Here is a 56,189-nt window from a genome sequence, read left to right on the forward strand (position 1 = left end):
ATGGGCATGATGCTGGAGACCACCGCGACCCGGCTGTGGTCCGAGCCGGGCGGCCCGCACTTCGGCTCGCCCGACAAGGAACCGGCGGTGCGGCTGCGGGTGCTCGACGACGCGGGGCGGGTGGGGGTGCCGTTCACCACGGGCATCCTGATCGGCATCGGTGAGACCCGGGAGGAGCGGGCCGATGCCCTCTTCGCGATGCGCCGCAGCGCCCGCGAGTTCGGCCACATCCAGGAAGTCATCGTGCAGAACTTCCGCGCCAAGCCGGACACCGCGATGCGCGGCATGCCGGACGCGGAGCTGCGCGATCTGGCCGCGACCGTGGCGGTGGCCCGGCTGATCCTCGGCCCCCGGGCCCGCCTGCAGGCCCCGCCGAATCTCATCGAGGCCGAGTACGACCTGCTGCTGCGCGCCGGCATCGACGACTGGGGCGGGGTGTCGCCGGTGACCCCGGACCACGTCAACCCGGAGCGGCCGTGGCCGCAGATCGAGGAGCTGGCCCGGCGCAGCGCCGCGGCCGGGTTCGAGCTGCGGGAACGGCTGACGATCTACCCGGAGTACGTGCGGCGGGCCGAGGGCTGGCTGGATCCCCGGCTGGCCGCGCACGTGGCCGCGCTGGCCGACCCGGAGACCGGGCTGGCCCGCCCCGAGGTGTTGCCGAAGGGCCTGCCCTGGCAGGAGCCGGACGACGCGTATGCGGCGGGCGGCCGGACGGATCTGTTCGCCACGATCGACACCACGGGGCGGACGGGCGACCGGCGTGGCGACTTCGACAGCGTGTACGGCGACTGGTCCGAAGTGGCCGCGCATGTGCGCAGCGCCCCCGAGCGGACCGACTCGGACGTGTTGGCTGGGCTGCGGCTGGCGGCGCAGGATCCGGCGGCGCTGCTGGAGCCGCGGCACGAGGACAAGGCGCTGGCGCTGTTCCACGCGGACGCAACGGCGCTGGACGACCTGGCCCGCCTGGCGGACGACCTGCGGCGCGACGCGGTCGGCGACGACGTGACGTACGTCGTGAACCGGAACATCAACTTCTCGAACGTCTGCTATGTGGGGTGCCGGTTCTGCGCGTTCGCCCAGCGGGAGCGCGACGCGGACGCGTACCGGCTCTCGGTGGAGCAGGTGGCCGACCGGGCGGAGCAGGCGTGGCGTGACGGCGCCAGTGAGGTGTGCATGCAGGGCGGGATCGACCCGAAGCTGCCGGTCACCGCGTATGCCGAGCTGGTCCGGGCGATCAAGCAGCGGGTGCCGGGCATGCACGTGCACGCGTTCTCCCCGATGGAGATCGTCACGGCGGCCGCGAAGGCCGGGGTGAGCGTGCGCGACTGGCTGACCGGGCTGCGCGAGGCGGGGCTGGGCACGATCCCGGGTACGGCCGCCGAGATCCTCGACGACGACGTGCGCTGGGTGCTGACCAAGGGCAAGCTGCCGACGGCGACCTGGGTGGACGTGGTGTCCACCGCGCACGAGCTGGGCATCCGCTCCAGCAGCACGATGATGTACGGCCACGTCGACCATCCCCGGCACTGGCTGGGGCACTTCCGGGTGCTGGCCGGGATCCAGGACCGGACCGGTGGTTTCACCGAGTTCGTGGCGTTGCCGTTCGTGCACACCAACGCGCCGATCTATCTGGCCGGGATCGCCCGTCCCGGTCCGACGTGGCGGGAGAACCGGGTCGTGCACGCGATGGCCCGGGTGCTGCTGCACGGCCGGATTCCCAACATCCAGTGCTCGTGGGTGAAGCTCGGCGACGACGGCACCCGGGTGATGCTTGACGGTGGCTGCAACGATCTCGGGGGCACCCTGATGGAGGAGACGATCTCCCGGATGGCGGGCTCCGAGCACGGCTCGGCGCGTACGGTGGCGCAGCTCAAGGAGCTGGCGGCGGTTGCGGGTCGCCCGGCGGTGGAGCGGACAACCGTATACGGCCGCCGCTAGATAACAAATCGGGCTAAATTGGACGCGACGCGCCGACGCGCCGTTACTTTCGGGTGTCTTTGGGAGATAGGGCAGGAACGGGACTCCAAGGTGCCCGGGGGCATCTCGGGGAATCGGGCCTATTTATCAGGTTCGGCTTGACGACGCACGTCTTACACGCGTGTAATTTCGGTGGGGTTGTGGGACGGGTGCTGGGGAAATGCACCAGTTCCGCAAGAAACACGCCGCGTGCGTGGGGGGTAAGTGCCGGCATTGCCGCCGGCGCGGAAAAGGAGGCACGCCGATGATGGTGGAAGCGCAGGTTGAAGGCATCGACCTGCTCGGGGACGCACCCGAGTGGCAGGAGCGGGCCCTGTGTTCGCAGACCGACCCGGAGGCGTTCTTTCCGGAGAAGGGCGGCTCGACGCGCGAGGCCAAGCGGATCTGCGGCCGCTGCGACGTGAAGGCGGAATGCCTGGAGTACGCGCTCGGCCATGACGAGCGCTTCGGCATCTGGGGCGGACTGTCGGAGCGGGAACGCCGCAAGCTCAAGCGCCGGGTGGCCTGACCGCGCCTCGGCCCATGGCGCTGGGGGCGGCGCCTAGGTCAGCTCGTCGGGATCCACACCCAGCAGGTTGGCGACCTGCTCGATGATGACGTCGTGTACCAGGTCGGCGAGGTCCTCGCGATCCATCGCCCGGAACTCCAGCGGACGCCGGTACAGCACGATGCGTGGCGGCAGCTCCTGCCGTCCGGGTCGGCCGGGTAGCAGCCGGGCGAGCGGCACCGCGCCGTCCTCCAGCACGTCCGAGTCGTAGACGTTCAGCTCCGGCGGGACGTCCTCGACCGCGAACTCGACCCCGGCCAGCTCCTTCGCATACCGCCGCTCCAGGCCCTCGACCGTGTCCAGCACCAGATCGTCGAAAATCTCCGCCTTGGTGCGAGCCAGCGGCACGGTCGCCGGGACGAGCCGCCCGCGCAGGCCGCGGCCGTGCCGATCGCGCCGGGTCGGACGCCCCGGCCCGGCGGAACGCGCGGCCCGGCCCTGCTCGGCGGCGCGTCGGCGGTCGGGGCTGGTCGTCACGGACCCAAGCCTAGCCCGCCCGTGGCGCGGGGCGGGGGCGCTGGAGCCCCGCGCGTTGCGCCGCGCGAATTCGCCCCAACGGGGCGGCGTGTCTTCAGCGGCCTGACGGAATCGTGATGCATGGCGGGTCGGCGTGTCGCGACCCCTTGCGCCCCGCGCGAGGCGCCGGGGCGATAACGTGCCGCCGTGAGGTCCCCACGGCGCTGCTCCCGTAACGGCTGTCCCCGGCAGGCGGTCGCCACCCTGACCTACGTCTACAGCGATTCCACCGCCGTCGTCGGGCCGCTGGCGGCGTTCGCCGAACCTCACACGTACGACCTCTGCGAGCCGCACGCCCGCAGCCTCACCGCGCCCCGCGGATGGGAACTCGTCCGCCACGACGGTGACTTCGGCCCGCCTCCACCCACCACGGACGATCTGGTCGCCCTCGCCGACGCGGTCCGCGAGGCCGCCCGCCCGGCGCCGCCCCCGCGCCCCGAGGAGCACGACAACCTGCCCGGCCACCAGACCGGCCGCCGCGGCCACCTGCGCGTCATCCCACCCACCCACTGACGCTCAGGGCCCGGGCGATGCCCGTGACCGAGCCTGCGGCGTTCCAGATCTTGGCCAGAATCCGCCCGCCGCGGGGCGGAAACCGACCAAGATCCGTCTACAGCGCGATCAGGTGGAAGCGGGACTTCAGCCAGGGGATCAACGTCCGGTACGCCGCGATCGTGTCCGGCTGCGCGTAGTCGTGGGACAGCACGATCGCCCCGCGTCCCGTGTGCCGCTGCACCGCGCGCAGCACTCGGGTCCGGTGTGCCGCGTCGCTCTCGCCGGACGGGTGGTCCCAGTCGCGGGGGTCGACCGACCAGTAGATCGAGGCCATGCCGAGGTCGGCGGCCACCGACACGAATGCCGGGGTGAAGTTGCCGCCGGGGGCCCGCATGAAGCGGATCGGCGCGCCGGGGGCGGCGCGGTGGATCGCGTCGTTCGTACGCTGCAGGTCGGCGTGGATCGCGGTGGGCTTCTGCTTGCCGAGGGTGAGGCTGTGCCGCCAGGTGTGGTTGCACAGGGTGTGCCCCTCGGCGGCGATCCGCCGGACCAGGCCGGGATGGGCCGCCACGTTCTTGCCGACCAGGCAGAAGGTGGCCTTGATGTGGTGCTTCGCGAGCAGGTCCAGCAGCCTCGGGGTCTGTGCCGGGTCGGGCCCGTCGTCGAACGTGAGCGCCACCGCGGCGGTGCCCGTGCCCGTGGCGCTCTTCGCGGGGCCGCCGAGGCGCATCCGCCCCGGATCGCCGGGCCGCCCGGGCGTCGGCGGCCGGGCCTGCGTATCGGCGCCCGGCAGGCCCGGACCCGGGGCCGGGGGCCGGGTGGGGCCGTGGAAACCCGGTGCACCCGGTCCGCTGTCCACCGTGGAGGAAGGGCGGGGCGCCGGGCTGGACGATGACGACGTCCACAGCGGTGTCCCGTCGGCGGCCATGGCCGTGCCGCACCCGGCGAAGGCCGCAACGACCAGCGCTGCGGCGACCGTGCGGAATGCCCGCCTGCCGGGGAAACGCATCGTTGACTCCGTCCCGTGTCCGAACTCGACACCCCCACTATGGCCGGAGCCGGCGACATCGAGGTATGCCCACCCCCCGGTATGGCACTGATCCGGGAGATCCATGACCGGGTGCACCGAGCGCAGCGAGGGCCGCGAGGGCGTGCCCGGCCGTTCCGCGCCGGTCTGAAGCGGCGGCCGTGGGGCGTGAAATGATCCGTTGCACAGCGTCCTGGCTGGCAGGACCCAACACAGGAGCCGCGATGCGCCGCCCTCAGCTGATGCCCGAGGCCGCCGCCGTCGTCGCGGCGCACCGGTCCTCCCGGTCCGGCCTCTCCCGCCGCACGTTGCTCGGCGGGGCCGTAGCGGCGGGCGCCGCGCTGGCCGGTTGCGGCATCGAGGGCACCCGGCAGAGTGAACAGAGCTGCCCCAGTACGGACCTGTCGGCCACGGAGCGCCGCCTCGTCTTCGCGAACTGGCCGCAGTACATCGACGTGGACGACCGCGACGGCAGCCGCCCCACCCTGGAGGCGTTCGAGCGCAGGACCGGAATCCGGGTCGACTACCTGGAGGAGATCAACGACAACGACCAGTACTTCGGGAAGATTCAGAACCAGCTGGCGGCGTGCCGCCCGACCGGGCGCGACCTCATGGTGGTCTCGGACTGGCTGCTCGGCCGCCTGGTCGACCTGGGCTGGGTGCAACGGCTCGACCTCGCCGCGATGCCGAACGTGCAGCGCAACCTGCTGCCGTCGCTGCGCGGCCGGGCCGTCGACCCGACCGGCACCCACGCGGTGCCGTGGCAGGGCGGGCTGGCGGGGCTGGCCTACAACGGGCGGGTCACCGCGGAGATCCGTACGGTGGACGAGTTGCTCACCCGGCCCGACTTGAAGGGCCGGGTGACCCTGCTCAGCGAGCTGCGCGACACGATGGGGCTGCTGTTGCAGGCGCGCGGCCACGACCCGGGCGACTTCACCGAGGCGCAGTTCGACGACGCGCTGGAGGTGCTGCGCCGCTCCGTCGAGGCCGGTCAGATCCGGCGGTTCACCGGCAACGACTACGCGCCCGACCTCAAACGCGGCGACATCGCCGCCTGCATCGGCTGGTCGGGTGACATCATCCAGCTCGCCGGTGACGATCCGCGGATCCGGTTCGTGGCCCCGGACTCCGGCGTCATGCTGTACTCCGACGACATGGTCGTGCCGAACCAGGCGGCGCACCGAGCCAACGCGCAGCGGCTCATGGACTATTACTACGATCCGACCGTGGCGGCGACCGTCGCCGCGTACGTGAACTACATCTGCCCGGTCGAGGGGGCGCAGGCGGCGATGGAGAAGATCGATCCGGAGCTGGCCGCGAACCCGCTGATCTTCCCCACCCGCGCGCTGCTCGCCAGGGCCAGCGGGTTCATGCCGCTCACCCAGCCGGAGTCGCGGTTGTACAACGACAAGTTCCAGGCGGTGATCGGGGCGTGAGCACCGACCTGCGGCTCGCCGGGGTGACCAAGCGCTTCGGCGCGGTGACCGCGGTCGACGCGCTCGACCTGACCGTTCCCGCGGGCTCGTTCTTCGCGCTGCTCGGCGCGTCCGGCTGCGGCAAGACGACCACCCTGCGCATGGTCGCCGGGCTGGAGGAGCCCACGGCCGGGCGGATCCTGCTCGGCGACGACGACATCACCGGGCTGCGGGCGTACCGTCGGCCGGTCAACACGGTGTTCCAGAGTTACGCCCTGTTCCCGCACCTGGACGTGCACGAGAACATCGCGTTCGGGCTGCGCCGGCGCCGCCAGCGAGACGTGCGCGCCCAGGTCGAGAAGATGCTGGCCCTGGTGCAGCTGGAAGGGTACGGCCAGCGCCGCCCCGGGCAGCTCTCCGGCGGCCAGCAGCAACGGGTCGCGCTGGCCCGGGCGCTGGTCAACAACCCGCGGGTGCTCCTGCTCGATGAGCCGCTCGGCGCGCTGGACCTGACCCTGCGCCGCCGCATGCAGATCGAGCTGAAACGCATCCACACCGAGGTGGGCATGACGTTCGTGCACGTCACCCACGACCAGGAGGAGGCCATGACGATGGCCGACATGGTCGCGGTGATGAACGAGGGCCGCATCGAGCAGCTCGGCCCGCCCGCACAGCTGTACGACCTGCCCGCCACCCCGTTCGTGGCGACCTTCCTCGGACAGTCCAACCTGCTGGCGGGCGAGCAGGCCGGCGCGGTCGGCGACGACGTCGCGGTCACGGCCTACGGCTCGCGCTTCACCGTGCCCGTGCTGCGTTCGCGGGCCGCCGGGACGTCGGTCTTTCTCGGGGTACGCCCGGAGAAGCTGCACCTGGCCCTGTCCGCCGACACGGTGCCGGAGGCGCACCAGCGGCTCACCGGGGTGGTCACCGACAGCTCCTACGTGGGCGTGAGCAGCCAGTATCTGGTGCGAACCGGGTGGGGCACCGAGCTGAGCGTGTTCGCCGCCAGCACCGGCGAACACCGGCAGGTGCCGCTGGGCGCGGAGGTGGTCGCGCACTGGGATCCGCGGCACGCGTTCCTGCTGGACCGTCCGCCGGGGGAGGGCGACCGGACGGGCGCGGCCGACGTGAGCCTGGGCGTGCGCGCGTGACGGCCACACCCCCCGACAGCGTCGGCGGGCGGCTCGCGACCGTCCACGAGGGCGGTCGCCGCGGCGCGGGACGCGACTCCGGGCCACACCGCGTCGGCGACCGGTGGGGGCGGCTCGTGCCGTACCTGTTGATCCTGCCCGCCGGGTTGTGGCTGGTGCTGTTCTTCGCGGTCCCCGCCGCGGAACTGTTCGCCACCAGCCTGTACGACCCGGCCGGTTCCCTGGTCGACGGGTACGCGATGACCTGGGCGTTCGGCAACTACCTGGACGCGCTGGCCGAGTACTGGCCGCAGCTGCTGCGGTCGCTGGCGTACGCGGCAGTGGCGACCGCCGCGTCGCTGCTGCTCGGCTTCCCGCTGGCGTACGCGATCGCGCTGCGCGCCGGACGCTTCCGTAACGTGCTGCTGGTCGCGGTGGTGGCCCCGTTCTTCACCAGCTTCCTGATCCGCACGCTGGCCTGGAAGGCGATCCTGTCCGACAACGGCGCCCTGGTCGCCCTGCTGCGCGACCTGCACGTGCTGGCCCCGGACGGGCGTCTGCTGGCCACCCCGTTCGCGGTGGTGGCCGGGCTGACCTACAACGTCCTGCCGTTCATGGTGCTGCCGCTGTACGCGAGCCTGGAACGGCTCGACCGCCGCCTGCTGGAGGCCGCCGCCGACCTGTACGCGGGCCCGGCCGCGACGTTCCGCGCGGTGACCCTGCCGCTGGCGGCGCCCGGCATCGTGGCGGGCACGCTGCTGACGTTCATCCCGGCCGCGGGCGACTACATCAACGCCCAGCTGCTCGGCACGCCAGGAACGGCGATGGCGGGCAACGTGATCGACTCGGCGTTCCTGATCCGGCTCGACTATCCGCAGGCGGCGGCGCTGTCGTTCGTGCTGATGGCGATGATCCTGGTGCTCGTGCTGGTCTATCTGCGGCGGGTCGGCGCGACCGCGGTGGAGGCGCTGTGACCCCGGGTGCGGCACGGATGCCGGGAGGGGCACGGATGCCGGGAGGGGCACGGTGACCCGCGCCGGGCGGTGGCTCGCCGATCATCTCGTGCTGGGGATCGGGCTGGTGGTGCTGGCGTACCTGCTGCTGCCGATCGCGGTGATCGTCGCGCTGTCGTTCTACCGGCCCACGTCGCGGCTGGCGTACGACTTCGGCACGTTCACGCTCGACTACTGGACGAACCCGTGCGGCGCGCCCGGCATGTGCGCGTCGCTGGTGCGCAGTGTGCAGATCGGCTTCGCGGCGACCGTGGTGGCCACGGTGCTCGGCACGCTGATGGCGTTCGCCCTGACCCGCTACCGCTTCCGGGGCCGGTCCGCGACCGGCGCGCTGGTGTTCCTGCCGATGGCCACCCCCGAGGTGGTGATGGGCTCCTCGCTGCTGGCGCTGTTCGCGGCGGCGCGGATACCGCTCGGCTTCTGGACCGTGGTGATCGCGCACGTGATGTTCTGCGTGAGCTTCGTGGTGGTGACCGTCCGGGCGAGGCTGGCCACCCTCGACCCGCGCCTGCCAGAGGCCGCCGCCGACCTGTACGCGGGCCCGTGGGCGGCGTTCCGCCGGGTGATCCTCCCGCTGGCGCTGCCCGGCATCGTGGCGGCGGCCCTGCTGGCGTTCTCGCTGTCCTTCGACGACTTCATCGTCACGAACTTCACGGCGGGCACCACGACGACGTTCCCCATGTACATCTGGGGTGCGGCGCAGCGCGGCGTCCCGCCGCAGGTCAACGTGATCGCGACGGTGCTGTTCGGGGTGTCGCTGCTGCTGGTGCTGGCGGCGACGGTGCGCCGCCGCCAGCACCGGTGATCGTCAGGCTGCCCAGAACACGTACGTGGCGCTGTAGGGCACGGACACCTTCTCGCCGTCGGTGCACGCGCCGGCCGGGGCGACGCCGCCCGAGGTGCGCAGCCGCTGGATGTGCGTCACCGGGCTGAGGATCCCGCTGCCGGTGTGGCTGTTGACCTCCAGCAGCAGCTCCGGGATGGCGCCGGGCACCTCCGAGGAGGCTTTCCGCGTGGCCGTCACCAGCGAGTCGTCGCGTTCCGACTGCCAGCTCGGGCCTGCGAAGTGGTGGAACGGGCCGCCCTGACCCACCAGCCGGGCCTCCGGCGTGGACGGGGTACCCGTGAACACGCCACCGGTGCACGTGTAGGTCTGGGTGCCCTTCTGCACGTGCACCTCGGCGACCTTCGTTGATCCCGGCGGCGGGGCGATGGTCGGGTTGGGACTCGGAGCCGGGTGCGCCTGGACCTCCTGCGCGGACGCGTTGAACGTCACGGCGCCGACGCTGATGGCGACCACCGCCATTCCGGTGGCCGCTGCCGCGCGTACCCGGGACCTGCGGGTGCTGAGCATCAAGATTCTCCTCCGTCGCGGGGCGACCCCCTGCCGCCCCCATCTGCCGTACGGAACGGAACGGACGGCAGATGGGTGCGGGGGAGAATCCGGCACGGAAATACACTGTGGAGTGACTATTCCGTCCGGATCTTGCTGCGGATCAGGAACCGGAGCCCCTCGGGTGCCTCCAGCGAGAAGCCGCTGCCGCGGCCGGGCACCACGTCCACGGTGAGGTCGGTGTGTTTCCACGCCGCGTACTGCGCCGTACTCATCCAGAACGGCACCGGCTCGGCCACCCCGTCGATGCGTAGCTCCTGGAGCAGCACGTCGGAGTCGCCGGTACGGAACTCGCCCTGCGGGTAGCACATCGGTGCGCTGCCGTCGCAGCAGCCGCCGCTCTGGTGGAACATCAGCGGCCCGTGCTGCCCCCGCAGTGCGCGGATCAGCTCGGCCGCTGCGGTGCTCACCTCGACCCGGTCGCCCATCAGAAGAAGCCCATGGCCTTGGGTGAGTAGCTGACGAGCAGGTTCTTGGTCTGCTGGTAGTGGTCCAGCATCATCTTGTGGTTCTCCCGGCCGATGCCGGACTGCTTGTACCCGCCGAACGCGGCGTGCGCCGGATAGACGTGGTAGCAGTTCGTCCACACCCGGCCCGCCTGGATCGCCCGCCCGGCCCGGTACGCGGTCGTCCCGTCCCGGGTCCAGACGCCCGCGCCGAGGCCGTACAGGGTGTCGTTGGCGGTGGTGATCGCGTCGGCGTAGTCGGTGAACGAGGTCACCGCCACCACGGGCCCGAAGATCTCCTCCTGGAAGACCCGCATCGTGTTGCTGCCCTCGAGGATGGTCGGCTGCACGTAGTACCCGCCGGACAGGTCGCCGCCCAGCTCGGCGCGGGCCCCGCCGGTGCGGACCTTCGCCCCCTCCTGGCGGCCGATGTCCAGGTAGGACAGGATCTTCTCCAGCTGGTCGTTGGAGGCCTGCGCGCCGACCATGGTGTCGGTGTCCAGCGGGTTGCCCTGGCGCATGTTCTCCACCCGCTTCACCCCGGCGGCGAGGAAGTCCGCGTAGTGGCCCTGCTGGACCAGCGCCCGCGACGGGCAGGTGCACACCTCGCCCTGGTTGAGGGCGAACATCGCGAAGCCCTCCTGCGCCTTGTCGAAGAAGTCGTCGTCGGCCGCGCTGACGTCGTCGAAGAAGATGTTCGGGCTCTTGCCGCCCAGCTCCAGCGTCACCGGGATGATGTTCTCGCTGGCGTACTGCATGATCAGGCGGCCGGTGGTGGTCTCGCCGGTGAACGCCACCTTGGCGATCCGGCTTGACGACGCCAGCGGCTTGCCCGCCTCCACCCCGAAGCCGTTGACGATGTTCACCACCCCCGGCGGGAGCAGGTCCGCGATCAGCGACATCAGGTAGTGGATCGACACCGGGGTCTGCTCGGCGGGCTTGAGCACCACCGCGTTGCCCGCGGCCAGCGCGGGGGCCAGCTTCCACGCGGCCATCAGGATCGGGAAGTTCCACGGGATGATCTGGGCGACCACGCCCAGCGGCTCCTGGAAGTGGTACGCGACCGTGTCGGCGTCCACCTCGCTGAGGCTGCCCTCCTGCGCCCGGATGGCTCCGGCGAAGTAGCGGAAGTGGTCGACCGTCAGGGGCAGGTCGGCCAGCAGGGTCTCGCGGACCGGCTTGCCGTTCTCCCAACTCTCGGCGACGGCCAGCTTCTCCAGGTTGGCCTCGATCCGGTCGGCGATCCGGTTGAGGACCGCGGCCCGTTCCGCAGGGGGTGTGCGGCCCCACGCGGGTGCCGCGGCGTGCGCCGCGTCCAGGGCCTTCTCCACGTCCTCGGCGGTGCCGCGGGCCACCTCGCAGAAGTCCTGGCCGGTGACCGGAGACGGGTTGGTGAAGTACCGGCCCTGGGCCGGTGGCACGTACTCGCCGCCGATCCAGTGGTCGTACCGCGACGCGTAACTCATGATCGCGCCGTCGGTGCCGGGTGGGGAGTAGACGGTCATGCGCACCTCCGAGCCAGGGGGCCGCCCGGGGCGCCGTTGCCCCGGGCGGCAGGGGGTGCGCAGACGCTAGAGCGGGCGACGTTGCATCGACGTTGCGGCGCTGCCCGGCGCGGGTAGCCCGTACTCGGCGGTGAGGCGGGCGATCCGGCCGATCGCGAAGGGCCGGGCGGGTGCGCCCACCGGCAGTGCCGTCGCGTACGCCTCCCACATCTGCAGGTCGTCGGCGCCCCACGGCGAGCGCACCCAGGTCTGCAGGAGGGTCCGGTCGCTGCCGGCCAGGACCGCCGCGCGCAGCTGGTCCTCGACGAGGCGGCGCAGCCGGACCACGCCGGGCGCCTCCGAGCCGGGCAGCAGCGGCCCGCCGTACGCGGCCAGGGCGTCCGTGACCAGGCCCTGTTCGAGCAGCCGCGGCACGGCGCGGAAGTCGGCGTCCACGTCGGAGTGCAGCCGGTACGGCCGCGAGCCGAGCAGCTGGGGCCCCAGGATGCGGCGCAGCCGGGACAGCTCGGCCCGGACGGTCACCGGGCTGGGGTCGTCCGGATACAGGTCGATGCCGAGCTGCTCGCCGGTGCGGCCCTCCGGATGGGCCAGCAGCAGCACGAGCAGTTCGGAGTGGCGGCGCCCGAGCCGGATCCGGCGTCCCGCGACGGTCAGCACCGCCTCGTCGCGGCCCAGCGCGGTCACGGCCGCCGCGGCCCGCGGCGCGGTCCGCTGGGTACGCAGGTACGCCTCGGCGGCCAGCGCGGTGGCCCGGACCAGGGCGAGGCTGTGCGGGTTGGCCAGGCGGTCCCCGCCGGTCACGTCGATCGCGCCGAGCAGCCGCCCGGTGGCCGGGTCGTGGATCGGGGCGGCGGTGCAGGTCCAGTCCTGGACCGGGCGGCAGAAGTGCTCGGTGGCGAAGATCTGCAGGGGGTGGTCGACCGCCAGCGCGGTGCCCGGCGCGTTGGTGCCCGCGCTGGCCTCGTCCCACCGGGCGCCGGGCACGAAGTTCATCCGGGCGGCGCCGTCCAGCACGGCCGGGGTGCCCTCGACCCAGAGCAGCCGCCCGTGCGCGTCGCACACCGCGACGATGTGGTCGCCGTCCTCAGCCAGCCCGCCCAGCAGGTCCCGGAAGATCGGCAGCACGCAGGCCAGCGGGTGGGCCGCCCGGTACGCCTCCAGCTCGTCGTCGCGCAGTTCGATCGGCGCGGTGCCGTCCGGGTCGAACCGGGCGTCGGCGGAGCGCCGCCACGACTCGACCACGACCGGGCGTACCGGCAGCTGGGGTCCGGCGTCCCCGGCGACGAACCGCTCGTACGCGCGGCCCACTTCGGTGATGCGGGCGGTGGGGTCGGCGCCCGCGTGGAGGGCGAGCCACGGGTTGGACATGCTGCAGACCTCCGATCCCACTCATCGTGGCCCGCGCGGGCGCGCCCCACAAGAAAGAGCCGGGGGTCGATCGACGGTCTCGGACGGTGGAAGCCGCCCGGGACGCTCCGGGTGTCCGGATGGACCGAGTGATTCGACCGAGACGGTGGAGCCGAGCGGTTGCGGCCTGCCCGATACCGCAGCTCCGATAGGCTCGGGCAGAGGTAATCATCGCTGAGGAGAGATCAATTGTCTGATCTGTCGCAGATCGTCAAGGCGTACGATGTGCGCGGTATCGTCCCGGATCAGCTCAACGAAACCGTGGCCCGCGCGCTCGGCACCGCCTTCGTGGAGATGCTGCGCGAATCCGGCGACGACCCGGAGACGATCGTCGTCGCCCACGACATGCGCGACTCCGGCCCGGGGCTGGCCGCCGCGTTCGCCAAGGGCGTCAACGCGGCCGGCACCGCCGTGCTGCACATCGGCCTCGGCTCCACGGACCAGCTGTACTACGCCTCGGGCGCGCTGAACCTGCCCGGTGCGATGTTCACCGCCAGCCACAACCCGGCCCAGTACAACGGGATCAAGCTGTGCCGGTCGGGCGCCCGCCCGGTCGGCCAGGACAGCGGCCTGGTCTTCGTCCGGCAGTACGCCGACGACCAGCTGAACTCGCTGGCCCAGGTGGCCGACGGCGTGGAACGCATCGAGCCCCGCGACCTGCTGCGCGACTACGCCGCGCACCTGCGCTCGCTGGTCGACCTGTCCGGCATCCGGCCGCTGAAGGTCGTGGTGGACGCGGGCAACGGCATGGGCGGGCACACCGTGCCGGCCGTGCTGGGCGACCGGGTGCTGCCCGGGCTGCCGCTGACCATCGTGCCGCTCTACTTCGAGCTGGACGGCTCGTTCCCGAACCACGAGGCCAACCCGCTCGACCCGGCCAACCTCGTCGACCTGCAGGCCGCGGTCCGCGAGCACGGTGCCGACCTGGGCCTGGCCTTCGACGGCGACGCCGACCGCTGCTTCGTGGTCGACGAGCGCGGCCAGCCGGTCTCACCGTCCGCGATCACCGCCCTGGTGGCGACCCGGGAGCTGGCGAAGTTCCCGGGCAGCACGGTCATCCACAACCTGATCACCTCGGCCGCGGTGCCCGAGATCATCACCGAGCACGGTGGCAAGCCGGTGCGCAGCCGGGTCGGCCACTCGTTCATCAAGGCGGAGATGGCCCGGACGAACGCGGTGTTCGGTGGCGAGCACTCGGCGCACTACTACTTCCGCGACTTCTGGTACGCCGACACCGGCATGCTGGCCGCGATGCACGTGCTGGCCGCGTTCGGTGGCCAGGATCACCCGCTGTCGGAGTTCGCCGCCGAGTACGAGCGCTACAGCTCCTCCGGAGAGATCAACTCGACCGTGCCGAACGCCGCGGCGAAGATGGCCGAGGTCCGGGCCGCGTTCCCCGGCGCCGCCACGGACGACCTGGACGGCCTCACGGTGCACGTCGGCGAGGGTGCCTGGTTCAATCTGCGCGCGTCGAACACCGAGCCACTGCTGCGGCTCAACGTCGAGGCGCCGAAACCTGATCGTATGGCGGCCCTCCGCGACGAGGTGCTCGCCATCGTGCGCGGATAGGATCCTGGGGCCCGATACCGCACCCGAGCCGAAGGAGCCGTTCGGTGGCTCTCGATCCGCAGCTGCTGGAGATTCTGGCCTGCCCGGACACGCATCACGCGCCGCTGACCCACGACGCGGAGGCGCAGACATTGACGTGCACCGAGTGTGGCCGGATCTTCGAGATCCGCGACGACATCCCGGTCCTGCTGCTCGACGAGGCCAGGCTGCCCGGGAGCGGCCCGGCGGGGGAGGGCGAGGCGTGATGGGTGCGTCCAGGGAAGGCACGGCGGGGGTGCACGGCCACCGCTCGGCGGACGAGTCGCTGCTCGACGACGAGCAGGTGATGCTGGGCAACGACCCGGGCGGCATGCTGCGCGCCACCGCCTCCGCGGGCGCCCAGGTCCGCGAGTCGGCTGCGCTGGCGGCCGAGACCGACCTCAGCATGCTCGAGGACGAGGGCCGCCCCCGGGCGGTCGTGGTCGCGGGCATCGGTACGGCTGGGCTGACCGGCAGCATCCTGGCGACCGTGGCGGGGCCCCGGTGCCCCGTTCCGATCATCGGGCACCGCAGCTCGGGCGTACCCGGCTGGGTCGGCGCCGCCGACGTGGTGATCGCGGTGTCGGCCAGCGGCCGCAGCCCCGAGGCGCTGGCCGCCGCGGACGCCGCCGCCCGTCGCGGCGCCCGGCTCGTCGCGATCGGCAACCCGGACTCCGAACTGCAGGCCATGGCGGAACGCGCCCGTGCCCCGTTCATCCAGGTGCCCCGGCGCGCCCCGGCCCGGGCCAGCCTGTGGGGCCTGACGGTCCCGGTGCTGTTCGCCGGTCGCGCCCTCGGGCTGGTCAAGCTCGCCGAGGCGGACCTGGCCGAGACCGCGATCCGGCTCGACGCCGACGCGGAACGCTGCCGCCCCGGCGCCGAGTCGTTCGTCAACCCGGCGAAGTCGCTGGCCCTGGGCCTGGCCGGGTCCATCCCGATCGTTTGGGGATCGTCGCCGCTGGCCACGGTCGCGGCCCGCCGGTTCGCCGACACCCTCGCGGCCAACGCCCGGTACCCGGTGATGGCCGGGGCCCTCGGCGAGGCCGGGCGCGGGCGGGTCGGCCTGCTCGACGGGGTCTTCGGTGGCCTGGCCGAGTCGAACCGGGACATCTTCGCCGACTCCGAGGACGACGAGGCCGGCCAGACCCGGCTGCGGCTGGTCCTGATGCGCGACGGCGGGCTCAACCCGGAGGACGAGGCGGACGAGCCGGTCGCGGTCGAGGAGCGCCGCGCGGACGCCGTGCAGACGCTCGCTGAGCGGCGTGGCGTGCGGTGTGATGTGATCACCGCCGAGGGCGGCTCGACGCTGGAGCGGCTGGCGTCGATCGTGGCCGTGCCGGACTTCGCCTCGCTCTACCTGGCGCTCGCGCACGGGCTCGACCCGATGGCGGTGCCCGCGATCAGCGAGATGAAGGAACTCAGCAACCCGATGCCGGAGGCGCGCTCGTGAGCGGATCCCCGGCGCGGATCCAGCGACAGCACGGCCATCAGGGACAGTACGGCGGAGGACAGCAGTGAGTGCAGGCGGCGGTACCAAGGCGATCATCGCGGCGCTCGGGGCGAACCTCGGCATCGCGTTGACCAAGTTCATCGCCTGGGGGCTCAGCGGTTCGTCGTCGATGCTGGCCGAAGCGATCCACTCGGTCGCGGACTCCGGCAACCAGGCCCTGCTGCTGGTCGGCGGCAAGCGGGCCACCCGCAAGGCCACCCCGCAACACCCCTTCGGGTACGGGCGGGAGCGCTACATCTATGCGTTCATCGTCTCCATCGTGCTGTTCTCCGTCGGTGGCCTGTTCGCGCTGTACGAGGCGTACCACAAGCTCCAGCACCCGGAGGGCATCCACAGCTGGAAGTGGGTGCCGGTGGTGGTGCTGGTCATCGCGATCGGCCTGGAGAGCTTCTCGTTCAAGACGGCGATCGCGGAGTCCAACCACATCCGGGGCAACACGTCGTGGGTCGAGTTCGTGCGCCGCGCCAAGGCCCCCGAGCTGCCGGTCGTGCTGCTGGAGGACGCGGGCGCGCTGCTCGGCCTGGTCTTCGCGCTGTTCGGCGTGGTGCTCACGCTGATCACCGGCAACGGGGTGTGGGACGCCATCGGTACGGCGATGATCGGCCTGCTGCTCGTCGCGATCGCCGTGGTCCTGGCCATCGAGACCAAGAGCCTGTTGCTGGGCGAGGGGGCCAACCCGGAGGACGTGCGCACGATCGAGCAGGCGATCCTGACCGGCCCCGGCGTCGACCGGATCATCCACATGAAGACGCTGCACCTGGGCCCGGAGGAGCTGCTGGTCGCCGCGAAGATCGCGGTGCCGCGTACGGACCAGGCCGAGGAGGTGGCCCGGCACATCGACGAGACCGAGGCCCGGATCCGTGCGGCGCTGCCGATCGCCCGCGTCATCTACCTCGAACCTGACATCTACCGCCCCGGCAAGGCGACCGCGGACGACACGGCGGCCGCGGGGTCGGCCGGACCCATACCGCCCGGGCTGGCATGACCGGCATGCACATCCTTCCGCTGACCGGCGTGATCCGCCCGTACGCCTGGGGTTCGCGGACGGCCATCGCGGGGCTCCAGGGCCGGCCGGCGCCGACCGACGCCCCCGAGGCCGAGCTGTGGCTCGGCGCGCACCCCGGTGACCCGTCGACCGTCACGGGCCCCCACGGGCCGGCGAGCCTGGCGACCCTGATCGCCGCGGATCCCACGGGTCAGCTCGGCGCGCAGGTGGCGAAGGAGTTCGACGGGCGGCTGCCGTACCTGATGAAGGTGCTGGCCGCGGCCGCGCCGCTGTCGCTGCAGGCGCACCCGGACGCGGCGTACGCCCGGGAGGCGTACGCGCGGCAGCAGGCCGACCCGGATGCGCCGCGGATCTACACGGACCCGCACCACAAGCCCGAGGTGCTGGTCGCGCTGACCACATTCGACGCACTGTGCGGGTTCCGCGCGCCGGACGTGTCCGCGGCCGTGCTGGAGGGGCTGGCGTTGCCGCAGCTGGCGCCGGTGGTGGCCGCGCTGCGGGCCGGCCCGGCGGGTCTGCGCGACGCGGTGCACACGCTGCTGACCTGGCCCGCCGGCGAGCGTCCGGCGCTGATCGAGTCGGTGGTCAGCGCCACCCTGGCGGCCCCCGACGATCATCCGTACGCCCGCGAGTTCGCCCTGGCCGCGGGCCTGGCCGAGCACTACCCGGGCGACCCCGGGGTGCTGGTCTCCCTGTTGCTCAACCACGTCCGGCTCGCACCGGGCGAGGCGATCTGGATGCCGGCCGGGAACCTGCACGCCTACCTCGCGGGCACCGGTGTGGAGATCATGGCCGCCAGCGACAACGTGCTGCGCGGTGGACTGACCCCCAAACGGGTGGACGTGGACGAGCTGCTGCGCGTCCTGCGTTTCGAGGTGCTGGCCGACCCGATGCTGCCCGCGTACGAGGTGGCGCCGGGCGTGCTGACCTGGCGGGTGCCGGTACGTGAGTTCGCGTTGTACCGGGTCACCCTCGACGGCGCCCCGGTGCCCGTGCCGGCGGCCGGCCCGCGCATCGTGCTCGGCGTACGCGGCGCGGTGACCGTCGCGCAGCCGCTCGAGGCGGCGGCATCGCCGGTCGTGCTGACGCCCGGTACGGCGGCGTACGCCCCGGCCACGGCGGGGCCGGTCACGCTCTCCGGCATGGGCGAGGCGTTCGTCGCCACCGCAGCCGAATAGGCGGTTCCGCCCCGGACCACTCCCCGCTGTCGGTGGTGGGCCGAACGTCGCCGTGGGTGCCTGCCCGCCACCGGGCAGGTCGGTCCCGTTGGCGCCGCTCGCGTCGCTGGATCAGCTCGCCCTCGGAAGTCCCCGGAGCCCGCGTCATGGTGCCGGAGGGTCACGGTCAGCGAACGTCGGTCCGACAATCAAATCGGAAATTTCTGGATTTGCTTGACATGGGCGTATGCGGAGTGTGAATCTATAACCACGCAGCGTCATTGGTGATCGGGGGGTCCCACGGACGCGCGCGGTACCAAACCGGGGGGATGAACGGGGCGGTGGGTCACAGACCTGCCGCCTCGTTCGCTGTCCGGGGCCGGGCCGGGGGAGGGCGGACCATGTCGGCGGCGGGTCCGCGGGGACCGTCGGCCCACGCCGCCGCGGCGGTCACCTGTTCGAGTGGAAAAGACGGCATCGAGCCCCGTCCACCGTGGACGGGGCTCGATCTTCTCCGGCGGGCCGGCGGTTGCCGCCACCGGCGCCGCCACCCCGGCTGAAGGGCCGGGGCCCGACCACCATCGGGCCCGTCGATATGTCCATTAGCCCACGCCGGGTCCCGGTCTGCAAGTGCAGAAGGCGATCTGCAAGTTGCGGAACGTTACCAAGAACCCGGTACGGTGATGCCGTGCCGAGGCCGACGACCACCGCTCGCCGTGAACTCGGTGGCGAGTTGCGCCGGCTCCGGGGCGAGCGCCGGGGTGCCTCCGTGGCGGCTGCGCTCGGCTGGTCCGAGTCGAAACTGAGCCGCATCGAGACCGCCCGTACCGGCATCCGCGACGCCGACCTCGATCGCCTCCTGGCCGCATACGGGGTTACCGGGGGTGACCGGATCCGCCTGCACGAGCTGGCCCGGCGCGGCCGGGTCCGGGTCTGGTGGAGCGCGTACCGCTCCGCGGTGCCCGACCCGTACGACGAGTACGTGGCGCTGGAGGCGGAGGCGGCCGTGATCCGCGAGTGGGAGGCCCAGGTGATACCGGGCCTGCTGCAGACCGACGAGTACGCCCGCGCCGTGATCGAGGTCGGCGCGGACCGGACGGATCCGGAGACCGTGCAGCGGCGGGTGGCGCTGCGGATGGCGCGCCAGGCCGTGCTGACCCGCGACGCGCCGCCCCGGCTGTCCGTGGTGCTCGATGAGGCGGTGCTGCACCGGCAGGTCGGTGGCCCGGCTGCCATGCGCCGCCAGCTGCACCGGCTGCACGACGCGTGTGGGCGGCCCGGGATCGAGGTGCGTGTGCTGCCGTTCGCCGCGGGCGCGCACGCGGCCCTGGCCGGATCGTTCATGCTCTTCGAGTTCGGCGTCGTGGGCCGTTCGGAGGTGGCCCACGTCGAGGACGCCACGGGCGGGGTGTTCCGGGACCGCCCCGCCGAGGTGCAGCTGTACCGCAAGTTCTTCGCCGACGTGTGGGAGCGGGCGCTCGACCCCGATGCCAGTCGGGCCCTGGTCGCCCGTACGGGGGAGGAGCTGCAGTGACTGCTCATGCGTTGGGCCGGATGGCTATTCAATGAAAGTCACCGGAAGGGGCATGGCGTTGCAGCAGAACCACGGGACCGCCCCCGCTTGGCGCAAGAGCACGCGCAGCGCGGCGAATGGCCACTGTGTCGAGATCGCCCGGGCGATGGAGGTCGTCCTCGTCCGCGACTCCCGGGATCCCGAGGGGCCGGTGCTGGCCTTCGACACCACCGGCTGGACCGCGTTCCTGGCCGGCGTACGCGCGGGTGAATTCGACCGCCGTCCGGCCGAGTGACCCGGCAGTGGGGGCCGTTCGCCCTGTGACCAGCTGAATAGCCAGGCGACTTGACGCGAGCGCCGCCGCTCCGAGTAAGGTAACCCGAGCCTTAGTTAGGAATGCCTTAGCAAGGTGCTCGCGGCCGATCCCTCGACCGGCGACGCCCCGGAAGTCGGAGTGCCATGCTCGCCACCTACCTCATTGGCCTGCGCGAGGGGTTGGAGGCCACCCTGGTGGTCAGCATCCTCATCGCCTTCCTCGTGAAGTCGCAGCGCAAGGACCGCCTGCCACAGGTCTGGCTCGGCGTCGGCGCGGCGGTCGCCCTCTCCGTCCTGTTTGGCTGGCTGCTCAGCTACACCCAGACCACGCTGCTGCGCGACTACGACGACCGGGAGCTGTTCGAGGCGGTCACCTCGGTCGCCGCGGTCGTCTTCGTCACCTGGATGATCTTCTGGATGCGCCGGGCCGCCCGGGGCATCGCCGGGGACCTGCGCAACAAGCTGCACGACGCGCTCGCGGTCGGCTCCTTCGCCGTACTGATCATGGCCTTCCTCGCGGTGGTCCGCGAGGGGCTCGAGACCTCCATGATCTTCTACGCCGCGGTGCAGGGCGCCGACGTCAACGGCGCCCCGCTGTACGCGCTGCTCGGCGGCATCGCCACGGCGATCGTGATCGGCTACCTGTTGTTCGCGACCGCCGTCCGGATCAACCTCACGGTGTTCTTCACCTGGACCGGCGCCCTGCTCATCCTCGTCGCCGCCGGCATCTTCAAGTACGGCGTGCACGACCTCCAGGAATCCGGTGTGCTGCCCGGCATCGGCACCATCGCCTACCACGCGGCGGGCGTCCTCGACCCGTCCACCTGGTACGCCGCCCTGCTGTCCGGGATGTTCAACATCACCGCCGAGCCGACCGTGCTGGAGGTCGTCGCCTGGTTCGCCTACGGCGTGCCCGTACTGGTGCTGTTCCTCTGGCGGCCACGCCGCGCAGCGCCGGCCCCCGCCACCGCCGAGCCCACGACGTCGGCTTCCGCCCCCGCGGAGCCCACGACGGCGCCGGCCCCCGCGACCGCAGAGCCCACGACGGCGGCCGCCGCGCTGCCCGCGCATTCCGAGCCGCAACCGCAGTCCGCCCCGGCGCCCGCGCCGCAACAGTAGGAGAACCCCGCACCATGCGCACCACCCGTTTCCTCGCCCTCGCCGCCGTCGGCACCCTCACCGGCGGCGCCCTGGCCGCGTGCACCGGCGACAAGACCGACGGTGCCGCCGCGGCCGGTGGCCCGATCACGGTCAAGGCGACCGACTCGGCCTGCGAGCTGGCCCGCACCACGCTCGACGCGGGCACCGCGGTCTTCAAGGTCACGAACTCCGGTGCCAAGGTCACCGAGTTCTACGTCTACGCGGACGGCGACCGGGTGATGGGCGAGGTGGAGAACATCACCCCCGGCCTGTCCCGCGAGCTGCGCGTCGAGCTGCCCGCCGGCACGTACCAGGCGTCGTGCAAGCCGGGCATGGTCGGCCAGGGCATCCGCACCGCGCTGACGGTCTCGGGTTCGGCCGCGCCGCTGGCCGCGGACGCCGCGCTGGCCGCGGCGAGCGCCGACTACTCCCGGTACGTGCAGTCCCAGGCCACCGCACTGGTCGACAAGACGGCCGAGTTCGCCGCCGCGGTCAAGGCGGGCGACGTGGCCAAGGCCAAGGCGCTGTACCCGGTGGCCCGCACGTACTACGAGCGGATCGAGCCGGTGGCCGAGGTCTTCGGCGACCTCGACCCGAAGATCGACGGCCGGGAGGACGGCGCCACCAAGGAACTGCCGTTCACCGGCTTCCACAAGCTGGAGAAGGACCTGTGGGTCGGCGGCGACGTGAGCAAGGACGGCGCCATCGCCGACCAGCTCGACGCGGACGTTCGCGCGATCGCCGCGAAGGCCCAGGCCGAGAAGCTGACCCCGCTGCAGCTCGCGAACGGCGCCAAGGAACTGCTCGACGAGGTCGCCAACGGCAAGATCACGGGCGAGGAGGACCGGTACTCGCACACCGACCTGTGGGACTTCGCGGCCAACGTGGAGGGTTCCAAGGCGGCCGTCGCGGCACTGCGCCCGGCGCTTCTCAAGCGCGACCCGCAGCTCGTGAAGTCCATTGACGAGGGTTTCGCCAAGGTGGACGCCGAGCTGGCCAAGTACCGCGTCGGTGACGGCTGGAAGCTGCACAACCAGCTGTCCGAGGCGGAGCTGAAGGGTCTGTCCGACGCGATCAACGCCCTGGCCGAGCCGATCAGCAAGATCGCCGGCGTCATCGCCGCGAAGTAAGGGAACCCGATGTCTGAGAGCACCGTCAGCCGCCGTCGGGCCATCGCGCTGGCGGGCGCCGGGGTGGCCGGTATCGCCGGGGCCGCCGCGATGGGCGGCGCGGTCGTGCGCACCTGGCAGGCCGACGGGGCCGCGGCCGGTGCCCCCGCCGCGGACGCGATCGCCTTCACCGGGGCGCACCAGGCCGGCATCGTCACCCCCGCCCAGGACCGGCTGCACTTCGTGGCGTTCGACGTCGTCACCAAGGACCGGGCCCGCCTGGTGCAGATGCTCAAGGACTGGACCGCGGCCGCGGCCCGGATGACCGCCGGGCGCGACGCCGGGGAGGCCGGTGCGGTCGGCGGCATCCTGGAGGCGCCACCGGACGACACCGGCGAGGCGATCGGGCTGCCGCCGTCCGGGCTGACCCTGACGGTGGGCTTCGGGCCGACGCTGTTTCGCGACGCCGCGGGCAAGGACCGGTTCGGCATCGCGGCGCAGCGGCCCGCCGCGCTGGTGGACCTGCCGCATTTCCAGGGCGACCTGATCGAGGAGCCCATCTCCGGCGGCGACATCTGCGTGCAGGCGTGCGCCAACGACCCCCAGGTGGCGGTGCACGCCATCCGTAACCTGGCGCGGATCGGGATGGGCGTGGTCACGGTGCGGTGGTCGCAGCTGGGCTTCGGCCGTACCTCGTCCACCACCAAGGACCAGGCCACCCCGCGCAACATGTTCGGCTTCAAGGACGGTACGGCCAACCTGAAGGCCGAGGAGACCGACCTGTTGCGCGACCACCTGTGGGTGCAGCCCGGCGACGGGCCCGCCTGGATGACCGGCGGCGCGTACGTGGTGACCCGCAAGATCCGCATGCTCATCGAGACCTGGGACCGGACCTCGCTCGGCGAGCAGGAGGACATCATCGGCCGGACCAAGGGCAGCGGAGCGCCGCTGGGCCGGGCCGACGAGTTCGACGAACCCGACCTGGAGGCCAAGCGGCCCGACGGGGAGCCGGTCATCGCGATCGACTCGCACGTACGGCTGGCCCACCCCACGGTCAACTCCGGGGCCCGTCTGCTTCGCCGCGGGTACAACTTCGTCGACGGTTCCGATGGCCTTGGCCGGCTCAACGCCGGTCTGTTCTTCATCGGCTATCAGCGCGACCCGCGCACCGCGTTCGTCCCGGTCCAGCAGAATCTCGCGCGACACGACCACATGAACGAGTACATCCGGCACGTGTCGAGCGGTATCTTCGCCTGTCCACCCGGCGTCAGCGGTGCCGGCGACTACTGGGGGAGCGCCCTCTTCGCGTGAGGCCGGGTGGAAAGATCGCCTGGGGCGCTTCCACCGGAACCGGAGAGGCAGTGCAATATTGGACCGCATGAGAGCCCGGGTACTGGTGGTCGATGACGACCCCGCGCTGGCCGAGATGCTCGGCATCGTGCTGCGCAGCGAAGGATTTCTGCCCTCGTTCGTGGCCGACGGCGAGCGCGCCCTGTCCGCCTTTCGGGAGAACCGGCCGGACATCGTCCTGCTCGACCTCATGTTGCCCGGGATGAGCGGCATCGACGTGGCGCGGGCCATCCGCGGGGAATCGGGCATCCCGATCGTCATGCTGACCGCCAAGAGCGACACGGTCGACGTCGTGCTGGGCCTGGAGTCCGGCGCGGACGACTACGTCGTCAAGCCGTTCAAGCCGAAGGAGCTGGTGGCCCGGATGCGGGCCCGGCTGCGCCGGGGCGAGGACGCCGCACCGGAGATGCTCACCATCGGGCCGCCCGGCAACCAGATCACCATCGACGTGCCCGCGCACACGGTCACCCGCGACGGCGACGAGGTGAAGCTGACCCCGCTGGAGTTCGACCTGCTGGTCGCGCTCGCCCGCAAGCCGCGCCAGGTGTTCACGCGCGAGGTGCTGCTGGAGCAGGTGTGGGGCTACCGGCACGCGGCGGACACCCGGCTGGTCAACGTGCACGTGCAGCGGCTGCGCGCCAAGATCGAGCCCGACCCGGAGCGCCCGGAGATCATCCTGACCGTGCGCGGCGTCGGCTACAAGGCCGGCACCGGGTAGGCCCGAAGATCGGCGGGCCCGAAGATCGGCAGGTAAGACACAGGCGGGACTGCCAGGCGGACACCGGACAGCCCGTCCACAGGCGGGCACCGGCCGGTTACCCGACCCGCTAACCTTGGCCGGGAGATGCGCGCTCCGTCCTGGCTCCCCATGCCCGTCCGCCGCCTGCTGCGGCTGGTGCGGCGCTACTGGCATGCCCTCGTGCGGCGGGCCCGCCGCACCGCGGCGCCCGCCCGCCGCGCGTGGCGGCGTTCCCTGCAGGCCCGGGTCATCACCATCACCCTAGTCGCCTCCAGCCTGCTCGTCGGCGGCTTCGGCTGGTTCGTCGCGGACCGCAGCGCCAAGATCCTGCTCAATCGCGCGCAGGACGAGGTCGAGGCACAGATGCGCACGAAGGTGGATTACGCGTTCCATCAGCTCACGGTGCACCGGCAGGTCTTCGACCCGAAGCTGCCCTCGACGATGCGCGCCACGGTCGACCACCTGGCCGACGGCAACCCGGCCGAGAACGGCGGCGCCATCGTCACGCTGCGCGCCGCGGAGTACCCCGACCTCAAGCCGGTCAGCTCGACCAACGTCGACCTCTCGCAGTTGATCACCCCGGGGCTGGTCAAGGCCGTGGCCGGGCGCGGCGGCGAGTATCAGCAGATCCGTACGGCCGAGGTCGGCGGGGTGCAGACGAAGTTCCTGGTGTCCGGCTCCCCGGTGCCGACCAGCTTCGGCCACGTCGAGCTGTACTACCTGGTCCCGCTCACCACGGAGGACCGCGCGGCCAACCAGATCCGCACCACGGTGCTGGTCACCGGGCTGACCCTGGTGCTGCTGCTGGGCATCGTCGCGGCCCTGGTGACCCGGCTGGTGGTGACCCCCGTCCGGGACGCCGCGCGGACCGCCCAGCGGCTTTCCGCCGGCCTGCTGGATCAGCGCATGAAGGTGTCGGGCGAGGATGAGCTGGCGCTCCTGGCCGCGTCGTTCAACCAGATGGCGGCCAACCTGCAGCGGCAGATCGTCCGGCTGGAGGAGATGTCCCGGCTCCAGCGGCGGTTCACCTCCGACGTGTCGCACGAGCTGCGCACCCCGCTGACCACCGTACGGATGGCCGCCGACCTGATCTTCACCGAGCGCGAGGAGTTCGACCCGGCCGTGGCGCGCAGCGCCGAGCTGCTCCAGGCGGAGCTGGACCGGTTCGAGAGCCTGCTCACCGACCTGCTGGAGATCAGCCGTTTCGACGCCGGCTTCGCCGCCCTGGACGCCGAGCACGCCGACCTCGTGCCGATCGTGCAGCGGGTCACCGAGCGGCTCAGCGGGCTCGCCGAGCGGGTCGGCGTGACGATCGAGGTGCGCCTGCCGGACAGCCCCGTGATCGCCGAGGTGGATCCGCGCCGGGTCGAGCGGATCCTGCGCAACCTCGTCGGCAACGCCGTCGAGCACGGCGAGGGCAAGCCGGTCGAGGTGACGCTCGCCTGCGACGACGCGGCCGTGGCGGTGACCGTCCGCGACTACGGGGTGGGGCTCAAGCCGGGGGAGGAGCGGCTGGTGTTCAACCGGTTCTGGCGCGCCGACCCCTCCCGGGCCCGCCAGACCGGCGGCACCGGCCTCGGCCTGTCCATCAGCGTCGAGGACGCGCGGCTGCACGGCGGCTGGCTGGAGGCGTGGGGCAGCCAGGGTGGCGGCGCCCAGTTCCGCCTCACCCTGCCCGTACGCTCCGGGGACCGGCTGGTGGCCGCGCCGCTGCCGCTGATCCCCCGCGACCGCGAGCCGGTGCCGGAGGCGGCGGACTCGCCCGGGGCTTCGCCGGTGTCGGAGGCGGGCTCGCCCACGGTGGACTCCGGCGAGGCGTCCGGCCCGGCCACCGCCGGCGACCCGGCGGGGGTGGCCGGATGAGGCGGCTACGGCGTCCGCTGCACCTGCTGCTGACCGGCGTGGCGCTGGCCGCACTCGGGCTCGGCGGCTGCGGCATCCCGGACAACAGCCCCGTGCTCCCGATCGGGCCGGGCCCGTCCACCGGCACGTCGTCGGGCAACGACATCCCGCCCACCCGCAACGACCGCGAGGCCACTCTCGACAAGGCGCAGTTCGTGCAGTATTATCTGCAGGCCGCCGCGGGGGTCTTCGACGACGCCACGAACCGGGTACGGCAGTTCCTGCCCCCGGTCTCCTCGGCTGCCTTCAAGCCGTCACCGGACATCCACGTGGTCCGCCAGATCGAGAAGCCGCTGGTCAACCCGGGCAGCGACAACGTGACCGTCAAGGTGCAGCAGCTCGGTGTGCTGGGCCGCAACGGCATCCTCGAGCCCACCCCGAACGAGCCGGTCGTCGAACACCACCTCGTGGTCGGCACCCTTGCGGGCCAGTCCGGGCTGTTCATGCAGAAGGCGCCGCCGCAGCTGCTGATCAGCGACGAAGCGTTCACGAACTTCTACGTCCAGCGGACGATCTACTTCTGGAACACCGAGCGCACCGGCCTCGTCCCGGACGTCCGCTACATGCCGCTGAGCGTGCCCAGCGAGCAGCAGCCCACGGAGATCCTCCGGTGGCTCACCGCCGGGCCCGCCCCATGGCTCACCGACGCGGTCGACCCGCTGCCCGACGGCACCGCCGCGATCGGCAACGTGCCCGCGGTCAGCAACGACAAGCTGCAGATCAACCTCAGCGAGCAGGCGGTGCCGCAGGACGACTCGCGCGCGCTGGACCGGCTCCGGCGGCAGCTGATGTGGTCGCTGCGGCCGAACCTGCCCAGGGTGCTCGAACTCCGCATCGGCCACGGCGATCCCATCGACTACACCGACATGGACTACCTGGCCAGCAACTTCGCGTACCGGCTGGCGGACCGGCCGGAGCGCTTCGTCGTGTACGACGGGCGCATCCGGCGGCTGTCCGGTTCCGCAGCAGCCACGGAGCCGGTGCCCGTACTGGCCGCGGCGGACAACCGCAACGTCCGGACCGCGGCGATCAGCACGTCGACCAGTGACACCTATGCCGCCGTGGTGGTCGGCGAGACCGGCGGCAAGCAGAGCCTGAAGGTGGGCGTCGGCCGGATCGGCGGGCAGGCTCCGCTGCGCCGGGTCGCCCTGCCCAGCCCGCTCGGCCACCCGTCGTGGGCGGTGACCCCGGACCAGCGGTCCAGCGACGCGTTCGGCCTGATCCCGGCGGGTGGCTCGGTGTACGCCTTCACCGCCGCGGGCGGGGCGTCGCGGCGCATAGACGTCTCGATCGACGCGGGCCCCGTCACGGCGGTGGCCGTCGCCCCGGACGCGCACCGGGTCGCATTTGTGGCGGGCGGACGGCTCTACGTCACCGTGCTGGCGACCGGTGGAGAGGTGCTGCAGCTCAGCGCCCCGCGGCAGATCCGTACGCCGCTACTCAACGTAACCGCGGTGGACTGGAGTGGCGAGGGCTGGCTCGCGGTGGCCGGAGTCCGGGCGGACACCAAGCGGGTGGCGGTCATGGACGTGTCGATCGACGGCGTCCTGGAGTACGACCGGCTACAGGACCTCGGTACGGAGCCGGTCAGCTACCTGACGGCCTACCCGGCGAACCCGGCGACCGGCCGGGTCACCTCCAACTCCGTCAGCTACGTGCAGAACGGCATCGCGTACGACGCCCTGTTCGAGGCGGTCAAGATCACCGTGGCGAATCTCGCCGAGCCGGTGCAGAACCCGTCTCCCGGAGTCGTGCCCACGGCCCCGTTCTTCCTCGGCTGACGTGCCCGCAAGCGGCAGCATGCCCCCGCGTGACCGCACCATCCGGCCCCCGCACCGCACCATCCAGCAAGCCCCCGGTCCGGCGAACGTGCCGCGTGCTGTCGGGCGCGGTGCGGCCGGGCTGGAGCTGCTGGCGGGGCTGGCGGATCTGGTCCTGCCCACGGCCTGCGCCGGGTGCGGCGCGGAGCGGGTGCCGCTGCGGCTGGGCGCCTGCGCGCAATGCGTGGTCGCGCTGGAGGCGCTGACCCCGTACCCGGCCGTACCCGTGCCGCCGCCACGGGGCATGCCCCCGTGTACCGCGGTCGGCCCGTACGCCGGGCCCCTGCGCGGCGCGCTGCTGGCGTACAAGGAGCGGGGCCGGCACCGGCTGGCCCGCCCGCTCGGCGCCCTGCTGGCGGGCGCGGTCGCCGCCGCGGCGGTCCGGGCGGGCGCCGCCGCCGGGGCGCCACTGCTGCTCGTGCCGGTGCCGTCGACCGCGGCCGCAGCCCGGCGGCGGCACGGGGATCATCTGGCGCGCCTGGCCAGGCACGCGGTGCACCGCCTGCGCGCCGCCGGTTGGCACGCCGAGCTGGCCCGGCCGTTGCGCGCCGCGCCCCGGCCCGATTCGGCGGGTCTGGGGGCGGACGCCCGGGCCGCCGTGGCTGAGAGTTCGCTGCGAATCAAGGGGACCCGGATCGGCATTTCGCCGCGGCGACCGACGATGAGAGGCACGCTTGTGGTGGTGGACGACATCGTCACCACGGGCGCCACGCTCGCCGCGGTGGCAACTCGGCTCACGGAGGCGAACATGCAGGTTGCGGGCGCTGCGGTGCTGGCCGCGACGCAGCTGCGCCGGGCGGTTCCGGGCAGCGATCGGAGCTCGCACCGGCCGGCCGCGAACCGGGCCCAAAGTCCCGACGCGCTTCCCCGAACGAGGGGTGACTGGGGCGCATCCGCACGTTAGCGTCTTGATGACGAGGGTAAGTGGCACGAATTACCCGCCACCGGAAGCCGGCGTCGCGCGACCGACCTGCCGCTTCGGAAAGGAGTCGTCTTCCCGCCATTGGCCCGGCCCCTGCCGGATTCCCGTGAACCCGGCGCCGCCGCAGCCAACACCGCGTCGCAGTACGGCGCCCCCGGCACCGCCGGGCGCCCGCAGAACGAAACGTTGGGGGAGGTCACGAGTGGACATTGTCGTCAAGGGCCGCAACGTAGAGGTTCCGGACCATTACCGGGTGCACGTTAGTGACAAGCTGAGCAAGGTCGAACGCTACGACCACAAGTTGATCCGGACCGACGTAGAGCTGTTCCATGAGCGCAATCCGCGGCAATCCGACAACTGCCAGCGCGTCGAGATCACCGTGGTGACCCGAGGCCCGGTCATTCGGGCCGAGGCGACCGCCAAGGACTTCTACGCCGCCTTGGACGTAGCGATCAACAAGCTCGACGCTCGGCTCCGGCGTGCCGCCGACCGCCGCCGCGTGCATCGCGGCCGCCGCGCCCCGGTCTCGGTAGCCGCCGCCACGGCGGGTCTGCCGACCGACCTACCGGACGTGGAGGCGAGTGAGGACGCGCTGGCCGAGCACGACGACAACCGCCCATACCGCATCGTCCGCCACAAGGAACACCCCGCGGATCCGATGACCGTCGACGATGCGCTGTTCCAGATGGAACTCGTCGGACACGACTTCTATCTCTTCCACGACAAGGAAAGCGGCCGGCCCAGCGTCGTCTACCGGCGCCGCGGGTACGACTACGGCATCCTCAGCCTGGAATCCACGCCCTGAGTGGGCCTGCCGGCCGGTGCGCGAGCCGAATCGCCCGTGCGCCGGCCGTCGATCGCCCGCCGCGTCATCGCGGCCGGCTCACCGGTCGAGGCCGGCCGCCTCCCGGACCAGGTCCTCCGCCAGCAGCGCGAACTGCACGTCGTCGCTGCGGCGGCCGTCCACCCCGGGCAGCCGCGAGCGCAGGAACGCCTCCCGCTGGAAGCCGGCCTTCTCCAGCACCCGCTGAGAACCGGCGTTGTCCGGCAGGGTCCCCGCGACCAGCCGCGCGATGCCGGTTTCCGCGAACGCCCACAACGCCAGCAACTGCACCGCCCGGGTCTGGTGACCGCGCCCGCGGAACGCCGGGAGCATGCTGTAGCCGATCATCGCCTGTCCGGTGACGGGCTCCTGGTAGAACAGTCCCAAACTGCCCGCCGGGGCGCCGCTGGCCGTGTCGACGACCACCAGGTCCGCGCGGTCGCCGTTGAGCCAGTGCGCCGGAGCCCGCGCGCACCGGCGGCGGATCTCCTCCGAGCCGGGGGGCACCGGCGGCACGATGGTGGCCACCACGTCCGGCAGCGTGTGCAGCTCCGTGTAGAAGCCGATGTCGTCGCCGGTCAGCGGGCGCAGCGTGACCACCCCGTCGGTCAGTTCCCCGCCCGGCAGGTCCGGCAGCAGCCGCTCGGTCGGCCCCGGCGGATCGTCGGCCAGCCGCCCGTACGCCAGCAGGTCGTCCCGGCCGCCGTCGCGGTTGGCGGCGGCACCGCGGCGTACGCCCTCACGGCGGAACCCGGTCGCCAGGGCGACCCGCTGGCTGGCCGCGTTCTCCCAGTGGGTGAGCAGCTCCAGCCGCGCCACGGCGGCCGTGAATGCGTGGCCGGTCAGCGCCCGCACCGCGGCGGTCGCCACCCCGCGGCCACGGGCGTGCGGCGCCACCCAGTAGCCCAGCTCGGCCTGCTGCCGGGCAGGCACCACGCTCACCAGCCCCACCCCGCCGAGCAGCCGGTCCGAGGCCGGGTCGGCGATCGCGTACGCGCAGCCGCCGAGCGCGAACGCCTCCGGCGCCGCCGTACGGATGAAGGATTCGGCGTGGCGGCGCTCGAAGGGCGCGGGCAGCGACGGCATGAATCGCTGGGTGAGTGGGTCCGCCAGGCCCGCCGCGACCGCGTCGAGGTCGTCCGGGCGGTAGCCGCGCAGCCGGATGGCATCCCCCTCGATCGTCGGCACGATCATGCGGCGCCTCTCTTCCCCGTCGTCGCGACCGGCAGCAGGGCCGCGACCCAGCAGTCGTGGCGGCCGTCATCGCGGCCCAGCCCGGCCTGGGCGACCCCCTCGATGGTGAAGCCGGCCTTTTCGGCGACCCGCCGGGACCCAGGATTGCCCAGTTCGGCGCGCCATTCGAGGCGGCGCAGCCCGAGTGCGGCGAAACTCCACGCGGACACGGCACGCAGGGCCTCGGTGGCGTAGCCGCGGCCCCGGGCGTCCGGCGCGACGACGCAGCCGATCTCTCCCACGGCCGGGTCGGCGCACCGTACCCGGACGTCGATCGTGCCGGCGCAGGCGTCGTCGCGGTCCGCAACCGCGAAGACCGCCTCCTCGCCGCGCGCCCACAGCGCTGGCACATCCGTACGAACGTACTCGGCGAGCCGGGCCGGCCGGGATGACCCGCCGAACCAGCGGATCGAGTCGGGGTCGGCCATCGTCCCGGCCAGGCCGGGCACGTCCCGCTCGGCCGGCGGGCGCAGCGTGACCGGACCGGCCGGCAGCGTCGGCGGCGGGCGGCCGAACGCGTACGCGGTGCGCCGCACCCAGTCCGGCACCTCCCAGCCGGGCGGGGTGAGCTGGCCCGGCAGCAGCCAGCCGAACCACTCGTCGACGCGGGCGCCGTCGCGCGGGCGCCGGTGCGCCGGGACGACGCCCGCCACGGTGAACCCGAGCCGCAGGCCGGTCAGGCGGGAGGCGTGGTTGCCGACCGCGGCGCGCCAGTCGACGCGGGCCAGCCCGAGCCGGTGGAATCCCCACTCCAGCAGGGCCCGCCCGGCCCGCTCGGTGACCCGGTGCCCGCGCGCCCAGGGGGCGGACCAGTACCCGATCTCCGCGGTGTGAGCCTCGGGGTCGACGCTGTGCAGGACCACCGAGCCGACCAGTGCACCGGTCGCGGCGGCGGTGACCGCGCCGCCGTACGCCCTGCCGTCGGCCAGCCCCGCGGTGGCGAGGTCGATGAACTCCCGCGCGTCGGCCAGCGTGTACGGCACCGGTGAGCTGTTGGACCAGCGGGAGATCTCGGCGTCGTCCCGGGCGCGGACGAGCTCCCCGGCGTCGGAGGCGCGGAACGCGCGCACCACCAGGTCGCCGGCGTGCAGCTCGAACGGGGCCACTGGGCCATCCTGCCGGACGGTCCCGGGCGCCGGTGTGCGCTGTCAGCGAACGACCGGCCGTGTTTCGCCACGTTTGCACGGTTAACGGGAGGCTCGGGTCACGGACCGCGGCGGGAGGTGCCTACGATGGGGGGCGCAGACTGGTCTAGGGAGAGTTGGCCCGTGTCGATATTGGAAAAGGTCCTCCGTGCCGGTGAAGGACGCATGGTGCGCCGGCTCAAGGCGATCGCGGACGCCGTCAACTCGATCGAGGACGACTACGTCGACCTGAGCGACGACGAGCTGCGGGAGCTGACGGAGCAGTTCAAGCAGCGCTACGAGGACGGGGAGTCGCTGGACTCCCTGCTGCCCGAGGCGTTCGCGACGGCCCGCGAGGGCGCCCGCCGGGTGCTCGGCCAGCGGGCGTACGACGTGCAGATCATGGGTGCGGCGGCGCTGCACTTCGGCAACATCCCGGAGATGAAGACCGGTGAGGGCAAGACCCTGACCGGCGTCTTCCCGGCGTATCTGAACGCGCTGTCCGGCAAGGGCGTGCACATCATCACGGTGAACGACTACCTGGCCCAGCGCGACGCCGAGTGGGTCGGCCGGGTGCATGTGTTCCTCGGGCTGACGGTCGGCGTGATCCTGCCGAACCGGCCCGCTGCGGAGCACCGCGCCGCCTACCAGTGCGACATCACGTACGGGACGAACAACGAGTTCGGCTTCGACTACCTGCGCGACAACATGGCGTGGTCCCGGGACGAACTGGTGCAGCGGGGCCACAACTTCGCGATCGTCGACGAGGTGGACTCCATCCTCATCGACGAGGCCCGGACCCCGCTGATCATCTCCGGCCCGGCCGAGATGTCCGCCCGGTGGTACGGCGAGTTCGCCTCGATCGTCAAGCGCCTGGAGAAGGGCAAGGAGGGCGGCGGCGACTACGAGGTCGACGAGGCCAAGCGGACGGTCGCGATCACGGAGCGCGGCGTCGCCCGGGTCGAGGACCGCCTCGGCATCGACAACCTGTACGAGTCGGTGAACACCCCGCTGGTCGGCTACCTGAACAACGCGATCAAGGCCAAGGAGCTGTACAAGCGCGATAAGGACTACATCGTCACGAACGAGGGTGAAGTCCTGATCGTCGACGAGTTCACCGGCCGCATCCTGCACGGGCGCCGCTACAACGAGGGCATGCACCAGGCCATCGAGGCCAAGGAGGGTGTCGAGGTCAAGCAGGAGAACCAGACCCTGGCCACGATCACCCTGCAGAACTACTTCCGCCTCTACGACAAGCTGGGCGGCATGACCGGTACGGCGCAGACCGAGGCCGGCGAGTTCAACAAGGTCTACAAGGTCGGCGTCGTGACCATCCCGACGCACCGTCCCATGGTCCGTATCGACCACCCGGACGTCATCTACAAGACCGAGAAGGCCAAGTTCACCGCGGTTGTCGAGGACATCGCCGAGCGGCACGACACGGGCCAGCCGGTGCTCGTGGGCACGGTGTCGGTGGAGAACTCCGAGATCCTGTCGCAGCTGCTGCGCCGCCGCGGCATCCCGCACAGCGTGCTGAACGCGAAGTTCCACGCCCAGGAGGCGACGATCATCGCCCAGGCGGGCCGCAAGGGCGCGGTCACGGTCGCCACCAACATGGCCGGTCGCGGTACGGACATCCTGCTCGGCGGAAACCCGGAGTTCCTGGCCTCGACCGAGCTGCACCAGCGTGGCCTGGACCCGGTGGAGAGCCCCGAGGAGTACGCGAAGGCGCTCGAAGAGGTCATGCCCGCCTGGAAGGAAGCGTGCGAGGCGGAGGCCGCCGAGGTGACCGCCGCCGGCGGCCTGTACGTGCTGGGCACGGAGCGGCACGACTCCCGGCGCATCGACAACCAGCTCCGCGGCCGTTCCGGCCGTCAGGGCGACCCGGGCGAGTCCCGGTTCTACCTGTCCCTGCAGGACGACCTCATGAAGCGGTTCCGGGCCGGTGCGGTCGAGGCCGTGATGGAGCGGTTCAACATCCCGGAGGACGTGCCCATCGAGTCGAAGATGGTCACCCGGCAGATCCGCAGCGCGCAGACGCAGATCGAGGCGCAGAACGCGGAGATCCGCAAGAACGTCCTCAAGTACGACGAGGTGATGAACAAGCAGCGCCAGGTCATCTACGCCGAGCGCCTGCGGGTGCTCAACGGCGAGGACATGCACGACCAGGCCCGGCACATGATCGACGACACGGTCTCCGACTACGTCCACGCCGCCACCTCCGAGGGCTACGCCGAGGACTGGGACCTCGATCAGCTGTGGACGAACCTCAAGCGGCTGTACCCCGTCGGCCGCACGATCGACGACATCGTCGAGGAGTCCGGCGGTGAGCGCCACGCCCTCGACCAGGAGTTCCTCGTCGAGCAGCTCAAGCAGGACGCTCAGCGCGCGTACGACGCGCGGGAGGAGGAGCTCGGGCCGGAGGCGGTGCGCGAGCTGGAGCGCCAGGTCCTGCTGGCGGTCATCGACCGCAAGTGGCGTGAGCACCTGTACGAGATGGACTACCTGCAGGAGGGCATCAGCCTGCGGGCCTACGCCCAGCGCGACCCGGTGGTCGAGTACCAGCGCGAGGGCTTCGACATGTTCGCCCAGATGATGGACGGCATCAAGGAGGAGGCGGTCGGCTTCCTGTTCAACCTGGAGGTCCAGGTCGAGGAGCAGCCGACGGTCACGGTGGACCCGAGCCAGGCCGTACCGCTGCCGGGCAGCGCTGCCGCCGAGGGCGACGGGCAGGTCGAGGTGCGGGCCAAGGGCCTCGGTGGGGGCAACCGCCCGCAGCACCTGCAGTACACCTCGCCCGCCATCGACGGGGAGGCCGGTGCGGGGATGCCGGTGGTGCAGGAGGACAACGCTCCCGCCCTGGGCATCGGCGGATCGCCCGTGCCCGCCAGCCCCGCGCACACCGCGGCAGCCCGTGGTGCGCGAGGCTCCGGCCACGCCGAGGCCAGCAGCGGCCCGTCGCGCAACGCGCCCTGCTACTGCGGCTCGGGCAAGAAGTACAAGCGCTGTCACGGTGCGCCTGGCGCGGTCTGACCGCTTGGATGATCGACGGCCCGCAGGAATCCTGCGGGCCGTCGTCGTCCCTCGGGGATGAACCGGGGTGGTCATCCTGCGCCGGGTGACCTCAGACCAGCTGCAGGGTCGTGGCCAGCCATGCGTGGTCGTGCAGTTCCAGGCGGAGCGCCAATGCCCAGGTCCGGCCGCCGGTGACGAGCAGGACCGTTGCCTCCACGGCGCCGGGCCGCGGCTCGCACAGGCGCAGGCGTAGCACCGCCGCCGGCGCGGCCCCGCGCCCGCGCCGATCGGTGGTGCGGCGGGAGCCGGCCCGGCGCAGTTCCGCCACCCGGTGCACTCCGGTGACCGCTTGCGCGACCACGCGGGCGGCCTGCGCCGCAAGCGTCAGGCGGCGCAGGTGCGCGGGCGGACGGTACCCGTTGAGCACCTCGACGAACGCACTCACGAACCGGTGCACCGCCACCCGCGCATCCCCGGACACGCCGCGGGTAGCGGCCCCGGCGTCGGACCCGGTCCGCGTGGCGGCCGTCGCGCCGCAGCCGGTGTCCCCGCCCTGGCCGGCGGCCGTGCCGCTGCCGCTGGCCGTGCCGCTGCCGCTGGCCGTGCCCCTGCCGCTGGCCGTGCCCCTGCCGCTGGCCGCGGCCGCGCGGGGGTTTGCGGCGGTCCCGGCGGCGGTGCGTCCTGGACGGTCGGGCCACCGGAAGGCCGGCTGGTGCGTGGGCGCCCAGATCGACGGGTCCAGCTCGTCGTCGAACGGGGGATCGCAGGGCGGCACGGGGCGGATCCGGATCGGCGGCCTGGGACCCCTTGGTGCCACCTCGACCGTCGTCACACCGCCACCGCCCATCCCGTTGAATGGAGGCGAATCCCTGCGTTTGCTTTCGTTTGCCTCCGCTGACTGAGTGTGCCGGGAGGCATGCGCACGCGTCAATGCCCAATGTGGAGCGGAGTGTGGTGTGGTCTGGCGGGAACCTGTCAGTCGGCTTCGCGTTCGATCAGCGGGTTCTGCTGCACCCAGTCAGCCGTCTCGGCGTACTTGCGCTGGATGTAGTCCTCCAGCTTCGCGCGCTCGACCCGCCACTGACCCCGTCCACCGATCTTGATCGCGGGCAGCTCACCGCTGCGGACCATGTGATAGACCTGCGAGTCCGAGACGTTGAGTTCGGTGGCCACGTCGGACAGCAGTAGGAACCTGGCCTCCACGCGCCTCTCCCGGCTCGATGACGATGGGCCTCAGTCTGCCACCGGTCCGGGTGCGACTGTGGGGGCGGTGACCGCGCGACCCGGCAGCGGGCTGGAGTACACGACGCTCGTGGTGACCGAGCCGAGCCCGGCGATCCGCCCGGTGACCTCCTCCAGGTGCCGCATGGACCGCGCGAGGACCTTGAGGACGAAACAGTCCTCCCCGGTGACGTGATGCGCCTCGATGATCTCCGGGGTGCTGTCCAGCAGCGCGTGGAACGGCCGGTAGTTGCCCGTGGGATACCGCAGCCGGACCAACGCCATGATCGTCAAGCCGACGCGGGCCGGATCGACGGCCGCCCGGTAGCCGGTGATCACCCCGGTCTCCTCGAGCCGGCGGACCCGCTCGGCCACCGCGCTGGGAGACATGGCCACGATCCGGGCCAGGTCGGCGTAGCTGGCCCGGCCGTCGGCCTGCAACGCCTCGATGATTCGCCAGTCGGTGCGATCCAGTGTTGATTCCACGGCCATCAGTTAATGATACCGGTGAAGCAACGGCCGATCCGGAGTCCCGCCATTGAAGGGCACTGCCACCTGTGCGTCGTGCTCCGTACCGTCGTGGTCATGAACATCGACCCGCAACGTGCCGCCGCCCTGTTCGCCGAGCGCCTGGCCACCCAGACCGACGCCTCCGACGTGCACGCCGCCCTGACCTCCGGCGAACCCGGATTCGTCCTGATCGACGCCCGCGGCCCGCAGGCCTGGGCGCAGGGCCACATCCCGGGGGCGCTGCACCTTCCGCACGCCGAGATCCCCGCCCGTGCGCCCGGCCTGCTCGACCCGGCGGTGCCGGTGGTGGCCTACTGCTGGGGGCCGGGCTGCAACGGCGCCACCCGGGCGGCCCTCGCCCTGTCCCTGCTCGGGTACGCCGCCCGCGAGATGATCGGCGGCGTCGAGTACTGGGCCCGGGAGGGTTTCGCGCTGCGCGGCGCCGACGGCGACGCGACCCGCCCGCCGGACCCGCTGGTCGCGCCCGCGGCAGCAAGCTGCGGGTGTTGATCGCCACGATCGGGACACGCCTGGTGGGTTGTCCTTCCGCCGCGGCCGTCGGCGGTGTACTACAGGGACGGTTCCGACCACAGGGGGAGCAGAGTGCCGATCACCGATCTGGTCCGGGTTTACGTGCCGGCGACCGTGCCGATGCTGGCCGCGCTGCGCGCGTCGGGCCGCCTCGGCGACGGCCCGATGGCCGCGCACGCGGTCACCCCGGCGCTGCGCGAGTGGTACGCCGAGGGCGACGAGGAGGAACTGGAGTACGTGGCGTTCACCCGTGCCGCCCAGGGCGCCCTTCACCTGCTGCGGCAGGACACGGACGCGCCCCGGCGCCGGGTGGTCGTCTCGGCGGACGTGCCGTCGGCCGCGCTGGTGCGCGAGGACGTCGAACTCGGCTCGAGCGAGGTACGCCTGCAAGAGCCCGTGACGCTGACCGACATCGCGTCCATCCATGTGGACGGCGCGGACGCGATGGCGGAGGTCGCCGCGGCGGCGGAGGTGGTGGACGAGGCGCTCGCGGGCGACCCGGACGCGCAGTTCACCGTGGACGGCGCCGAGGACCACGAACTCGAGTGGTACGCCGTCTCCGAGCTGGACGAGCTGATCTAGGACGAGCCGCCGGGGGCCGCCGCCGCGGGGGCGTCCGCGCCGTCCGGTGCGGGCCCGAGGGTGCGGCCGAGCAGGATGATGGCGCTGATCGCCCCGACGAACAGGACGATCAGGGCGTTGTTGAGCCGGGCGCCGCTGAGCATCCGCTGCACGGTCAGCTCCAGCTCGCTGACCCGCCCGGCGAGCTCGAGCACCCGGGCCCCCGCGGTCCGGGCCAGAACCTCGGTGAGCGCCAGGAGCAGGCCGGGCCCGGCGCCCGCGAGGGCGTACATCGGCCAGCGCAGCTGTCCGGCGGCGCGGCGCAGCACGAGGAACGACACGCACCCCGCGGCGAGGCCGCCCAGCACGGACTGGGTGAGCGAGAACCACCCGGCGGCCGAGGTCTGGGAGGCGGAACTGCCGCCCGCGCCGAACAGGTCGAGCAGCGGGACCTGCGCGACGTTGAGCGCGAAGCCGACCGCGAAGACCGCGATGGCGGCCCAGCACGCGGCGGCGACCACCCGGGGCTCGCGGAAGCCGGCCAGCGCGCCGCCGATCGTGGCGGCGGCCGCCACGGTGCCGCCGGCCACGGCGTATACCCAGCCGGCGGTGTTGATCGTGATGATCGCGACCGCGCCGAGCGCGCCCAGCACCAGCCCCGTTCCGATGGTGACCGCGAAGCGGGCGCCCGCACCGAGGGCGCGGCGGGCCACCAGGCCCAGCACCGCGAGGGCACCGGCGGCGCCCGCGACCAGAGCGGCGGAGACGATCCCGGGCAGCGCGTACGCGGTGGCGACCACCTCGGTCTCGGCGTCGGCCCGCCCGGTGATGGTGGCGCGGGCCGACCACAGCATCGCGGCCATCCAGAGCAGGCCCACCGCGGCCAGGGCAATCCCGGCGAACGGCGCGCGTTCGCCCGATCCGGCGGAAACGGCCGTGTCCTGCTGCGATGTCATGCCGGTCAGGGTACGCGCGACCGACTGAGCGCCGGTTCCGGCCGTGCAAGGATGGATCCGAGTCGGCCGCAGACCCCCTGAGCCGGATACCCCCAGAGCCGGAGACCCCGGAGAAGGAGTGCGAGATGGACGCCCAGCTTTCCGTGCCCGAGCCACGGAACGAGCCGGTCCGCAGCTATGCCCCCGGCAGCGCCGAGCGGGCTTCGTTGCAGGCGCGCGTGGACGCCATGCGGGGCGAGCGCGTCGAGCTGACCATGACGATCGACGGCAAGCAGTCGATGGGCTCCGGTCCCGAGATCGAGGTGGTCCAGCCGCACCGCCGCCACCACGTGCTCGGGGTGCTCGGCAACGCGGACCGCTCCGACGCGGCCGCGGCCGTCGCGGCGGCGAAGCGGGCCGCCCCCGGCTGGCGGGCCCTGCCGTACTCCGAGCGGGCCGCGGTCTTCCTGCGCGCCGCGGAGCTGCTGGCCGGTGGCTGGCGCGACACCCTGAACGCCGCGACGATCCTCGGCCAGTCGAAGTCCGCGTTGCAGGCGGAGATCGATGCGGCCTGCGAGCTGATCGACTTCCTGCGCTTCAACGCCGCGTTCGGCCAGCAGGCCCTCGCGGAGCAGCCGCAGTCGTCCCCGGGGATCTGGAACCGGTTCGACCACCGGCCGCTCGAGGGCTTCGTCTACGCGATCACCCCGTTCAACTTCACCGCGATCGCGGGCAACCTGCCGGCCGCGCCCGCGCTGATGGGCAACACGGTGATTTGGAAGCCGTCGCCCACGCAGCAGCTGTCGGCGCACTACACGATGCGGCTGTTCGAGGCGGCCGGGCTGCCCCCGGGCGTGATCAACCTGGTCACCGGCGACGGCCTGGCGGTCTCCGACGTGGTGCTGGCCGACCCCGATCTGGCGGGCATCCACTTCACCGGCTCGACCGCGACGTTCCGGCACCTGTGGCGCGAGGTGGGCAGCAACATCGACCGCTACCGGTCGTACCCGCGGCTGGTCGGCGAGACCGGCGGCAAGGACTTCGTGTTCGCACACGCCAGCGCGGACGCGGACGCCCTGCACACCGCGCTGCTGCGCGGCGCGTACGAGTACCAGGGGCAGAAGTGCTCCGCGGCGTCGCGGGCGTACGTACCGCGCTCGATCTGGGAGGGCGGCCTGCGGGACCGGCTGGCGGCCTCGGCGGCCTCCATCACGTACGGTGACGTCACCGACCTGTCCACGTTCGGCGGTGCCGTGATCGACGGGCGCGCCTTCGCCAAGCACGCGGCCGCGCTGGACCGGATCAAGAACAGCGCGGCCTGCACCGTGCTGGCCGGGGGTACGGCCGACGACAGCGAGGGCTGGTTCGTCTCCCCGACGCTGGTGGAGTGCACCGACCCCACCCACGAGGTGTTCACCACGGAGTACTTCGGCCCGATCCTCGGGGTGTACGTGTACGAGGACGGTGCGGAGGAGGCGACGATCGCGCAGGCGGACGCGGCCTCGCCGTACGCGCTGACCGGGTCGGTCTTCGCCACCGACCGGGCTGCGATCGACCGGATCGGGGCGGCGCTGCGCTTCACCGCGGGCAACTTCTACATCAACGACAAGCCGACCGGCGCGGTGGTGGGGCAGCAGCCGTTCGGCGGCGCCCGGGGCAGCGGCACGAACGACAAGGCGGGCTCGATCCTGAACCTGCTGCGCTGGGTGTCCCCGCGCACGATCAAGGAGACCTTCGAGCCGCCGACGGACTGGCGCTACCCGCATATGGGGTGATTGTCCGGTAATGGGGCCGTTGCGCTATTTATCGTGACGGCCCCACCCGCCGGAAGGGAGTTCGGCCGGAGATTTCGGTGGGTTTGTTGCCGTTGTCGACGACGATCGCCGTCTGACCGTTTTCCTGAGCCATCTTACCAGGCCACAGGGCTGGCCATGAGGAAAACGCCTGGTACAGACCCTCCTGGTCGGACTGTCTGTGCGGGACAGTCGTTTGTGGAGACGCAAAATGGACGGATCGGGCGAAATCCTGGACGCCGGAGCAACAAAGTGGCAGCTTAGAAGGCATGCCCGACTCTCAGATCAATCCCACGGCTGCCGCTCTGCTCGGCCTGCTACACGAGGGGCCGATGACCGGCGGACAGCTCATGGCGGCTGCCGAACGCCGCCTCGGGCCCTACTGGTCGATGACGCGGAGCCAGGTCTACCGCGAACTGCCCGTGCTGGCCGAGATGGGGTACGTCCGCCTCGGCAAGCCCGGGCCACGGTCCAGCCAGCCCTATGCCCTCACCGCCTCCGGCAAGCGCGCCTTCACCCGGTGGCTCGCCGAGTCTCCCGGCCGCGACGCGATCCGCAACCCGGTTGCCCTCCGCGTGGCGTTCGGTGAGCAGAGCTCCGGTAACCAGCTCAAGAGCCTCTACGTCGGCGCCAACGAGTACCACTCGGAGGCCCTGGCGATGGCCCGTGAGCAGGCCAAGGAGGCCAAGAAGGCCGGCGACCAGTACGGAGCCGCCGCGCTGGAGTTCGCGGTCGCCTATCACAAGGCAGCCCTGAGTTGGCTCAAGGCCGCGCCAGCCACATAACGCGATACGGACGCCGCCGCACCTGCCGGATGGTGCAGCACCGTGCCGCCCGGCAGGGAAAGCCGCCGGGCGGCGCGTAGTCTTTCTGTCGTGAGTGCATCCGACTATCCCGAACAGCTCAAGGCCCTCGACGCCACCCTGCGCAACATCGAGAACGTCCTCGACGTCGACAGGCTGCGCCGGGACAAGGCGGAGCTGGAGGAGCAGGCGTCCGCGCCGGACCTGTGGGACGACCAGGCCCGCGCCCAGGAGGTCAACTCCCGCCTGTCGTACGTCTCCGGGGAGATCTCCCGGCTGGAGAAGCTGCGCACCCGCCTCGACGACGCCGGCCTGCTGCTGGAGCTGGGTGAGGCGGAGGGCGACGCTGCGTCGATCGCGGAGGTCGGCGACGAGATCGTGGCCCTCACCAAGTCCATCGACGAGATGGAGGTCCGGACCCTGCTCTCCGGGGAGTACGACTCCCGGGAGGCGGTCGTGGCCATCCGGGCGGGTGCGGGCGGCGTGGACGCGGCGGACTTCGCCGAGATGCTGCTGCGGATGTACCTGCGGTGGGCCGAGCGGCGCGGCTACCCCACCGAGGTCTACGACACCTCGTACGCCGAGGAGGCCGGGCTCAAGTCCGCCACGTTCGCGGTCAAGGTGCCATACGCTTTCGGGACGTTGAGCGTCGAATCGGGCACCCACCGGCTGGTGCGGATCAGCCCCTTCGACAACCAGGGGCGGCGGCAGACCAGCTTCGCCGGCGTCGAGGTGATGCCGGTGGTGGAGCAGACCGACCATATCGACATCCCGGAGAACGAGATCCGGGTCGACGTCTACCGTTCGTCGGGGCCTGGTGGACAGAGCGTGAACACGACCGACTCCGCGGTGCGACTCACCCACGTCCCGACCGGCATCGTCGTCACGTGCCAGAACGAGAAGTCGCAGCTGCAGAACAAGGCGTCCGCGATGCGGGTGCTGCAGGCCCGCCTGCTGGAGCGTAAGCGCCAGGAGGAGGAGGCGAAGATGGCCGGCCTCAAGCAGGACACCACCGGCTCCTGGGGCGACCAGATGCGGTCATACGTGCTGCATCCGTACCAAATGGTCAAGGATTTGCGGACCGAGCAGGAGACCGGCAACCCCTCCGCGGTCTTCGACGGGGAGATCGACGAGTTCATCGAGGCGGGCATCCGCTGGCGCAAGCAGAAGCAGCTCGCGGGCTGACCTGATCGGCCGTTCGGCGGGGCCCCGGTGATCGCCGGGGCAAAATTACCGGCCCCGGGCCGCTTGGCGTTTCGGTTACAACGCGTAGACTCTCCACCCGTGATTCAGCTCGAGAACGTGACGAAGACGTACCCCAAGGCGTCTCGGCCGTCGCTGGACGATGTCAGCGTCGGTATCGAGAAGGGTGAGTTCGTCTTCTTCATCGGCCCCTCCGGTTCCGGCAAGTCGACGATCATCAAGTTGCTGCTGCACGAGGTCTCCCCGACCAACGGCCGCGTGATGGTCAACGCCAAGGACGTCACCTCCATGCGGTCGTGGAAGATCCCGCACTTCCGGCGCTCCATCGGCTGCGTGTTCCAGGACTTCCGGCTGCTGCCGAACCGGACGGCGTACGAGAACGTGGCGTTCGCCCTCGAGGTGATCGGCAAGACCAAGGCGGTCGCCCGCCGGGTCGTGCCCGAGGTGCTGGAGCTGGTCGGCCTCGGCGGCAAGGAGCATCGGTACCCGCACGAGCTGTCCGGTGGTGAGCAGCAGCGTGTCGCGGTCGCCCGGGCGTTCGTGAACCGGCCGCTGATCCTGCTGGCCGACGAGCCCACGGGAAACCTGGACCCGGACACCTCGATCGAGATCATGCGGCTGCTGGACCGGATCAACCGGACCGGTACGACCGTCGTGATGGTCACGCACGACTCCAACATCGTCAACCAGATGCGCCGCCGGGTCATCGAGATCGAAAGCGGACGGATCGTTCGCGACCAGGCCCGTGGCGTCTACGGCTAAGGCCGGGCCCCGCAGAAGAGTCGAAATCGATGTGAGACGCGGAGTCCCGGAAGGAACCCCCCGATGCGCCTGAAGTACGTCCTCAACGAGGTCCTCGTGGGCCTGTGGCGAAACGTCACCATGACGGTCGCCATGATCATCACCATGTCGGTGTCGCTGACCATGCTCGGCGCCAGCGTGCTGATGTACATGCAGGTCGACCAGATGAAGAAGTACTACTACGGGAACATCCAGGTCTCGATCTTCCTGAAGAAGGATGTGACCGACGCGCAGCGCACGGCCATCAACCAGGCGATCGACAGCAGCCCGCTGGTGCTCAAGAAGGAGTACGAGAGCCGCCAGCAGGCATTCGAGAAGTTCAAGGTGCTCTGGCAGGATTCGCCCGACTTCGTGAAGTCGGTGACTCCGGACAGCCTGCCGGAATCGTTCCGGGTCAAGCTCAAGGACCCGGAGAAGTACAAGGACTTCGCGGACCAGGTCCAGAGCCAGCAGGGCATTCAGGACATCGTCGATCAGCGCCAGCTGCTCGGTAAGGTGTTCAAGATCTTCAATTCGATCCAGCTGATGTCACTCGTGACGGCCGCGGTGATGGCGTTGGCGGCGCTGTTGCTGGTGGGTAACACGATCCAGGTCGCGGCGTACAGCAAACGCCGGGAGGTCGCCGTCATGAAGCTGGTCGGCGCCTCCAACTGGTTCATCCAGGCGCCGTTCGTGCTGGAGGCGGTCGTGGCCGGCCTGATCGGTGCGATCTTCGGCTTCGTGGCCCTGTTCGTGGGGAAGCTGGTCCTGCTCGACGGGCAGCTACAGGCACTGACGAAGATCCTCACCCCGGTACCCACCGGAAACGTCATGCTGATGTTGCCGCTGTTGGCGGCGGTCGGCGCCGGGGTCAGCGCGGTCACCGCATGGGTGACGCTCCGCTTCTACCTGAAGGTCTGACAAGGGCCGCGTACGCACCTTTGTGGCGTTTAGTCAGTATATGGTGACCCCTCGTGAGGGGTTGCCTGGGACGTAGCCGGACCGCGCTCGGCGTCTGCCTGACCGTGCTCGCCACGGCCGGCGCCGGGCTGGCCGGACCGTCTCCCGCGGCGGCCGACAACCGGGACGACCTGCGGCATGCCAAGCGGGCCGTCCAGCGGGCCGAAGCCGTACTGGAGAACGCCACCACGACCGCCCGGGCGGCCGCCCGGCGCCTCGCGGCCGCCACCGCGGCCCTGCCCGCCGCCCAGCGCCGGGTCGCCACGGCCCGGGGCACCGTCGCCGCCGCGCTGGCCACGGCGAACACCGCTCGCCGCCGTGCCGACGCCACCGAGTCCGCGTACCAGGTGGCCGCCGATCGCTTCGCCGCCGCGCAGCTGCGGGTCGACCAGGGCCGCGACCGGGTCGACGAGATCGCCACGGTGAGCTACATGGGCGTCGGCATCAGCGACATCAACGTGCTCGTCAGCGCCACCGGCCCACAGGACCTCCTCGACCGGATGAGCCTGGTGGGCCAGGTCATGGCCAAGCAACAGCGCGACGTCGACGCGCTGGTCCAGGCTCGCCGCGACGTCCGCAGTGAGCAGGACCGGGCCGGGCTCGCCCGTCGCGTCGCCGATGAAGCCGCCCGCGCTGCCGCGGACAAGCTCGCCGCCGCCCGTACGGCACAGACCGGCGCCGAACATGCCCAGGTGGCGGTGGTCCGGCTGGCCCAGTACCGGCGGAGCGCGCTGCGGACCGCCCGGGCCCAGCGCTCCGCCGTCCTGGAGCGCTATCGCGAGGCCAAGGTGCAGGAACAGCGCGTACGGGAGGCACTGCGCCGCGCCCAGAACGGCCCGGACGCCATCCGCGGGGTCTACATCGGCGGTCAGCTGCTCATGCCGGTCCGCGGCGCCTGGAAGTCCAGCGACTTCGGCTGGCGCTACGACCCGTGGTTCCACGTGTGGCAGTTGCATGCCGGCACGGACTTCGCCGCCGACAGCGGCACCCCGATCCGCGCCGCCGCCGCAGGCCGGGTCATCCAGGCCGGCTGGTACGGCGGGTACGGCAACTACACCTGCATCAGCCACGGCCGGATTCGGGGCCAGGGCTTCACCACGTGCTACGGCCACCAGTCCAGGATCGGAGTGCACACCGGCCAGTACGTCGGCCGCGGCGAGATCATCGGCCGGGTCGGCAGCACCGGCGCGTCGACCGGCTCACATCTGCACTTCGAGACCCGCTTCGGCGGCGTACCCCGCAACCCCCTGCGCTACCTGCCGGGGTGCCTCTGCTGAGCGGTAGCATGGACGGGCCCGGTGCGGTCCGCGCCGGCCTTTTCTTTGCTGTGCGTTTCTCAGGGGGTCGTCGGTCATGCCACGCGAGCAGGGGCGCAAGGTCGTGGCCTCGAACCGCAAGGCGCGCCACGACTACGCCATCATCGACACGTACGAGGCCGGGATGGCGCTCACCGGCACCGAGGTCAAGTCGCTGCGTGCCGGGCGGGCGTCGCTCGTCGACGCGTTCGGTCACGAGAGCAACGGCGAGATCTTCCTGCACGGCATGCACATCCCGGAGTACAGCCAGGGCACGTGGACGAACCACGAGCCGCGCCGGGTGCGCAAGCTGCTGCTCAAGCGCGAAGAGATCAACAAGATGGTCGGCAAGCTCCGGGAGAGCGGTCTGACCCTGGTGCCGCTGTCGGTCTACTTCCACAACGGGTACGCGAAGGTCGAGCTCGGCCTGGCCAAGGGCAAGAAGAGCTACGACAAGCGGCAGGACCTGGCCGCCCGGGACGCCCAGCGTGAGATCACCCGGGCCATGGGCCGCCGCAGCAAGGGCATGGACTGATCCGGGCGTGAACGGCGCCACACGTGTGGCGCCGTGATACCGGAATGACCCGCGGACCCGGAGACGTTAGGCTGGTACGGCTGCACACCTGTGCGGCACGACAGGGGGGTGACTGGTTTCGACTTCGTACGTGGAGACAGGGGAAGCGAGCCGAGGAAGCCGACGTCGTCTCGAGAATCGGTCGTCGGAAAACAATAAGCGCCAACGATAAGGTTGCCGCTGACCAGTACGCTCTCGCCGCCTGAGGCAAGTAGCGTGGTCTGTCGGTCTGGGAGCGCCTCCGTCCCAGTCACCGGCATCAGCTAGGAGGCTGGCCAATCGGACCCGGTCGCGGGGTCCGTGCGGCGAGATCAATCAGCGACTGGGCCCGTCACACCAACTTGCTCACGTGATCGGTGGGGCCGAGTAGAGACATAGTGAGCTGCGCTCGGAGAAGCCCTGACAAAGCAACGAAGGACCCGGGTTCGATTCCCGGCACCTCCACGGGACCACGGCTGTACCGCTCCAAGCGGTGCAGCCGTTCTCGGTTGTGCGAGGAAGCCAGCAGGACCTCGATCTCGTATCCGCCGAGCGTGCGTCGTCTCCTACGGCAGGTCGAAGGGCAGCTTGATGCCGTCCAGGGCGCGCGCGCAGGCGCACGTCCGCTCCGTGGGCAGTGCCGCGACCGCCGCCAGCAACACCTCACGCAGGCGGGCTGTGTTCGCCGAGAAGACCGAGAAGACCTCCTCCATGGTCACGCCATGGTCGCCCTCCACCCCGGCGTCCAGGTCGGTGACGAGCGCGATCGACGAGTAGCACAGCGACAGCTCCCGGGCGAGGACCGCCTCCGGGTGGGCGGTCATGTTGACGATCGTGCCGCCGATCGCCGAGAACCAGCGCGACTCGGCCCGGGTGGAGAACCGTGGCCCCTGCACGACCACCACCGTGCCGCCGTCCACCGCCTCGACGCCCTGCCGCCCACCGGCCGCCAGCACGGCCTGCCGCCCCTGCGGGCAGTACGGGTCCGCGAACGGCACGTGCACCGCTCCGGTGTCGTAGTACGTCTGCTCCCGGCCGCTCGTCCGGTCGATCAGCTGGTCGGGCACGACGAACGTGCCCGGCCCCAGCTCGGGCCGCAGCCCGCCCACCGCGCACGGCGCGATGATCTGGCGTACCCCCAGTGCGCGCAGCGCCCACAGATTGGCCCGGTACGGGATCTTGTGCGGCGGGTACCGGTGGTCGCGGCCGTGCCGGGGCAGGAAAGCCACCCGGCGCCCGCCGACCTCCGCCACGGTGATCTTGTCCGAGGGCGATCCGTATGGCGTGGACACCTCGTGCTCGGTCGCGTCGTCCAGGAGCGCGTACAGCCCGGAGCCGCCGATCACCCCGACGTCTGCCACCAAAGATGCCTCGGTCATGTCCAGACCTTATCGGTGGCCTGAGACGCAGGCTAATGTGCGATGCATGGCGTTGACTGCTTCTACGGTCACGGCCCGGGCGTTCCCCCGCCCGGCGTACCGCCGCGGGCAACGGGGGTGCCGTGCATAGCGAGGAACAGCGGATCGGAGGCCGGTCGATGGAGTCGATGACCGGTCAGTTGCTGGTCGCGACGCCCACCCTGAAAGATCCCAACTTCGACCGTACGGTCGTCCTGCTTGTCGCGCACGAGGCCGGCGGCGCCTTGGGCGTGGTGCTCAACCGCGCGACGGAGGTGCCCGTCGCCGAAGTCCTCGGCGGCTGGGGTGACCTGGCGGGTGAACCGTCGGTGCTGTTCGAGGGCGGCCCGGTGCAGCCCGAGTCCGCGATCTGCCTGGCCCGCACCCGCCCGGAGGTCACGAAGCGGGTGTCCGGTTTCCACCAGGTCTCCGGGGCGCTGGGCACGGTCGACCTCTCGATCGATCCGGAGCGGCTGCGCGAGAGCCTGGCCGGGATCCGGGTCTTCGCCGGCTACTCCGGCTGGTCCGCGGGCCAGCTGGAAAACGAGATCGCCTCCGGGTCGTGGTTCGTCTTCGACGCGCTGCCGGGCGATCCGTTCGTGAGCAGGCCCGACGACCTGTGGGCGATGGTGCTGCGGCGGCAGGGTGACATCCTGGCCGCGGTCGCCCATTTCCCGCCGGACGTCTCGCTCAACTGACGCGCCGACCCGGGGCCCTGCGCGAGGCGGCCCCGCCCGGGTGTGTACTATTCCGTGAGTGCCCGGGCGACCGGGCGCCGCAAGGGGCTGTGGCGCAGCTGGTAGCGCACCACACTGGCAGTGTGGGGGTCAGGGGTTCGAGTCCCCTCAGCTCCACCCCTTGATGAGATAGACAGACGCCCTGGTCGGGACCATGATCCCGAAGCCAGGGCGTTCGTCGTTTCAGCGGCTGACCGGCCTCGCGTGCCACTGTCGTGCCACTAGGCTCTGTGATCTTGCTTCGGGCTTCCTCGATCAAGTCGTCGAGGGCCGCCGCGAACGCGTGATCCCGGTCGCGTGTGGCGTGCTGGTAGATCATGGCGGCGCGGGTGCTGGAGTGACCGATCCGGGCCATCAGCTTCCTTGAGCGTTGCGCCGCTGTGCGCCGACCATGTGCTGCCCGTGTGCCGCAGGTCGTGAACGTGTAGGCCGAGCGACGTCGCGGTGTCGGGCGGTCATGCCGCCACCGTCCGAGGACGGTGGGCACCAGCGGTCAGCCCGGAGTAGATCGTGCGGTCGGCCTCGCGGGGCCGAGGCCGATGGTGTGGGCGGCGTCGGCCAGGGTGTGGGCAATGACCTGCGAACCGTGGATCGGTGTTGTTCCCGCTGCTCTCATCGACGGCGCCGCTGACCATGATCCAGAGTGGGAAGTGTTCCGGGGGTTCTGCAACGTGTTCTGAGCAGCAGAAACGCTGGGGAACACGGGGCGCATGTGGATGTCCCCGTGTCCTGATGCCAGGCGGTGTATCGGGCGCGGACTCGATGAGCCGTGGCTGGATCGATCAGAGGTGCCCGATGTCGTTGAAGCTCACCAATGTGGGAGGCCGGTCGGTGTCGAACTGCACGATGGTCAGCCCGCAGTTTGCCTGGTCGAGGCCGATCCAGCGCCATGTCGGGGCGTCGAGGACGTGCCGGACGAACCAACCGATCACGAAGTTGTGCGTGATGACTAGCTCGTGCCGGTCGTCAGCGTCGGTGGCGGAGAAGTGCTCGACGGCGGCCTGCAGACCGACGGCGTTCTCGTCGCGCTCTTGGGCTGGGACCCTGTCGAGCCAGGCGAGGAAGCGTTCGGGGTATTGGACTCGGTCCTCGACGGACGGGATCGGTGTGCGGTCGGTTGCGTGCTCGCACGCGTGCGTCGGGACATTCGGCAGGTAGGCAGCGATGACGTCAGCGGTCTGAACGGCCCGGGGAAGCGGACTGTGATGGATCTCGGCGAACGGTATGCCTTCCAGTCGTTGTCCCAGTTGGTCCGCCTGCCGACGCCCCACGTCCGAGAGGCCGCCGTCTTCGCCGTCTGCGGCCGTCGGCGCCTGCTCGCCGTGGCGGATCAAGTACAAGAGCGTGCGAGCCACCGTCGCAGTCCTCTCGATAGTGCCGATGATTCACACGATCATGTCAACCGTCAGGTGGGACGCCGGTGTCAAGCATCAAGCCGGGACACGACAAGCGACCGCTACGGCTTGTCGGGCTCCAGTTGATCCGTTACACATCAGCTTCAGTTGACGGGTGACAGCTGACCGGATTTCCCCTCTTCCGCTGTCACAGTCCGTGATCGGCGTGCCGTCCCATCGCCGGGTCGCGATCCTCGATGCTGGTCAAGCCGCGCGGTCAGCGGCAGATCAGTGCACTCGGTCAAGCTGGGCCGCCGCATGCGGCGCGACGACTTCCAGGCGGGTCCGGCATCATGATCGCTGTGATTTCGTGGAGCGGTCGGCCGTGGTGGGTGGTAGGCCCCACCGCCGGGATGTTGTTGGGCCTCGTCGACTCGGTTGTCAATCACGTGCCGGTGGTGCTGGGCGAGGGCGGCACTGCACGTGCTGAGCGTGGCGGCTGGTCGCAGGCCGCGGAGTTCGCCAGTCTGATCCTGGATGCTGGATGGGCTTGGGCAGCGACGGCCGTGTTGGTGGGCTGGTTGGTGAGCCGGCACGCGGGGCCAGCGTCTGGGATGCTGCGCGGCGCTCTGGCAGGTGGCCTAACGCTGGTCTTCGCCACCGCGGCTTACTACGGTGCGGACCTGCTGTTCGACGGCGGAGAATGGTGGAGCACGACGACTCGGTTCTGGTTGATCGGCAGTGTGTTGCTCGGTCCGCCGCTCGGGGTCACCGGAGCGCTGATCCGGCTTCCCGGTCTGACCGGGGCGGTCGCTGCGCTTGTCGTCCCCGCGGGCGCGGCGCTGCAGATGGCCGTTCTGCCTCCACCGCCGGACAGCCGGATGGCGGAGCCTGTGCGGTGGAGCGTTTGGGGCGCAGCCGTAGTCGTTACCGTGCTGGTCGCCCGCGCGGTCCACAATCGCAGTGCCGTGGTGCCGTCGGCCCATCCGAGCCAAAGTCCGCTGGGTGGCTGAGTGACCTGTATGCGGTGTGACGAGTGTGGGTCTCGGGCACGTTCGGTCGGCGGCATGACAGTAAGGTCGCCCCGTGGACGGTGAGATCACGCTGCGATTTGAATCGGGCGACCGCCGAGGATCTGTACGCCACGTTGTACGAGGTCGGCGAACACATCGCCGCAGGTGCGCCGATTACTCCGCCAACTCGGAAGGAGGTCGAGCGAGGCTCGCGCTTGCTCGCGGACCTCGGCCACTCCCTCGGAAGGAAGTGCAGCCCGTACTGCGAGCACCTCACGTGAGAACCCAACGCGCGACATCAGCGGCATGAACGTGTGTTCAGGTGGGAATTGCAAGCGGGCAATACTGCCTGGCCAGATCAGGGGAAGGTTCGAGGATGACCACGGGGATGTCTCTCGCGGTCGCCTTCTCGTACTCCCGGTAGGACGGCATCATCGTGATCATCAGCTGCCATAGTCTTGGTTTCTCCTCGGCCGGGGCGATCCGTGCGCGCGCTGGGAGGGTCTCGGTCCCTACCTGGACGGTGACGTCCGGATCGGCTGCGAGATTGAGGAACCAGGCGGGGTGCCGGTCGGCTCCCCCGTTGGACGCGGCGACAACATAGCGATCGTCGTCTCGCGCGTAGGCCAGCGCGGTTCGGCGCAGCTTTCCCGACCGGCGGCCATGCGTGATCAGCAACAGGTCATTCACGCCGGGCCGGGGGTTGCCGTTGGTCTCTGCGAAACGGCGGATGTGTTCGGCAACCCAGGGGTTCGGGCTGTCGAGGATTTCCCCGGCCATCAGGCGGCCTCGACACCGAGATGAGTCCGGTGGTGCGTAGGGGTATCGATCTCGTCGATCAGTGCGACGGCGAGGTCGGCGTACGAGATGCGACTGGCCGCGTCGGCCATCGCCGTTCGGTACAGCCCGGAGCGCGCGCCGCCGTGGTCGAAGTCGCCGGCAGGGCTGATGACCAGCCAGTCCACGCTGGTGGTTGCGGTACGCAGCACCTGTGTACCGGCGGCGTGGGCGAGGTAGAACGAGCGGTACTCCTGCGGATAGCCGGGCGTATCCATCAGCGCCACCCCGTGCCCGGTCTGCAGCGTCGACGCCAGGCCGACCAGCAGCAGCCGCCTTACCTGGGCGCGGGCCAGTCCGTCGAGCAAGGCGCGGGCAGCGCCGGTATAGAAGGCGCCGGGCTGCGCGGCGGCGTCGTAGACGGCGCTGATCGCGGCATCGTGTCCAGCGGCTACTCGGGCGACGCTGTCCACGTCGGTTACGTCACCGGCCATCAGGTGCACGCCGTCGCCCGACAGGCCGCTATACCTGCCTGGATCACGGACTACCGCGGTGACCCTGTGACCACGACGGCGCGACTCGGCGACGGCCGCCCGCCCGGCCCGGCCACCCGCACCGAAGACCACCAACTTGCCCATCCCGGCACCTCGCCTTCCTGAACCGGCCTGATTGCCGGCGCCGCCGCAGACCGTATCCGGGAACGCGGTTACCTATCGGATACCAGCTAACGTGGGGCCGTGACGATGCCCCTGGACCCCGACATGTTCGACCCGGTATGCCCCTCCGATCTGTCGCCGATAACTATCGGCGACAAGTGGGCCGGCATGATCGTCCGATGCCTGGAGCACGGACCGCGGCGCTTCTCCGAGCTTCGAGTTCCGCTGCGTGGCATCACAGCGAAAGCGCTCACCAAGTCGCTCAGGACGCTCGAACGCGACGGCCTGATCAAACGCACCAGCCACCCCCAGCCGGTGCGACGTGTCGAGTACGAACTGACCCCGCTGGGCCTCAGCCTGCTCCAGCCGATGACCGCCGCATGCACCTGGGCTCAGGAACACTGGGAGGAGCTCCTCGACGCCCGCGAAGCATCGACTCACGGATGACCCAACCGCTCGGCAGGAAGGCTGATCCGCGATGTCCCCTGCGTTGCGCAGCGGGCGGATTGCACAGCCGAGGGCGTCCGAGCTGGTGGCCGGTCGTCGAGGGGGAGTAGCGGGAACGCCCGGGAAGTCGCCGACGTCCGTCCTGGTCGGGACCATGATCCCGAAGCCAGGACGTTCGTCGTTTCAGTGGTCAACCGGCCTCGCGTGCACTGGCGCGATCGAAAGTCAGTGCGGCCACCCTTCTGTCACGCGACAGGCTGATCGCGGTAGGTGCGGGGGAGGTGATCGGCCTCGGTGCCGGCGACGACGAGGTTCCGGCCGCCGCGCTTGGCGGTGTACAGGTTTCGGTCGGCAGTGGCCAGCGCCGCGGCATGGCTGGCCGGGACCGTTTCGCTGACCCCAGCCACGCCGACACTGACGGTCACCGGCAGCTCGCCGGTCATCCCCCGCCAGTCGTAGTCGCTGATGGCCTGCCGGACGCCGTCGAGCTGACGGGCCGCGACGGTCACCGCCCTCGCGGGCAGCACGAGGAGGAACTCCTCCCCGCCGAGCCGGGCAACGAAGCCCTCCGGCGCGACCGCGGCCAGTTCGGTTTCGAGCAGCTTGGCGACCTGGATCAGTACCTTGTCGCCGGTGTCGTGGGAAAGCTCGTCGTTGATGCGCTTGAAGTGGTCGATGTCGGCGACCGCCACAACCAGATCTTGGTCCGCGGCGACCAGACTCGGCAGTTCCTCGTCGATGTAGCGGCGGTTCCGCAGCCCGGTCAGCGGGTCGCGGCGCCCCTGCTCCCGAAACCGCTCGGCTTCCTCGCGGGCTTCGGCGGTCTCGAACTTGACCCACCGCGTCTGTGCCTTCGCATCGGCTTCCTCTGAACGCGTGCTTTCCTGGGTGGCCATGAACAGCGCCTGCGCCGCGAACGCCGCGGCGAAGTCGCCACCGGCGGCGTGCAGCTCAGCCTGTTCCTGGTGCACCCGCAGCATGACCTCGGTCAGCTTCCCCTCGGCGCACAGCTCGCGTGACGCGTCAAGGCTGACCTGGGCCCGGTCCAGCTCACCGAGACACCGCTGCGCGCGGGCCAGGGTGAGCAGGTAGTGGGCCAGCGCTTCAGCCCCGTTGTGGGCACCCGCCTCGTGCCGGGCGATGGCCAGCCGCATCGTCTGCTCAGCCTCGCCGTACTCGCCGTACTCGATCTGGATCGCGGCGACCGTGTCGAGATCCGCGGGGTCGAGGTCGACGCCGTGCGCCTCGGCGTGCTCCAGCAGACGGCCGACCACCTCGCGGGCACGCGGAAATTCACCGGCCTCGTACTCGCTGTAGGCCCAGTTGTTGAGTACGCGCGTCAGCATTTGCCGCTGCTGGAGTTCCCGGGCAAGCTCCTCGGCCTGGCCGAAACGCAGCCGTGCCGCGGCCAGGTCACCGTTGTCGGCGAGCGCGTCCGCCAGCTTGGCGCGGTGCCAGACCTGCATCGACGGTGTGGCGGTCTCGTCCAGCAGCTCGACCGCCCTCAGCGCGTGCTCCAGGAAGGTCGCCATGTCCCCGGAGACCCGCCCGGCATATGCGCATTGCAGGTGCGTGCGGGCCTGGAGCCGACGATCGCCGTGCGCAAGTGCCCACTCGTGGATGCGGTCAATCGTCCGCTGGGCGTCCTCCACCCCGTCGCCGGCGCGGACCAGCATGGTGGCTTTGAGGAACCTGGCCCGGACGACGAGCAACTCATCGCCGAGGGCCTCGGCCTGCCGCTCAAGCTCGGACGCGGTGGCAAAGGCGGCCTCGGGATAGGCGATGGTGTGATCCTCGAGTGCCAGCAGTGCAGCCGACAGCTCCTCGGCGCCGATCGCGCTGCCGTCCATCAATCCACCTCCCGACCGGACCTATACGGCCCCATCGGCATCCCGGGCAGCTAGCTGAAACAACGTGGCGCCCGCCGCTCTGCCGAGAGCCCGGCCCTCGTCGAGATCGTCGACGACGGGACGGCCCCGGCTCTTGCGACCACGCGCGCGTGTGATCGGGACTCCGGCCACCCTGGGGCTGCCACCGGTCTGGTGTCGGCGTCCAGCGACCCGTCGGTCAGGTCAACAAGGACTCGTCTATCGGCAGCGCAAACCGGTCAGTGAGGTGTTTCGCGCTCACCAGCCGTCGGAACCGGGGATGTCGCCGCTTCCTGTTGCGCCTCAGCAACGGGCAGGCAGGCCGATAGTTGATGGTGTGAACGCTGACAGGTTGGCCACCGATGAGGTCCGGTGGGCCCCGGCCGGGTCGCGGGCACAGCAGCTGTTCCACGACCTGATCGCCATCGAGGCGATCCCGCTCGACGGGCTGGACGCCACCTCGCCGGCTCGGCCCGCCGAGATCGAGCGGGAGGCCGCCGAGCTCGGCGACATGGAGCTGTGGCAGCGCGCCCGCCTGCTCACCGCCCGGTTGCGGGGCCGGCTGGACGGCGACCTGGCCGAGGTCGCCCGCACCGCTCAGGAGGTGCACCGGTGGGCGGGGGAGAACGATCGCCGGGAACTGCTGATCCGCAGCCATTCCGTGCTCAGCTCATTGCACTTCGAACTCGGTGACGCGGCGGCTGTCCTCGCCCACGCGGTCAGCGCGGTGGAGCTGCTCACCGACGACACCCCGGCGGGCATCCGGGTCGGGTGCCTGTTGCAGTTCGCACTGGCCCTCGGCGCGGTCGACTCCCACGCCGAGTCACTGAAGCGACTCCAGCAGGCCGAGCAACTCGCCGCCGACATCGGCGATTTGCGGTGGCAGCGCATGGCGCTCCACCACCACGCCTACGAGGAGTTGCAGACCGGCGAACCGCAGCGGGCGTGGGAGACCCTGGAGCGGCTGATGGCCACTGTCACCGCACCGGGCGCCGCGTTCGATCTGGCCCTGCTGCGTCTGGAGGAGATCGACACCGTCGCCGCGGTGCAGATTGCGCTCGGCCGGTACGCCGAGGCTGAAGAGACGATCCAGGGCTGCCTCCGGGTGCAGGAAAGCTCCGGCGCCGTCGACCACTACGGGCGGGCCGAGTTCCTGCTCACGCTGGCGAAGGCGCAACGGCACCTGGGCAAGACCGGCCAGGCGCAACAGAGCCTGAATCGCACCAGTGCACTGTGTACCGAACACGACCTCGCCGACCTCGCCGCCCAGACGCTGCAGGAGCAGGCCGAACTGCACGCCGCGACCGGCGACCATGTCCGTGCCTTCCAGGCGTACAAGGACTTCTCCGCCGCGACGGAGAGGCTGCGCTGCGCGCAACTGGAAGCTCAGGCCCGTACCCGTCAGGCCATGTTCGAAACCACCGAGGCGCGTACCCAGGCCGCCCAGTTCCGCGACCAGGCCCGCACGGACCCACTCACCGGTCTGCGCAACCGCCGCTACGTCGACGAACACCTGCCCGGCATGATCGAACACGCCCGCACCGGCGAGAGATGCCTGACCATCGCCCTGGCTGACCTGGACCACTTCAAACGCATCAACGACACGCTGTCGCACGGCGTCGGCGACCAGGTCCTCACCACCGTGGCCACGCTCCTGGACGACACGCTGACCGGGATCA

Annotated in this window: 53 protein-coding genes, 1 tRNA gene and 1 other RNA gene (2 of these 55 cut by a window edge); 38 read left to right on the forward strand and 17 right to left on the reverse strand. The window is 71.2% G+C overall.

Features of this window, described 5'->3' with window-relative positions; genetic code table 11:
• Together ACMCNO_RS06835 and ACMCNO_RS06840 are read left to right on the forward strand one after the other, a co-directional pair.
• On the forward strand, positions 1 to 1,938 hold the 3' portion of the coding sequence (locus ACMCNO_RS06835; protein ID WP_412748559.1) for a bifunctional FO biosynthesis protein CofGH. The gene continues 564 nt to the left of window position 1, outside the view; only the last 1,938 of its 2,502 coding nucleotides appear in the window; the start codon falls outside the window, past its left edge; its stop codon occupies positions 1,936 to 1,938.
• 286 nt (positions 1,939 to 2,224) lie between these two features.
• Positions 2,225 to 2,485 (forward strand): WhiB family transcriptional regulator, encoded by a 261-nt coding sequence (locus tag ACMCNO_RS06840; protein ID WP_412741018.1) that lies wholly within the window; start codon positions 2,225 to 2,227, stop codon positions 2,483 to 2,485.
• A gap of 33 nt (positions 2,486 to 2,518) precedes the next feature.
• Here ACMCNO_RS06840 and ACMCNO_RS06845 read toward each other — a convergent pair whose 3' ends face one another.
• Entirely contained in the window at positions 2,519 to 3,001 is a 483-nt protein-coding gene (locus tag ACMCNO_RS06845) for a metallopeptidase family protein (protein WP_412748560.1), read from the reverse strand.
• A 186-nt stretch (positions 3,002 to 3,187) separates the two neighbouring features.
• Between ACMCNO_RS06845 and ACMCNO_RS06850 the strand changes: the two genes are divergently transcribed.
• On the forward strand, positions 3,188 to 3,553 hold the full coding sequence (locus ACMCNO_RS06850) for a DUF3499 domain-containing protein (protein ID WP_130510827.1): 366 nt from the start codon (positions 3,188 to 3,190) through the stop codon (positions 3,551 to 3,553).
• A 97-nt stretch (positions 3,554 to 3,650) separates the two neighbouring features.
• On the opposite strand, the gene ACMCNO_RS06855 is transcribed toward ACMCNO_RS06850, so the two are convergent.
• On the reverse strand, positions 3,651 to 4,544 hold the full coding sequence (locus tag ACMCNO_RS06855) for a polysaccharide deacetylase family protein (RefSeq protein WP_412748561.1): 894 nt from the start codon (positions 4,542 to 4,544) through the stop codon (positions 3,651 to 3,653).
• Positions 4,545 to 4,786: 242 nt separating this feature from the next.
• On the opposite strand from ACMCNO_RS06855, the gene ACMCNO_RS06860 reads away from it, so the two are divergent.
• The 4 genes from ACMCNO_RS06860 (at position 4,787) to ACMCNO_RS06875 (ending at position 8,925) form a co-directional block, all read left to right on the forward strand.
• Positions 4,787 to 5,998 carry a spermidine/putrescine ABC transporter substrate-binding protein gene (locus tag ACMCNO_RS06860; RefSeq protein WP_412748562.1) on the forward strand — a complete coding sequence of 404 codons (1,212 nt, stop codon included), beginning with the start codon at positions 4,787 to 4,789 and terminating at the stop codon, positions 5,996 to 5,998.
• On the forward strand, positions 5,995 to 7,128 hold the full coding sequence (locus ACMCNO_RS06865) for an ABC transporter ATP-binding protein (protein WP_412748563.1): 1,134 nt from the start codon (positions 5,995 to 5,997) through the stop codon (positions 7,126 to 7,128). The genes ACMCNO_RS06860 and ACMCNO_RS06865 overlap by 4 nt, the downstream gene beginning before the upstream one ends.
• Positions 7,129 to 7,244: 116 nt before the next feature.
• Positions 7,245 to 8,081, forward strand: coding sequence for an ABC transporter permease (locus ACMCNO_RS06870; protein ID WP_412753641.1), 837 nt, complete (start codon positions 7,245 to 7,247; stop codon positions 8,079 to 8,081).
• Between the two features lie 52 nt (positions 8,082 to 8,133).
• Positions 8,134 to 8,925: an ABC transporter permease gene (locus ACMCNO_RS06875; RefSeq protein ID WP_412748564.1), complete on the forward strand. Its 792-nt coding sequence runs from the start codon at positions 8,134 to 8,136 to the stop codon at positions 8,923 to 8,925.
• Between the two features lie 3 nt (positions 8,926 to 8,928).
• On the opposite strand, the gene ACMCNO_RS06880 is transcribed toward ACMCNO_RS06875, so the two are convergent.
• From ACMCNO_RS06880 to ACMCNO_RS06895, 4 genes are all read right to left on the reverse strand, one after another.
• The gene (locus ACMCNO_RS06880; protein WP_412748565.1) at positions 8,929 to 9,474 is read right to left on the reverse strand and encodes a DUF3455 domain-containing protein; all 546 of its coding nucleotides are present in this window, start codon (positions 9,472 to 9,474) and stop codon (positions 8,929 to 8,931) included.
• 116 nt (positions 9,475 to 9,590) lie between these two features.
• Positions 9,591 to 9,941 carry a DUF779 domain-containing protein gene (locus tag ACMCNO_RS06885; RefSeq protein ID WP_412748566.1) on the reverse strand — a complete coding sequence of 117 codons (351 nt, stop codon included), beginning with the start codon at positions 9,939 to 9,941 and terminating at the stop codon, positions 9,591 to 9,593.
• Positions 9,941 to 11,464: an aldehyde dehydrogenase family protein gene (locus tag ACMCNO_RS06890; protein WP_412748567.1), complete on the reverse strand. Its 1,524-nt coding sequence runs from the start codon at positions 11,462 to 11,464 to the stop codon at positions 9,941 to 9,943. Before ACMCNO_RS06890 ends, ACMCNO_RS06885 begins: the two co-directional genes overlap by 1 nt.
• Before the next feature lie 66 nt (positions 11,465 to 11,530).
• Positions 11,531 to 12,832, reverse strand: a complete 1,302-nt coding sequence (locus ACMCNO_RS06895) for a GAF domain-containing protein (protein ID WP_412748568.1) — start codon at positions 12,830 to 12,832, stop codon at positions 11,531 to 11,533.
• Positions 12,833 to 13,096: 264 nt separating this feature from the next.
• Here ACMCNO_RS06895 and ACMCNO_RS06900 point away from each other — a divergent pair, with 264 nt between their 5' ends.
• The 15 genes from ACMCNO_RS06900 (at position 13,097) to hpf (ending at position 29,746) form a co-directional block, all read left to right on the forward strand.
• Positions 13,097 to 14,440, forward strand: coding sequence for a phosphomannomutase/phosphoglucomutase (locus ACMCNO_RS06900; protein ID WP_412753642.1), 1,344 nt, complete (start codon positions 13,097 to 13,099; stop codon positions 14,438 to 14,440).
• 44 nt (positions 14,441 to 14,484) lie between these two features.
• Positions 14,485 to 14,685, forward strand: coding sequence for a Trm112 family protein (locus tag ACMCNO_RS06905; RefSeq protein WP_412748569.1), 201 nt, complete (start codon positions 14,485 to 14,487; stop codon positions 14,683 to 14,685).
• Positions 14,685 to 15,908, forward strand: coding sequence for an SIS domain-containing protein (locus ACMCNO_RS06910; protein ID WP_412748570.1), 1,224 nt, complete (start codon positions 14,685 to 14,687; stop codon positions 15,906 to 15,908). Before ACMCNO_RS06905 ends, ACMCNO_RS06910 begins: the two co-directional genes overlap by 1 nt.
• A 64-nt stretch (positions 15,909 to 15,972) precedes the next feature.
• Entirely contained in the window at positions 15,973 to 16,953 is a 981-nt protein-coding gene (locus tag ACMCNO_RS06915) for a cation diffusion facilitator family transporter (RefSeq protein ID WP_412748571.1), read from the forward strand.
• Between the two features lie 5 nt (positions 16,954 to 16,958).
• Positions 16,959 to 18,152 carry a mannose-6-phosphate isomerase, class I gene (gene manA / locus ACMCNO_RS06920; RefSeq protein ID WP_412748572.1) on the forward strand — a complete coding sequence of 398 codons (1,194 nt, stop codon included), beginning with the start codon at positions 16,959 to 16,961 and terminating at the stop codon, positions 18,150 to 18,152.
• 667 nt (positions 18,153 to 18,819) lie between these two features.
• Positions 18,820 to 19,665, forward strand: coding sequence for a helix-turn-helix domain-containing protein (locus tag ACMCNO_RS06925; RefSeq protein WP_412748573.1), 846 nt, complete (start codon positions 18,820 to 18,822; stop codon positions 19,663 to 19,665).
• A gap of 52 nt (positions 19,666 to 19,717) precedes the next feature.
• Positions 19,718 to 19,939, forward strand: a complete 222-nt coding sequence (locus ACMCNO_RS06930) for a DUF397 domain-containing protein (protein WP_412748574.1) — start codon at positions 19,718 to 19,720, stop codon at positions 19,937 to 19,939.
• 164 nt (positions 19,940 to 20,103) lie between these two features.
• Entirely contained in the window at positions 20,104 to 21,078 is a 975-nt protein-coding gene (gene efeU, locus ACMCNO_RS06935) for an iron uptake transporter permease EfeU (protein WP_412748575.1), read from the forward strand.
• 14 nt (positions 21,079 to 21,092) lie between these two features.
• Complete coding sequence (efeO, locus tag ACMCNO_RS06940; RefSeq protein ID WP_412748576.1) at positions 21,093 to 22,229, forward strand: iron uptake system protein EfeO; 1,137 nt, start codon at positions 21,093 to 21,095, stop codon at positions 22,227 to 22,229.
• A gap of 9 nt (positions 22,230 to 22,238) precedes the next feature.
• A complete protein-coding gene (gene efeB, locus ACMCNO_RS06945; protein ID WP_412748577.1) occupies positions 22,239 to 23,519 on the forward strand; it encodes an iron uptake transporter deferrochelatase/peroxidase subunit in 1,281 nt (426 codons plus the stop codon).
• 67 nt (positions 23,520 to 23,586) lie between these two features.
• Positions 23,587 to 24,276, forward strand: coding sequence for an MtrAB system response regulator MtrA (gene mtrA, locus ACMCNO_RS06950; RefSeq protein ID WP_412748578.1), 690 nt, complete (start codon positions 23,587 to 23,589; stop codon positions 24,274 to 24,276).
• Between the two features lie 150 nt (positions 24,277 to 24,426).
• Positions 24,427 to 26,160: an MtrAB system histidine kinase MtrB gene (mtrB, locus tag ACMCNO_RS06955; RefSeq protein ID WP_412753643.1), complete on the forward strand. Its 1,734-nt coding sequence runs from the start codon at positions 24,427 to 24,429 to the stop codon at positions 26,158 to 26,160.
• Positions 26,157 to 27,980: an LpqB family beta-propeller domain-containing protein gene (locus ACMCNO_RS06960; protein WP_412748579.1), complete on the forward strand. Its 1,824-nt coding sequence runs from the start codon at positions 26,157 to 26,159 to the stop codon at positions 27,978 to 27,980. The genes mtrB and ACMCNO_RS06960 overlap by 4 nt, the downstream gene beginning before the upstream one ends.
• 19 nt (positions 27,981 to 27,999) lie before the next feature.
• Entirely contained in the window at positions 28,000 to 28,923 is a 924-nt protein-coding gene (locus ACMCNO_RS06965) for a ComF family protein (protein WP_412748580.1), read from the forward strand.
• Positions 28,924 to 29,143: 220 nt separating this feature from the next.
• Complete coding sequence (gene hpf / locus ACMCNO_RS06970) at positions 29,144 to 29,746, forward strand: ribosome hibernation-promoting factor, HPF/YfiA family (protein WP_412748581.1); 603 nt, start codon at positions 29,144 to 29,146, stop codon at positions 29,744 to 29,746.
• A gap of 78 nt (positions 29,747 to 29,824) precedes the next feature.
• On the opposite strand, the gene ACMCNO_RS06975 is transcribed toward hpf, so the two are convergent.
• A complete protein-coding gene (locus ACMCNO_RS06975; protein WP_412748582.1) occupies positions 29,825 to 30,958 on the reverse strand; it encodes a GNAT family N-acetyltransferase in 1,134 nt (377 codons plus the stop codon).
• Entirely contained in the window at positions 30,955 to 32,103 is a 1,149-nt protein-coding gene (locus tag ACMCNO_RS06980) for a GNAT family N-acetyltransferase (protein ID WP_412748583.1), read from the reverse strand. Before ACMCNO_RS06980 ends, ACMCNO_RS06975 begins: the two co-directional genes overlap by 4 nt.
• 162 nt (positions 32,104 to 32,265) lie before the next feature.
• Here ACMCNO_RS06980 and secA point away from each other — a divergent pair, with 162 nt between their 5' ends.
• Positions 32,266 to 35,154, forward strand: coding sequence for a preprotein translocase subunit SecA (gene secA, locus ACMCNO_RS06985; protein ID WP_412748584.1), 2,889 nt, complete (start codon positions 32,266 to 32,268; stop codon positions 35,152 to 35,154).
• 91 nt (positions 35,155 to 35,245) lie between these two features.
• Here the strand turns inward: secA and ACMCNO_RS06990 are convergent, their stop codons facing one another.
• The 3 genes from ACMCNO_RS06990 to ACMCNO_RS07000 all read right to left on the reverse strand — a co-directional run bounded on the left by ACMCNO_RS06990 (position 35,246) and on the right by ACMCNO_RS07000 (position 36,849).
• On the reverse strand, positions 35,246 to 35,911 hold the full coding sequence (locus tag ACMCNO_RS06990) for an Rv3235 family protein (RefSeq protein ID WP_412748585.1): 666 nt from the start codon (positions 35,909 to 35,911) through the stop codon (positions 35,246 to 35,248).
• Positions 35,912 to 36,111: 200 nt separating this feature from the next.
• On the reverse strand, positions 36,112 to 36,339 hold the full coding sequence (locus ACMCNO_RS06995) for a helix-turn-helix domain-containing protein (protein ID WP_412748586.1): 228 nt from the start codon (positions 36,337 to 36,339) through the stop codon (positions 36,112 to 36,114).
• 30 nt (positions 36,340 to 36,369) lie between these two features.
• The gene (locus ACMCNO_RS07000) at positions 36,370 to 36,849 is read right to left on the reverse strand and encodes an Lrp/AsnC family transcriptional regulator (protein WP_412748587.1); all 480 of its coding nucleotides are present in this window, start codon (positions 36,847 to 36,849) and stop codon (positions 36,370 to 36,372) included.
• A 93-nt stretch (positions 36,850 to 36,942) separates the two neighbouring features.
• Here ACMCNO_RS07000 and ACMCNO_RS07005 point away from each other — a divergent pair, with 93 nt between their 5' ends.
• Together ACMCNO_RS07005 and ACMCNO_RS07010 are read left to right on the forward strand one after the other, a co-directional pair.
• A complete protein-coding gene (locus ACMCNO_RS07005; protein WP_412748588.1) occupies positions 36,943 to 37,377 on the forward strand; it encodes a rhodanese-like domain-containing protein in 435 nt (144 codons plus the stop codon).
• Positions 37,378 to 37,518: 141 nt separating this feature from the next.
• A complete protein-coding gene (locus ACMCNO_RS07010; protein WP_412753644.1) occupies positions 37,519 to 37,980 on the forward strand; it encodes a DUF6912 family protein in 462 nt (153 codons plus the stop codon).
• Here ACMCNO_RS07010 and ACMCNO_RS07015 read toward each other — a convergent pair.
• Positions 37,977 to 38,915, reverse strand: coding sequence for a hypothetical protein (locus ACMCNO_RS07015; RefSeq protein WP_412748589.1), 939 nt, complete (start codon positions 38,913 to 38,915; stop codon positions 37,977 to 37,979). The two genes, ACMCNO_RS07010 and ACMCNO_RS07015, sit on opposite strands and share 4 nt — an antisense overlap.
• A 125-nt stretch (positions 38,916 to 39,040) precedes the next feature.
• On the opposite strand from ACMCNO_RS07015, the gene pruA reads away from it, so the two are divergent.
• The 8 genes from pruA (at position 39,041) to ssrA (ending at position 46,749) form a co-directional block, all read left to right on the forward strand.
• Positions 39,041 to 40,669: an L-glutamate gamma-semialdehyde dehydrogenase gene (pruA, locus tag ACMCNO_RS07020; protein WP_412748590.1), complete on the forward strand. Its 1,629-nt coding sequence runs from the start codon at positions 39,041 to 39,043 to the stop codon at positions 40,667 to 40,669.
• Positions 40,670 to 40,956: 287 nt separating this feature from the next.
• Complete coding sequence (locus tag ACMCNO_RS07025; RefSeq protein ID WP_412742945.1) at positions 40,957 to 41,472, forward strand: PadR family transcriptional regulator; 516 nt, start codon at positions 40,957 to 40,959, stop codon at positions 41,470 to 41,472.
• Between the two features lie 90 nt (positions 41,473 to 41,562).
• Positions 41,563 to 42,675, forward strand: coding sequence for a peptide chain release factor 2 (prfB, locus tag ACMCNO_RS07030; protein ID WP_412748591.1), 1,113 nt, complete (start codon positions 41,563 to 41,565; stop codon positions 42,673 to 42,675).
• A gap of 99 nt (positions 42,676 to 42,774) precedes the next feature.
• Complete coding sequence (gene ftsE / locus ACMCNO_RS07035; protein ID WP_412748592.1) at positions 42,775 to 43,455, forward strand: cell division ATP-binding protein FtsE; 681 nt, start codon at positions 42,775 to 42,777, stop codon at positions 43,453 to 43,455.
• 63 nt (positions 43,456 to 43,518) lie between these two features.
• Positions 43,519 to 44,394 carry a permease-like cell division protein FtsX gene (gene ftsX, locus ACMCNO_RS07040; RefSeq protein ID WP_412748593.1) on the forward strand — a complete coding sequence of 292 codons (876 nt, stop codon included), beginning with the start codon at positions 43,519 to 43,521 and terminating at the stop codon, positions 44,392 to 44,394.
• A 53-nt stretch (positions 44,395 to 44,447) separates the two neighbouring features.
• A complete protein-coding gene (locus tag ACMCNO_RS07045; RefSeq protein WP_412748594.1) occupies positions 44,448 to 45,710 on the forward strand; it encodes a M23 family metallopeptidase in 1,263 nt (420 codons plus the stop codon).
• Positions 45,711 to 45,786: 76 nt separating this feature from the next.
• Entirely contained in the window at positions 45,787 to 46,263 is a 477-nt protein-coding gene (smpB, locus tag ACMCNO_RS07050) for an SsrA-binding protein SmpB (RefSeq protein ID WP_412748595.1), read from the forward strand.
• A 104-nt stretch (positions 46,264 to 46,367) separates the two neighbouring features.
• Positions 46,368 to 46,749: a transfer-messenger RNA gene (gene ssrA, locus ACMCNO_RS07055) on the forward strand.
• 98 nt (positions 46,750 to 46,847) lie between these two features.
• Here ssrA and ACMCNO_RS07060 read toward each other — a convergent pair.
• Positions 46,848 to 47,660: an S-methyl-5'-thioadenosine phosphorylase gene (locus ACMCNO_RS07060; RefSeq protein WP_412748596.1), complete on the reverse strand. Its 813-nt coding sequence runs from the start codon at positions 47,658 to 47,660 to the stop codon at positions 46,848 to 46,850.
• Between the two features lie 158 nt (positions 47,661 to 47,818).
• On the opposite strand from ACMCNO_RS07060, the gene ACMCNO_RS07065 reads away from it, so the two are divergent.
• Together ACMCNO_RS07065 and ACMCNO_RS07070 are read left to right on the forward strand one after the other, a co-directional pair.
• A complete protein-coding gene (locus tag ACMCNO_RS07065; protein ID WP_412748597.1) occupies positions 47,819 to 48,376 on the forward strand; it encodes a YqgE/AlgH family protein in 558 nt (185 codons plus the stop codon).
• A gap of 83 nt (positions 48,377 to 48,459) precedes the next feature.
• A tRNA-Ala gene (locus ACMCNO_RS07070) sits at positions 48,460 to 48,532 on the forward strand.
• 665 nt (positions 48,533 to 49,197) lie between these two features.
• Here ACMCNO_RS07070 and ACMCNO_RS07075 read toward each other — a convergent pair.
• Positions 49,198 to 49,749, reverse strand: coding sequence for a histidine phosphatase family protein (locus ACMCNO_RS07075; protein WP_412748598.1), 552 nt, complete (start codon positions 49,747 to 49,749; stop codon positions 49,198 to 49,200).
• 257 nt (positions 49,750 to 50,006) lie between these two features.
• Between ACMCNO_RS07075 and ACMCNO_RS07080 the strand changes: the two genes are divergently transcribed.
• Positions 50,007 to 50,762 carry a DUF6518 family protein gene (locus tag ACMCNO_RS07080; protein WP_412748599.1) on the forward strand — a complete coding sequence of 252 codons (756 nt, stop codon included), beginning with the start codon at positions 50,007 to 50,009 and terminating at the stop codon, positions 50,760 to 50,762.
• 318 nt (positions 50,763 to 51,080) lie between these two features.
• Here the strand turns inward: ACMCNO_RS07080 and ACMCNO_RS07085 are convergent, their stop codons facing one another.
• Positions 51,081 to 51,542, reverse strand: coding sequence for a nitroreductase family deazaflavin-dependent oxidoreductase (locus tag ACMCNO_RS07085; RefSeq protein WP_412748600.1), 462 nt, complete (start codon positions 51,540 to 51,542; stop codon positions 51,081 to 51,083).
• Entirely contained in the window at positions 51,542 to 52,177 is a 636-nt protein-coding gene (locus ACMCNO_RS07090) for an NAD(P)-dependent oxidoreductase (RefSeq protein ID WP_412748601.1), read from the reverse strand. The genes ACMCNO_RS07085 and ACMCNO_RS07090 overlap by 1 nt, the downstream gene beginning before the upstream one ends.
• 105 nt (positions 52,178 to 52,282) lie before the next feature.
• On the opposite strand from ACMCNO_RS07090, the gene ACMCNO_RS07095 reads away from it, so the two are divergent.
• A complete protein-coding gene (locus ACMCNO_RS07095) occupies positions 52,283 to 52,642 on the forward strand; it encodes a winged helix-turn-helix transcriptional regulator (RefSeq protein ID WP_412753645.1) in 360 nt (119 codons plus the stop codon).
• A gap of 245 nt (positions 52,643 to 52,887) precedes the next feature.
• Here the strand turns inward: ACMCNO_RS07095 and ACMCNO_RS07100 are convergent, their stop codons facing one another.
• Complete coding sequence (locus tag ACMCNO_RS07100; protein WP_412748602.1) at positions 52,888 to 54,492, reverse strand: diguanylate cyclase; 1,605 nt, start codon at positions 54,490 to 54,492, stop codon at positions 52,888 to 52,890.
• A 355-nt stretch (positions 54,493 to 54,847) separates the two neighbouring features.
• Between ACMCNO_RS07100 and ACMCNO_RS07105 the strand changes: the two genes are divergently transcribed.
• Positions 54,848 to 56,189 carry the 5' portion of a diguanylate cyclase domain-containing protein gene (locus ACMCNO_RS07105; RefSeq protein WP_412748603.1) on the forward strand. Its footprint extends 332 nt past the window's final position, so the window shows 1,342 of its 1,674 coding nt (coding positions 1-1,342); it begins with the start codon at positions 54,848 to 54,850; its stop codon lies beyond the right edge, outside the window.

The organism is Krasilnikovia sp. M28-CT-15 (genome assembly GCF_047159595.1).
Lineage (GTDB): Bacteria > Actinomycetota > Actinomycetes > Mycobacteriales > Micromonosporaceae > Actinoplanes.

Coding starts and splice junctions, on each gene's coding strand:
- ACMCNO_RS06840 (WP_412741018.1), top strand. CDS start 2,225: ATGGTGGAAGCGCAGGTTGAAGGCATCGACCTGCTCGGGGACGCACCC.
- ACMCNO_RS06855 (WP_412748561.1), bottom strand. CDS start 4,544: ATGCGTTTCCCCGGCAGGCGGGCATTCCGCACGGTCGCCGCAGCGCTG.
- ACMCNO_RS06860 (WP_412748562.1), top strand. CDS start 4,787: ATGCGCCGCCCTCAGCTGATGCCCGAGGCCGCCGCCGTCGTCGCGGCG.
- ACMCNO_RS06880 (WP_412748565.1), bottom strand. CDS start 9,474: ATGCTCAGCACCCGCAGGTCCCGGGTACGCGCGGCAGCGGCCACCGGA.
- ACMCNO_RS06885 (WP_412748566.1), bottom strand. CDS start 9,941: ATGGGCGACCGGGTCGAGGTGAGCACCGCAGCGGCCGAGCTGATCCGC.
- ACMCNO_RS06890 (WP_412748567.1), bottom strand. CDS start 11,464: ATGACCGTCTACTCCCCACCCGGCACCGACGGCGCGATCATGAGTTAC.
- ACMCNO_RS06895 (WP_412748568.1), bottom strand. CDS start 12,832: ATGTCCAACCCGTGGCTCGCCCTCCACGCGGGCGCCGACCCCACCGCC.
- ACMCNO_RS06910 (WP_412748570.1), top strand. CDS start 14,685: ATGGGTGCGTCCAGGGAAGGCACGGCGGGGGTGCACGGCCACCGCTCG.
- manA (WP_412748572.1), top strand. CDS start 16,959: ATGCACATCCTTCCGCTGACCGGCGTGATCCGCCCGTACGCCTGGGGT.
- ACMCNO_RS06930 (WP_412748574.1), top strand. CDS start 19,718: ATGGCGTTGCAGCAGAACCACGGGACCGCCCCCGCTTGGCGCAAGAGC.
- efeU (WP_412748575.1), top strand. CDS start 20,104: ATGCTCGCCACCTACCTCATTGGCCTGCGCGAGGGGTTGGAGGCCACC.
- efeO (WP_412748576.1), top strand. CDS start 21,093: ATGCGCACCACCCGTTTCCTCGCCCTCGCCGCCGTCGGCACCCTCACC.
- efeB (WP_412748577.1), top strand. CDS start 22,239: ATGTCTGAGAGCACCGTCAGCCGCCGTCGGGCCATCGCGCTGGCGGGC.
- mtrA (WP_412748578.1), top strand. CDS start 23,587: ATGAGAGCCCGGGTACTGGTGGTCGATGACGACCCCGCGCTGGCCGAG.
- mtrB (WP_412753643.1), top strand. CDS start 24,427: ATGCCCGTCCGCCGCCTGCTGCGGCTGGTGCGGCGCTACTGGCATGCC.
- ACMCNO_RS06960 (WP_412748579.1), top strand. CDS start 26,157: ATGAGGCGGCTACGGCGTCCGCTGCACCTGCTGCTGACCGGCGTGGCG.
- ACMCNO_RS06965 (WP_412748580.1), top strand. CDS start 28,000: ATGCCCCCGCGTGACCGCACCATCCGGCCCCCGCACCGCACCATCCAG.
- ACMCNO_RS06975 (WP_412748582.1), bottom strand. CDS start 30,958: ATGATCGTGCCGACGATCGAGGGGGATGCCATCCGGCTGCGCGGCTAC.
- ACMCNO_RS07000 (WP_412748587.1), bottom strand. CDS start 36,849: ATGGCCGTGGAATCAACACTGGATCGCACCGACTGGCGAATCATCGAG.
- ACMCNO_RS07005 (WP_412748588.1), top strand. CDS start 36,943: ATGAACATCGACCCGCAACGTGCCGCCGCCCTGTTCGCCGAGCGCCTG.
- ACMCNO_RS07010 (WP_412753644.1), top strand. CDS start 37,519: ATGCTGGCCGCGCTGCGCGCGTCGGGCCGCCTCGGCGACGGCCCGATG.
- ACMCNO_RS07015 (WP_412748589.1), bottom strand. CDS start 38,915: ATGACATCGCAGCAGGACACGGCCGTTTCCGCCGGATCGGGCGAACGC.
- pruA (WP_412748590.1), top strand. CDS start 39,041: ATGGACGCCCAGCTTTCCGTGCCCGAGCCACGGAACGAGCCGGTCCGC.
- ACMCNO_RS07025 (WP_412742945.1), top strand. CDS start 40,957: ATGCCCGACTCTCAGATCAATCCCACGGCTGCCGCTCTGCTCGGCCTG.
- ftsX (WP_412748593.1), top strand. CDS start 43,519: ATGCGCCTGAAGTACGTCCTCAACGAGGTCCTCGTGGGCCTGTGGCGA.
- smpB (WP_412748595.1), top strand. CDS start 45,787: ATGCCACGCGAGCAGGGGCGCAAGGTCGTGGCCTCGAACCGCAAGGCG.
- ACMCNO_RS07060 (WP_412748596.1), bottom strand. CDS start 47,660: ATGACCGAGGCATCTTTGGTGGCAGACGTCGGGGTGATCGGCGGCTCC.
- ACMCNO_RS07065 (WP_412748597.1), top strand. CDS start 47,819: ATGGAGTCGATGACCGGTCAGTTGCTGGTCGCGACGCCCACCCTGAAA.
- ACMCNO_RS07080 (WP_412748599.1), top strand. CDS start 50,007: ATGCTGGTCAAGCCGCGCGGTCAGCGGCAGATCAGTGCACTCGGTCAA.
- ACMCNO_RS07085 (WP_412748600.1), bottom strand. CDS start 51,542: ATGGCCGGGGAAATCCTCGACAGCCCGAACCCCTGGGTTGCCGAACAC.
- ACMCNO_RS07090 (WP_412748601.1), bottom strand. CDS start 52,177: ATGGGCAAGTTGGTGGTCTTCGGTGCGGGTGGCCGGGCCGGGCGGGCG.
- ACMCNO_RS07095 (WP_412753645.1), top strand. CDS start 52,283: ATGCCCCTGGACCCCGACATGTTCGACCCGGTATGCCCCTCCGATCTG.
- ACMCNO_RS07100 (WP_412748602.1), bottom strand. CDS start 54,492: ATGGACGGCAGCGCGATCGGCGCCGAGGAGCTGTCGGCTGCACTGCTG.